The following is a 57,671-nucleotide window of genomic DNA, read 5'->3' on the forward strand; positions in this document are numbered from 1 at the left end:
AGGTCTGTGCGGTGAGTTTGAAGGATGTCGAACGGGCAATTCAAGACTTGGTGCGATCCTCGCCGCGAATTGTCTCACTATCGCCGATGGCGTTGGCGGATGTCTGGAATGACATTCAGACGGTCGCCAATGCCGCCAATGTTCCCCAACGCGGTCGAACACTGGTTGCCGACTTGCAATCACGACTGCTAAGACTGCGTCAGCAAGTCAACACGCTGCCCGATCGCCCGTCGATCGTTTGTCTGGAGTGGATCGATCCGCTGATGGCTGCCGGAAATTGGGTGCCAGAGTTGGTCGAGATCGCCGGCGGTCGCAATCTACTCGGAACAGCTGGCAAGCATTCCCCCTGGATGGACTGGAATGATCTGCAAACAGCGGACCCGGATGTGATTGCCATCATGCCCTGCGGGTTCGATATCCCGCGCATTCAGGCGGAGCTTTCCGCGTTAACCGACCGCAAGGAATGGCAACAGTTGCGTGCGGTTCAATCCGGTCGGGTGTTCCTCACCGATGGCAATCAATACTTCAATCGCCCAGGCCCGAGACTCGTGGAGTCGGCGGAAATCCTCGCCGAGATTCTCCACGATCGCAAGTTCGAATTCGGTCATTCCGGATCCGGCTGGACTTACGGAACCGATTGCTCGTGAACGGCAAGAGCGGTTTCCGCATCTGAGAAGAACAACCGACTGGCTTTGATCGCCAGAGAATCCCAGTCGAAATTTGTCGTGACCCACTCCCGTCCCGCTGCTCCCATTTCGTCGAGGGTGTGGGGATCGAGTAGCAGTTTCGCAACCGCTTCCGCCAAAGGCCCACTGGTCTCGCAGGGGACAATCACGCCAGTCTTGCCGATCTTCATCGTCTCGGCCGTTCCGCCAGAATTCCCCGCCAACACCGGACGTCCGCACGCCTGAGCTTCCAACAGCACCATCCCGAAACCTTCGATGTCCCTTCCCACAGTTCGGTTGGGCAGGGCGAACAGGTCGCATTGTTGATACGCGGAAATCATCGTTGCATCGTCGACACCGCCCAAGAACTGGACGCGATCTTGCACGTCGAGAGACTTGGCTAACTCTTCGAGCGACTCTCGTTCTTCGCCGTCACCGACAATCGCATAAAGGACATTAGGAATCGCGTCACGAATGATCGGCAAGGCCTGAATCATCATGTCTTGGCCTTTGCGGCGTTGCAATCGGCCTACCGTCAAGATGACCGTCCGGTGTCGCCAACCAAGTTTTTGCCGAGCGACGTCTGAGTGTTCGACCGGATGAAATCGTTGAGTGTCCACACCGGGATGGAGAACCGTAATTCGGTCGCTGGGGATCTGCCATTGGCCTTCTAATAACGAAGCCGTGTTGCGACTGTTGGCAATCAGCCGATCTGCCGATGCCAACACACGTCGTACCATCCACCGCAACTCGCGACTACACGCGGCCGTCTCGACATCTTCACCATGGACATAACATTCGTAAGGCACGCCAATCGTGTGTTTTGCGAGCCACGCCAACCATCCCTCTGGCAAACAGCGACCACATTGGATTCGGTCGATTCCCCGGTCTCGTACGATCCGGCGAATCTTTTTCAGATTACCCAAGTACTGTTTCCAACCGGTGGGTCGGATGAATCCCCATTCCTTCTGCGACAGGTTCGTTCGCACGACATCCATCGTATGCGTGACGTCGAAAGCCGCTTGCTCGGAATGCTCGCCGACAAGACACGTTAACCGGTCTTGTGAAAACCGACGGTAAATCTCCCAAAACCAACGACCACTTCCTCCATGCGTGGGCGGAAAAATTTCGCTGAGAAGCAGTGTGCGTGGCATATCAATCTCGAACTGAAGGACCGCAAGGATTCCAGGACCAGTAGAATGGAAATGGGTTTTCGTGTTGTCGTTAGGTATTTCGCGACGTTGGTTTCGCGGCCGCAAGAATTGCGTCCGCGACTAGTTGGGACATGGGTTCCAAACAGGATTCCCAACGATGATGTGTAAGCACGAAGTCGCGACCGGCTAATTCCAGTTTGCTGCGAAGCGTTTCATCGTCGAACACGCGACTCACAGCAGCCAACCACTCGGCGGGCGAATCGGCTTGCAGAAGGTGAACGTCAGGTTCGACCCCAAGCCCAACCACTGGAGACGGAGACGCCACCACGGCTTTGCCCGCCGCAAGAGCTTCGAGGACTTTGTTCTGTACGCCACGGGCAATCGTCAACGGCACAACGGCCGCGGTCGCATTTTGTAGAAACGGTCTCACATCGGGGACAGTTCCGGCAACCTGAATTCCCGGTCGTTGTTCGAGACTCCGAATGACAGCCGTTGGCTCCCGACCGACGATTTCAAAAACCGCGTTGGGGTAGCGTTCCCGGATCAAAGGCCATACGTGATCGGCAAACCAGATGCAACCGGCGATGTTCGGGCGATAATCCATCGCACCGACGAAAACCAGTCGTTGCGATTGAGTTGTTGGCTTGGGCGTGAAGAATTCGATATCCACGCCGTTTGGTACCGCGTGAGCGTTTGCAGTGGGAGCCATCTCTCGCAACAAGTCCGCTTCCGGCGTGCTCACTACAGTCACGCCGTGCGCCCAACTGCACACGTCTTGTTCAACTCGACGCAACCGTGTTGCTTCTCGGTGGTACAACCACTTTTTGATTCCAGTCGATTCGCGGGCGTAGTCTCCCCACTTCACGCTGTCGACATCGATGAAGTCCATCACGCAGGGCACACCGGCATCGTGCAGCGTTCGCAGGTACGGCGACAATGCCGACGACGACGCCAACGCCGTGTCGAAAGCGGTCTCCGAACGCCAACGCTCGACGACCTGATGAAGTTTCGGTTCGCGAAACAACCCTTCTGTCACAGTATCGCCAGTCAGTAAAGACATTCCTCCGCGAATCCAGCGTCGCTTCGACGTCACCGGCACAATCGCCACTTGTTGACACAAGCGATCCAGTTCGGCACGGGTTTCGTCGGTCGGAGGCTCATCCGCCAAACATGCGAGATGAATTTGGTGGTCCTTCGCAAGGTGTCTTAGCAGATGATAGTTGCGAATCCGGTCCCCGCGATTCGGCGGGTAGGGGACGCGATGTGTCAGGTAAAGCAACTCAGCCACGGTAAAGATCTTTCGTGCTATACACCGGCACAGACGCGATCGCAGTGTCGGCGAGAACTTCAGAAACCGTGGTAAACTGAAAGCGTTCGAGCAGCCGTTCCAAACGCTGTTCCGTGGTGTGCAAGTTGCGATAGTGTCGAACGCGAGTCAGCATTTTTGCGGGTAATCGCGGTTGCTCGGGATCGAGCTCCCAGGGATGCACGTAGACGCCAAATGCACGTCGTCGACGATGTTCGATCGAACGCAGCCCCGCTTCCGTAACCCACCGCGGAAATAATCGTAAGTATCCACCACCGCCAACTGGGAGTTTGAATCGCCCCCACGAGCAACACGTTCCGGGAAATTCCCAAAGAACTCCGGCCTCAGTTTGGATGCGGTGAGGCAACAGATCCGCTCGCGGGATGCCATAGCGATCATGACGAATGGGATAAATGCTCGCGTCGATCGTGAACCCTTCTTCCGCGAGAATATCCAACGCCCACAAAGAACGATCGGTGATCGAGAAACTCGGTGCCCGATAAGACACAATCGGCTGACCGGTGATTTCCGCAAGGATGTCTCGTCCGCGTCGCAAGTCCGCCCGAAACTCCTCGGGTGAGAGTTCGTAAACGATCTGATGGGCGTAACTATGACAGCCGATTTCGTGACCGGCGGACTGAATCTCGCGGACTAATTCGGGATGTCGCTCGGCTACCCATCCCAAAATAAAGAACGTTCCCTGCACGGAATGTCTTGCAAGCAATTCCATGACTCGTCTGGTGTTTTCCACCACGCGACTCGGGAACGTGTCCCAATCCGCGAACGGAACCGACTTGGCGAACGCCGAGACTTGGTAATAGTCTTCGACATCGACCGTGAAGGCATGTCTTAGCGGAGTTTGTGTCACGGTTGAAGGATGCATGAAGAATCGAAAAGTCGGAGGACGTTACACAACAAGATTCGTCGGATGAAAATCCGGTCAACGGATTACGAAGTCAGAATTCCCCCAAGGACGGGGACATCGAGTTGCTGGAGTTTGTTCACGGCTTGCTCGACGACTGGCAATCGGGCTTGATCTCGACGGATTGACAGGACAACCCCGTCGCCTAGTTCGCAGAGCAGGGCGGTTTCGCCGGAGGATTCGAATGCCGACGCCTTAAGAATCACCAACGAGAATCGACGCCCCAGGTCTCGAACGATGTTCCGTGTCGTCGAGGCGACCAATCGTTCATGAGCCATCGCATCGACATACCCGACGGGGATCCAAGTCAAGTTCTCTGCCACACTCTGACCAACGTCTTGCGTGGTCGCGTCGCCACGAAGCAGCTCCGCAAAACCATCCACCGCGATTTCCGTCGGTTGAATTCGCGGGCGAGCGTTGCTCAAATCACAATCGACAATCGCCGTCGACAAACCAGCCCTGGCAAACGCAGCCGCCAGTCCAAAGGCAACATTTGCAGCATCATCGTGCTTCGACATCCCGGCGACGACCAACGTCTCCAGAGATTGTGCATCTCGCGTTCGTTGCAAGATGGCTCGGATCGTATCGATTTCGCTGTTCCGAAGCTTTTCTCCTGGTGAATCAAAACTTTGGGCTAACGTCTTCGCGTCGAGTTGGCCGAGCATTCGCAGCCCCGTCCGTTGAGTCACTTCGTCAGTCGTCGCGACACGCTGAGCCAACAATTCCGGCGCGAGGAAGGCAAGTGCCGTCAGTCCGAGTACACCCGCAAACGCCAACAAACTCAACTTCTGTTTCTTGCCGACCTCGAGAATTTTCGGAGGTTCAGCCGGTTGCAGAATTTTGACGCGTGGCGGAGATTGCAACTCAATACGAAGGGCTTCGATTTCTTCAGCAACACGGTCTGCGACATCCGTGATTTGCGTGAGATCGGATTGCATCGTTTCCAATTCGAACGACTCGCTTCCCAACTTTTCGAGTAATTTCGCGTGCTTCTCGACTTCTTCTCTGAGCACTTCTTCCTGTCGAGCCAGAATCTCAAGCCGGGAAAGCGGCGGTTCAAATTCATTTGTCACTCCGGTGCCATCAGGCTTCGGAGCACTACGACGGCGTTGCGTGAGCAACTCGATTCGTTCCTTCAATGCGGATTCTATCGTCCGAAGTTCCTTCCGATAAGCGACGAGATGCGGGTGATTCCGATCGGCTACCACTCCCTCATACTGTGTGATCACGCTGCGAAGTTCGACGACACGCTTGGCCATCATTTGCACATCAATGTCATCCGCAGCCGCCGCCTGGATGGCAATGACATCGACTTGATCTTCCGCATCGGTTTTCTCGTCATTCGACGTTTGGACCGAAATCGGAATATTCGCCGTCGCCGAGGCTTCGACCTGGGCACGCATTAACTCCGCTCGCACCGCCGCATGTTCCTGACGAAGTTCCGCGAAATACTCCTCCGCCATCTGTTGCTTGACCGTCAACGCTTTGGAATCGCCGGTGCCTAGTTTCTCAGCTAACTCTTTGACCCGAGTTTGTTCTTTCTTGGCGTTACGGTTGGTCTCTTCGAAAATCCGTTCGAGTTCTGCCAACCGGGCCACTCGCGATTGACGATCAGCGTTGACCACCTTCTTGAGATAACTCGTAGTCACAGCATTGACGACCTTGGCCAACAGCTCTGGTTTTTGTCCGGACATCGAAACCTTCAAGAACTCCGGACTATCATCGACAGTCACCCAGACTTCGTCCCGCAACCATTCGATCGGGAATTTGATTTTTTGAATTTCAGGAATCTGACCGATCACAGGGTTTTTCAACACATCGGCCATCACGATCTGACTTTTCAACAGTGAAATTTGTGTTTGCCGGTAGGTGTCGAAATCTGTCGGACGTTCGGCGGTATCGAAAACCATGCGTGGTTCCACGGCCGCGATTTTCAGAACCGCCGTCGCAGTATAGTTAGCCGGATACAACTTCCAGACAGCCGCCGCGACCATCAACGCAAGCGGAAAACCTACCACGAGGATCGCCCACCACCGGCGTCTCACCGCATGCCAAACCCGTAACGGGTTGAGCATTGCGTTTTCGTCGGTATCTTTCGCCGGACGTGATCGACGACGTCCGATCCCCCCTGAAGGAGCGTCTTTGGTGGCGGTTCGTGCGGTAGAAGGAGTCGGCTTCGGCAAATCGGTCATGCCCATTCCCGTGAGACGTTCGGTATCGCAATGTCGAAAGAGGACACTGCAAGTCTACGAGGTCAGTCGGGAGCCCATCGAAGTTCCTGGCAAATTGCCGGCAATTCAACTGTTGATAACCGGCAACGCGACCGAACAACGCGAAGCGATCAACAGCACTTTACGCCCAACAACAGAAACACCCGACCAGTAATAACCGAAAGGCCAGGACTTTTCCATACTGGCCACGGGTATCAGAATTAGGACACGGTTTCGATTTCAGCCGATGCGGTCGTCGAAGGAGCCGGTAACTCGCCGCGTGAAACGAAATACCAGGCTCCTCCCAAAGCTGCGACGAAAATTGTCACCACGCGAAACGCAATCCCAGAGAGAAAACCGATGCTATCGGTCGAACCGGCAAGACCGTAAAGATACGCCATTGCGCCTTCCATCGCACCCACTCCACCCGGGAGGGGAACAATCACACCCGCCAATTGTGCCGGCGGGGAAAGCTGGAGGTGTGTCGAATAGTCGGGAATCTTGGCAACTCCTTGGACAGCCGCCGCTGCCAGATACATGGAGGAAATCGTCCCGATATGGGCCAAACAACTCACGAAAATCACCAACAACACGACTTTCCAACGCGATTGATACAGCCGAATCGAGTTAATCACGCCGCCGAACAAGCGACCGATCTTAGGCAATTCGACGAGTCTTCGGACCCAAATGTCGTGAGTTGTCCAAGGATGGAGCACAAGCAGAATCCCCACGCCCAATCCGGTTCCAACCCAGATGATCGTGGTGGCAATGATCTGAAATCGTGGATGTTCGCGGAGTGGCGTGTGGAGGGTCATCGCGATCGCGCCCACGATCAACAGCCCCGCCAGACCGACAATTCGGTCGAGCAAAACCGTGGCTAACGCGACCAATCGTCGTTCGGGTTGGCGTTTGACCAACAGCGAGGCTTTGACGACGTCTCCGCCCACCGCTCCGGGAGCGATGTAGTTAAAGACGTAACCGATGAACCCGAGCCGGATCGTATCTCGCCAAGAAAACTTGAGGTCTTGGGCCCAAATGAGCAGATACCAACGCGAATAAGTTAGCACCTGGGCCAGAAGACATAACCCAACTGCCCCGAAGAACCCCCACAAATTGACATTCGACCACTCCAATTGCCGAAAACTCTCGCCGTGCTTGGTGAATAGGAATCCGAGAATTCCGACCGCAACGAGCCATTTCAGCCAATTTTGGTTCTTGCTGATCCACTGGCCACAAAAACGCATGAATCGCAAATTGGGTGTCCGAAGAAATGTGGTGAGGGGGTTGGATTGTGGTTGCACACCGTATCGGATTGCCGAAAAACCCGCAATCCTGATGCAAGACACCCAATCGCCCCAGTCTGTCGAAACCGACATAACCTTCGACGAATTGGGTCTCATAACCCGATATTTCTCAACGACTTACAAAACATTAATTGCGGGACCTAGAATGCCGGTGAATTCGCTTGAGAAAACCGCTGACAGCGAGTATATTTCCAACGAGTCGCTCGACGCCGCAATGAACGATGAATGTTCTGGCGAAGAGCACGTTGGAATGGATTCCAACATACAGGCCCCAAAATCCCGCCACACTCCGAGGAGTTCAAGGATGAGCCACCTCAAGCTGTACCGTCCGTCGACAGGTCGTGAAGTCACCCTGCGTTTCGATGAACCAGAACGCGAAGTGATCCGGTTCCCGAAGTTTTCTCGTCGAGCCGTCGGCCGCTCCGGAATGAGCATCCTCAATCGAGCTCGTATCCTGCACGAAAACCGCACCTGTCCAGAATGCGAACATTGTGTCGTCGAACCGGTTGAACTAGACGACGCCGTTGTGAACTGCAATGGCATGCCAATTCCTGGCACAGCCACACTCGTTGGTTTTCACTGTGCCCGCTGCGAAAGCGAATGGCCGGTCTAAGGTCGTTTACTTTCGATCAGTTCTTTTTCCATGGTGGATGCGAAGCGAATCATCCGCATTCACCCAGAACTCTAAAGACTCTCAAACAGTCTCGGTTCGCATTCCGTCGCCGTCGTTGGTACTCTGTCGCCGTAAGAATTCGCGATAGGGAACCAACCGACGGAGAGTACGGATGCAATCGAATTGGGTTGTCTCGGCTGTAGTTGCGATCTCGACAACCATGGCTCAGGCCGGTGATTGGCCACAGATTCTCGGCGAGAATCGCGATGGCATCGTCGCGAGCGAAACCATTGCGGAACAGTGGCCGAATGACGGTCCGCCCGTGGTTTGGGAACGAGCCGTCGGAACGGGATTCTCCGGTGTGGCGGTCGTCGATGACGTTGCGATTCTGTTTCATCGCGTCGCGGGCAAAGAACGCGTCGAAGCGATGGAAGCAGCGACCGGTCGCGTGTTATGGACGGCCGACGCTCCCGCAACGTTCCAACCATCGTACACCAGCGACAATGGCCCGCGAGCTGTCCCGTTGATTCACGACGGCCACGTGTACGTTTACGGCGCGTTGGGGACGCTACGTTGTCTGACACTCGCCGATGGCAAAACCGTCTGGTCCCGTGATACGTTCGAGGACTACAACTCGAAACGGACGCGGCGGGGAGAACCGCCGGAAGGTTTCTTCGGCATTGGTAGCACGCCGATCGTGGCTGACAACAAACTGTTGGTCAACGTTGGCGGTGACGAAGCGAACGCGGGAATCGTGGCGTTTGATCTCAAGACCGGCAAAACGCTTTGGAAGAACACTGCCACACGAGCAAGTTACTCCTCGCCAACCACCGTCACTCTCGACGGGCAACCTCGGGTGATATTCGCCACACGATTCGAAGTGCTATCGCTCGATCCGCGGAATGGGAAAGTCGCTTGGCAGTTCCCCTTTGGCGAACCAGGACCAAACGTAACGGCCGCCAATCCGTTGATCATTGGCAATCGGCTGTTCATCTCCGCTAGCTATGGATTCGGTGCGGTCTTCGCGAAAGTGACCGCAAACACCGTGGAAGAAGTTTGGCGAAGCGATGATCTGCTTTCGAGTCAGTACACTACCAGCGTCCGCTTGCCGACAAGCGAAGACATCCATCTGATCGGGATTCACGGTCGGCAGGACATCGGACGAGCGGCACTCCGGTGCTTGGACGTCGAAGCCGAGAAAGTGCTATGGGAGCAAACCGAATTCGGTTACGCGACCTTGCTGCTCATCGGAGACAAACTTCTGGCGCTCAAAACCGACGGGGAACTGGTTCTCGCAGAAGTGACATCCGCCGGCTACAAAGAGTTGGCGTCTGCTCAAGTTCTCAGTGGTACCACAAGAGCGCTGCCGGCAATTGCGAACGGGAAACTCTTCATCCGCGATACAAAGACGCTGAAGTGCCTGGACCTCAGCGGGCGGTAGGGCCTATGCGGCAACACTTTCGCATTTGAGAGAGGGAAGGGGTGCCATGTCCACGAGATTGCGTGGACATGGTTCAAGATTCGAGCCTTACCGGCCCGTGCCCATCCCGAGCGGCCGGCAGGCCACCCAACGACTATGCAGATTGACGGTTGCCCGAACTCGCGAGCCATCCATTTGCAGGCATCGTTACGAAGTTGCACGGTTCACAATGCCGTGAGACACGGGCATCTGGTAGTCATCTAGTCTTTGTTGGTTCCTGGCAATTTGCCGGATTTGATCAGGTCGCCGAAGGTCGTGCCGCTTTCGCTTTTTTCCGACTCGATCTTCTTCAAGGCTGACTTGATTTTGTCCATTTCGCTGACATTCTTTTCCCCCAAAGCCTTTTCGAGGGCCGTGCCGTAGTCGTTTCGCTTGGTTTTCTTGCGGTTATCCGAAGTGGGGTGGCAGACGGCACATTTCGATTTGTCGATCTCTGCCTTCAAGCTGGAGTATTCGTCCGAGAAAACGGCCAGATATTTCGGACGTGCCTCGGCTTGGGGAGCATCGATTGCAATCACGGCCAAGGCGACAGCAGCAGAACCAAACATGAACAGCAAACGCGATGATTTCATAGGGACCTTCCTGGGGGATTCAAGGCCGGAAACGACAAGTGAGACGCCCCCGAACACGGGGCACGCGGGAATCGTGGTATAATTGATCTTCCCAACGCGAAGCAAGACCATCCGAGACTCTCGGACGGTCTTGCCACTTCTTCATGTCCGGATTCGGGAATCAACCGACACCCAATCCGTGAATTTGTTTTGCGAACTAGTCGGCAGCAACCGGCAGTTTGCCTTCTTTGAGCAAATCGCCGAAGGTCTTGCCTTCAACTTCACTGTCCATCTTGGCAACTTTGCCCAAAGCTTCTTTCAAAGCGTCGGCGTCTTTTTCGTTCTTTTTGCTCAGGCCTTTACCAAAACCTTTGCCGTAAGCGTTCCAGTTTTTCTTGTCGAGTTTGCCATCAGCTTTCGCGTGGCAAACGAAACAGTTGACGGTGTTTTCCTTCGCCACGTTTTCGTATTCGGTTTTGAAGGCTTTGAGGTATTGTGGACGGGCTTCGCTGGTGGATGGGCTCAGCAAGAAAGCCCCAGCAACAGCCAGAACAGGTACCAAATTCAGCATTCCACGCATCATGTTCCTCCCAAGTGTCCTAGAAAATTAAAACATCCAGTTGATGGACTCGTTCTGCCGTCCCACGAATTCACACGCTCCAAGGTGCGGTCGCGTTGGCAGATCCGACATCTCAGACGAATCCACCACAGCTGATTTGAGTCGCGAACCCATTAGAAACCTGCCGCGTGGCAGTGTCAACTGTGCAAGATACGGCAGGCAGGAAATCCCACGATCCCACGAAAAGCTGGCCGCTAATTGAGGTTAGCATCTCGCGAGAGGAAATCCTGTTGTGTCAATGGGGAATTCCGTCTACAACCCGTCGCGACATTCCTCAGCAGGACACCTTTTCCTATGTTTCGCTTTCCCATTCCTACGCCGTGGCGGGCTGCTACTTCTTGGCGTGTTTGGCTCACAGCCGCGTTTGGTCTTGTGATCGGACTGGTCGTTGCTTGGGGCGCGAACCGGGTCCCCGCGAACGCCAATTCCGTCATCGAGCTTCACCAACCGGCATCACGAACGGCTCTCGCCGGCCCGCGATTCCGCATCGGTAGTTTCAACATTCGTGGCGGAAAGAACCGAGCGAACGATTTCGACATCTCAAGAACAATTTCTGCATTACAACGACATCAATTAGACGTCGTCGGACTGAGCGAAGTCCACGGATACGCCTGGGGAGAGTTTCCCAATCAGGCGGTTGAACTTGGGGCAGCGCTGAATCGTTCCGCGGTCTTCGTGCCGACCGAACGCCGTTACTGGCATGACCATTTTGGAAATGGTTTGCTGACAAACGTCGAATTGGGGGCGATCCATTGGATCCCGCTTCCTGGGACGCAGGGGAAGAAGTTTCGGAACGCGGTTCTTACCAACTTCCAAGTCGGCGATACCACCGTGAACTTTCTGACCGTACACCTCGACCGCGTCAAGGATCGCCCACACCAGTTGCAGCAGATTCTCACGTTGTTTAATTCCCTGAGCAAGCCAGCAATCTTAGTGGGCGATCTGAACACAACCGCAGACGACCCTCAGTTGGCCGATTTGCTGGCTCGCGAAGACGTTCACGACGCTGTTGCCGAGGGCCTGGGCGATCCAGTCGCTCGTCGAATCGATTGGATTCTCACTCGCGGTCTGAAAACCGTCGATGCGGATTGTATCGACGAGGGGGCGTCTGATCATCCGTTGGTCTGGGCGGAACTTGAGGTCGTTTCCGACTGACCCGACCATCCCGGAAAAACCGCGTTCCCGACGAACACGCGATGCTTGAAAGATTTCGGCCAATTGGCGACGATGGGACGTTCTTCCGAATGTATCCACGAGTCCCGTAAGACTTTGCCGCCGTTATGATCTGTGTCAGTATTGGTCGTTCTCGCCACGAACGCATGATTGCCGAACACAAGCTCCTTGCCGAACAGGGGGCGGAGTTGGTCGAATTTCGTGTGGACTGGCTTGGCCGATCGCCAGATGTCGTCAAGCTCTTACACGATCGGCCGACTCCCTGCGTGATTACCTGTCGTCGCCCGGAAGACCGCGGACGCTGGCGTGGAAACGAGGAGCAACGTAGAACGGTTCTTCGCACCGCGATTGTCTCGGGCGCGGATTACGTCGACATCGAAGAAGATATTGCCGACGAAATCAAACGATACGGATCGACCAAGCGAATCGTCAGCTATCACAATTTCGATGAGACGCCCGCTGACTTGGAAGATATCCACAAGCGGATCTGCGGGAAAGATCCCGATATCGTCAAAATCGTGACCACCGCGAATGCACACTCCGATGTCGTGCGGATGATGAAACTCGTCCAGAACGCGAGTGTGCCGACGGTCGGCTTCTGCATGGGTGAAGTGGGCATCCCCAGTCGTATTCTTTGCGGCAAATATGGCGCCCCGTTCACCTACGCGACATTTAGCAAGGAACGACAACTCGCCCCGGGACAGTTATCGTTCGAGGACATGCAGCAGACTTTCGGATACGACCAGATCGGTCCGCGGACTCAGCTTTTCGGAGTGGTGGGTGATCCGATTGCACATAGCCTTAGTCCCCAAATTCACAATGCCGCGTTCCGAAAAGATGGCGTTGATGCCGTCTACGTACCATTCCGCATTTTCAAAGGTCAATTCCCCGCGTCGCTGGAAGCGTTGGAATGGCTCGACATTCGGGGTCTGAGTATCACGATTCCCCACAAACAAGCCACGCTCGAAATCGCCAAGCAACTCGAAGACTCCGTGAAGGAAATCGGAGCCGCGAACACGCTTTATCACAACGACCAAGGCGAATGGCGAGCCGCCAATACCGATTACGATGCCGCCCTAAAGTGCATGCTCAGTGGTTTCAAACGACGTGGCGACGCCGAACCGAGTTTGGTCGGTCGGGACGTCTTGATGCTCGGTGCGGGCGGTGTGGGACGTGCTGTGGGCAAGGCGGTTGTAAAGAACGGCGGACGACTGACAATTACCAACCGCTCTCCGCAAAAAGCCGCCGAACTGGCCGCCGAACTGAAATGCCAAACGACTCCGTGGGCCGACCGGGAGTATGCGGATTTCGATTTGCTCGTGAATTGCACATCGGTCGGGATGCACCCCGATGTGGACGTTTCGCCATTCGAAGAAGACTGGTTCCCGGAAAACGCCGTTGTCTTCGACACGGTTTATACACCCGAGAACACGCTCTTCTTGAAACAGGCCCGTCGACGTGGCTGTCATGTCGTGGCGGGCACGGAAATGTTTGTCCGTCAGGCTGCCGTGCAGTATGAACGGTTCACCCATCGAACCGCTCCCGTGGAAACCATGTTGAAAACCCTTCGCCGGATCATCTCTCCGGTGCATCTCTCCTGAGCACCGAACGAAATGGCTCTGTCCTGATTGATCTTATCCTCATTGCTCAAAGTCTTCGGTCATGATTCTCTCACTCATCGGATATCGTGGAAGCGGCAAAAGCACCGTCGCCGCCATCTTGGCACAACGTTTGGGATGGGCTTGGGTCGATAGCGACCGCGAAATCGTGCGACGAACCGGCCGACAGATTCGAGAGATCTTCGGCACCGACGGCGAACCGGCCTTCCGTGAGTTAGAACGTCAGGTTTTATCGGAGTTGCTGTCTCGAAGTGAATTTGTGGTCGCCACCGGTGGCGGAGCAATTCTGAACGAAGACACTCGGGCTCAGATGAAAACTGCCGGCGCGGTTGTTTGGCTCACCGCGTCGATCGATACGCTCACCGCACGACTCGCCAGCGACGTCAACACCGCCGATGACCGACCGAACCTAACCGATGTCGGTGGTCGAAGTGAAATCGAAAGCATGCTGGCTCAACGCAACCCGATCTACGCCGAGTGTGCCGATATCACACTCCCCACTGACGACACCGATCCCGAAACGCTCGCTGGTCAAATCATCTCTGCCATGCCACGGTGGGATGCGAAGGGAGAACCGGCGTGACGGCCGAGGATTTGTGGATGGGGATCGTGCTGGCATGGTTGTTCGTGCTTGGGAGTGTGATCGGTAGTTTTCTCAATGTCTGCGTTCATCGCTTTCCGAAGCACGAACGGCTGAAGGACCAACTCCGCAGCATTTGGTGGCCGCCATCGCATTGCCCGCGGTGTAAGTCGTCCATTCATAAACGAGACAACATTCCGATTCTTGGGTGGATTCTACTCAAAGGCCGCTGCCGAACCTGCGCTCTACCAATATCCGCGCGGTATCCGATTATCGAATTCCTCAACGGCACACTGTTCGTGCTGGTGTATCTGTTCGAAGTCCCACACGAGTTTCGCACTCAGATTTTTGAGAGCTGCGGTTTCTGCCCGATCGGACCGCAGATCCTGCCGGACGCCGTCTCCTTTTCGGATGCGATGCTCCTGCACTGGCGATACGCCTATCACATGGTGTTGTTCGAGGCTTTGCTGGTTGCCAGCTTGATCGACATCGACACCACGACCATTCCTGACGGATCCACCGTTCCCGCGATGATCGTCGGAATCATCGCCGCCGGTGTGCTCGGCCAAGTGTGGATGATCCCGGTTTGGTTTGAAGATCCCCTTTTTGCAGGTTTGGCTCCTGAGTGGAGCCAAGGGTGGTTCGGCACACTCGTCCGTCCGCCGCTCACTGCGGTGCCGAATTCCCTGGCCTTAGGCCCTGGTGATCGCTTGCTCATACCGCAATGGGTCCTGACGCATCCGCATCTCCACGCACTCGCGGTCAGTGTGGTCGGTTTGGTAGTTGGTGGCGGAGTCGTGTGGCTGATTCGCATTATCGGGCAACTCGCCTTGCGACGCGAAGCCCTCGGGTTCGGCGACGTGATTTTGATGGGGCTCGTCGGTAGTTTTCTCGGGTGGCAAGCCACGCTCGTAGCGTTCCTGATCGCCCCGTTTTGTGCAATGTTTATGCTGCTCATCCGAGTCATCGCCCGCAATGATGGATTCATTCCGTACGGCCCGTATCTCAGTCTTGGCACTTTACTCGTCGTGCTGTTCTGGAATCGATTGTGGCCCATGGTTGGTCATTGGTTCTCGACCGGCCCATGGGTGATTCTGTTCGGGGCGTTCTTCTTATTTCTGATGTTTCCGGCACTCCTGGTGACGCAAACCATCAAACGGGCACTTGGCTTTCCCGATCCGCCGCCGTTCGGTTGGGTCGAGGAAACTTGGACCGCCGCCGACCAAACTCAATACCAAGCCGGTGAGTTCGTCGACCGCGACCGCCAATCTTGGTCGACAGCCGATCAATGGCCCGGTAAAACAGCTGCGAACGGGACGCTGTACGAGGAACGTTGGCGGAACAACGGCGGGCCGACCGGTTGGCCCGAACCTTGATGCCACCAAACATGTCCGCAAGATGAGCCTTCTCCATCGCTGCGTTCCCAACTGACAACTGACAGACCTTCACAATGATCAAGATTATCGACTACGGCATGGGCAACTTGCGAAGTGTGCAAAAAGCCCTGGAAAAATTGGGATTCGAAGCCACGCTCTGCGGCAGCGCCGATGAACTGCATGGAGCAGAAAAACTGATTCTGCCCGGTGTGGGTGCGTTTCGAGATGCGATTGCCGCGTTGAAAGAACACGGCCTCGTCGATGCCATTCGCGAGCACATCGCCGCCGATCGACCGTTCCTGGGAATCTGCCTAGGGCTACAACTGCTGTTCGATAAAAGTTACGAAGACGGCGAGTATGAAGGCCTGGGAATTGTGCCCGGCGAGGTGGTCCGGTTTGAAGATCAACCCGGATTGAAAATCCCGCACATGGGTTGGAACCAGCTGCAGCCAGCCGGTTCACCGCGATTGCTTGAGGGCATTCCGTCGGAGTCGCACTTCTATTTCGTGCACAGTTTCTACGTGGTTCCCCGCGATGAGGACGTCATCGCCGCCCGCTGCGAACACGGCACGACTTTCACAGCCGCCATCGAACGTGGCAACCTCTTCGCCACGCAGTTTCACCCTGAGAAAAGTCAAAACGCGGGACTCAAACTGCTCCGGAATTTCGCGGAGTTAAGCTGAGGTCAAAGCGTATTCGGTTTGTCACGACTCTGTGAGCGATGCTGTTTTCGGTGCATCGCCCGACACAACTCACGGAGCCGTGGTACCCGCTATTCGATTACTCGTCCAAGTCGTCGTCATCACTAACGACGTGGTATTCTTCGCCTTCGAATTCGACAATATCACCGGGAACGAGTTGTCGTCGTCGACGGGTTTCTGTCTCGCCGTTGACCATGACTTGGCCGTCTTGAATCAACAGTTTTGCTTGTCCGCCGGTGCCGACGACACCAGCGAGTTTCAGGAATTGATCGAGGCGGATGGTCTCCGGTGCGGTTTCGTCAGACATTCGTCGCCTCTTGCTTCGTCACGCCCTGTTGAAACCGCACTTCACCACCGACCAACACCTGCTTGACTCGTCCGCGAACTTCCCAACCACCAAACGGGGTATTGCGGCTGTGCGAGTGGAATTCGTTCGGGTCAATTGTCCATTTTTCGGTAGGATCGAAGATCGTCACATCGGCGGCGGCACCGACCGCGAGTGTACCGTGATCAATTTTCAGGATTGTCGCGGGACCGATCGTGAGTTTACTGATCAATTCCAGCCAGGTCAGATGATTCGGCTCGATCAGTGTTCCAATGCAAATTGGCAGCAACGTCTCCAAGCCGACGATTCCCGACGGTGCCAAATCGACTTCGCCCGTTTTTGATTCCTCCGTGTACGGCTGATGGTCGGAGGAAATCGCATCGACGGTGCCGTCTTTCAAACCTTCGATCAAAGCCGCAACGTGATCTCTCGGTCGCAACGGGGGATCAACTTTGTAGTTCGAATCGAAGTCGGTGAGGTTTGTGTCGGTCAACGCGAGGTGATGAGGCGTGATGTCGCAGGTGACGTGAATGTCGTTCTGTTTCGCGTCGCGAATCTGTTGAATGCTGCGTCGGACCGACACACTCATCAGGTGCAACCGTCCGCCCGTCAACGCAGCCAACGAGACATCTCGACTGACCATGATGTGCTCGGCAGCGGCCGGAATGCCACGTAATCCCAAGAGAGTCGAGATGTACCCTTCGTGCATCACGCCACCGGTGGCCAGTTCCGGGACTTGGGGATGCTCGAAGATGCTGCGGTCAAACATCCGTGTGTATTCCAATGCCCGTCGCATGATCTCGGCGTTGGCGATCGGATGTTTCGCATCAGTCAACGCGACAGCACCGCCGTCGAGCAGTTGCCCGATTTCCGCGAGTTCCTGGCCTTCATGATTCTTCGTCACGGCCCCCAACGGGAACACGCGACAATTGTTCGCTCGGCCCGCTTGCAGCAGAAGGAACTCGGCACTGGCGCGGTTGTCGACCACGGGCGAGGTATCGGGCAGACAAGCCACGCTCGTAAAACCACCTGCCAAAGCAGCGGCCGTTCCACTGGCGACACTTTCGTCGTCTTCGGTACCGGGTTCGCGGAACGCCACGTGCGTATCGATGAACCCCGGACAAACAATACAGCCCGATGCATCAATTTCCCGATCGCCCGGCCCGACGTTTTCGCCGATCGCAGCGATGACGCCATCTTCAATCAACACGTTGGCCGGCTGATCATAGTTCTGAGCGGGATCGATGACCCGACCACTGTGAATCAATAAACGCGACATAAATGACTGACTACTTCAGTTGGATCATCGATTGTTGTTGAACGTCACTCACCACAGAAAACAGGATTTTGGGACTAGGATCAAGGATTTCGCTAGAACACCAAGTCCCGGACAATCCGGTTCTAAAAACCCCTTACCCCTAAATCCCAACCCCTAACTCTCGTCCCAACCGTTGAGCAAATACAAACACGCCATGCGAATCAGCAATCCATTCGTAACCTGATCCAAAATGGCAGAATGCGGACCGTCCGCGACTTCGGGAGTAATCTCCACGCCTCGGTTGATCGGCCCCGGTGCGAGGATTAGTACATCCTGTTTGGCTCGTCGCAGCCGATCGCCGTTCATGCCGAACAAGTGAGCATATTCCCGAATCGAAGGAAAAAAGGCACCGCGTTGTCGTTCGAATTGCACGCGGAGCAAATTGATGCAGTCACACTCCGGTACGATCGCATCGAAATTCGTGGCGACTTCCACACCGAGTTCTTCGATTTGCGACGGAATCAACGTGGCCGGTCCGCAAACGATGACGCGAGCCCCGAGTTTTTTCAGGCCCCAAATGTTCGACCGTGCTACCCGGCTGTGACGAATATCGCCCACGAGGGCTACCGTTTTCCCGTCGAGCGGGCCGCGTTTTTCACGGATGGTGAAGATGTCGAGCAACGCTTGCGTTGGGTGTTCGTGGGTGCCGTCACCGGCGTTGAGCACACCGGCGTCGAGTTCCTTCGCCAACATGTGTGGAGTGCCCGGCGTCTTGTGACGAACCACCACCTGTGAGACGCCCATCGCTTCGATGGTGCGGGCGGTGTCGATGAAGGTTTCGCCCTTCGAAAGACTGCTGCCCGCCGCGGAAAAATCGACCGTGTCCGCACTGAGCCGCTTCGCTGCCAGGCTGAAACTAGTGCGGGTTCGCGTCGAGGCTTCGAAGAACAAATTGGCGACGACGGTCCCGGTCAGGCAATTTGTCTTCGTGATGCCTTCCGCTGCCATCGCTTTGAACGCAGCGGCCTGATCGAGAATCAGGTTGATTTCATCCGGCGAAAGTTCTTGCAGCCCCAACAAATGCTTCCGACACCATGCCTTGCGGTATTGAGGATCAAGGTCCGTAGAGGCAGCCATCATGGGGGTTAGCTTACAGTGCGCGGAAATTGAGGATTGTTTTCGGGATCGTAACAGCGATACAGGACGACTTCAATTGTCGAAGTTGTCGACGACCGGAAACCGCAACCGTCACGGTGGGGCGTTTCCCATGTACGGACGGATTCAGTACGATGATGGAATCCTGGCGATGGTTCGCTTTGCCTTGTTATCTCGTAATTGGATTGAACGAACGAAATCATGGATGCCGCTGCTCCCGTCGACTTCTCTCAAATTGCCGCCGAACTTAATCTCAAAGAGCCCCAAGTTCGCAAAGTCACCGCACTGTTGGACGATGGCAACACCGTGCCGTTCATCACGCGGTACCGGAAAGAGCAAACCGGCAATCTCGATGAGGAAGTCATTCGGCAGATTCAGGAGAAAGTCGAATCGCTGCGGCAAGTCTCCGAACGACGCCAAGCGATCCTTCGGTTAATCGAATCGCAAGGTAAACTGACGGCCGAGTTACGCGCGGAAATCGAGTCCGCCGATTCACTCAAACGACTCGAAGACTTGTATCTGCCCTATCGCCCGAAACGCCAATCCCGCGCGACCAAAGCGAAAGACCGCGGTTTGGAACCGCTCGCCGATGCGATTTGGAACCAAACGATCAACGATCTGAACACGTCCGCGGCGGAGTATGTTAACGCTGACAAGGAAGTCAATTCAGTCGAAGAAGCCCTCAGCGGGGCATCGGATATTCTTGCCGAACGCATTAGCGAAACAGCCGCCGTTCGTGATGCCTGTCGGAAACTTGCCAACGATACCGGCACGCTCGAAATTCAAGCCACAAAAGAGGGCAAAGAAAACGGCAGCGATTTCCGTGACTATTTCGACTACAGCGAACGGGTCGCAAAAATTCCGCCGCACCGCGTGATGGCCATTAATCGGGGCGAAAAGACCGGCATGTTGCGGGTGAAATTCGGTTGGAACGACGCCCGCGCCGCAGTGACGGTGTCTTGCCATTACCGTTTCCCGGATCATCGGTTTTCTCAATTCTTGACCGAATGCGCAGCCGACGCATTGTCGCGGTTGATCAAACCGAGTTTGGAACGGGAAATCCGACGGGAACTCACTGAAGCGGCCGAACGCCACGCCGTCGAAGTCTTCGCACAAAACCTGCGGAGTTTGTTACTCGGAGCACCATTGCCAAGCACACGCGTCGTAGCGATCGATCCCGGTTTTCGCACGGGTTGCAAAATTGCGGCGCTTGATGAATCCGGTAATTTGCTGGCTCACGATGTGATTTCGATCCTGGGCAAAGAGGAACAACAAGCCGAAGCTCGGCAGAAACTGCACGACTTTCTCGTCGAACACAACGCAAAACTCATCGCCATCGGTAACGGAACTGCTTGTCGGGAAACCGAAGAACTCGTTTCCGATCTCATCGAGCAATCGCTGCCGGATGCGCGGTATGTAGTTGTGAATGAAGCCGGCGCCAGCGTGTACTCCGCGAGTTCCGTGGCGAGGGATGAGTTTCCGAATCTCGACGCCACAGTCCGTGGCACGGTTTCCATCGGTCGTCGGTTGCAAGATCCGCTCAGTGAGTTGGTCAAAATCGAACCGCAACACATTGGCGTCGGGATGTACCAACACGATGTCGGCGAAAAACGCTTGCAGGAATCGCTCAGCCACGTCGTCGAATCATGCGTAAACTTTGTCGGCGTCGATTTGAACACCGCAAGTGCGTCGCTGTTGAAACACGTCTCCGGTTTCAATCAGTTGGTCGCCCGGCGAGTGGTTGAATATCGGGAAAAGAACGGGCGGTTCGAAAACCGTCAGCAACTCATGGACGTTGCGGGCATCGGGGAAGCCACATTCACGCAAGCGGCAGGGTTCCTGAAAGTTCCCGGCAGTGCCGAACCGCTGGACGCCACATGGATTCATCCGGAAAGTTACGACGCCTCGCGAAAAATTTTGGAACGACTCAATCTCTCGCCTCAGGAAATTCTAAAAGGTGATGAAGCCGTCCGCGGTCGCTTCCGTGAACTCGACCCCAAAACGCTTGCGACGGAACTGGGCATCGGTCTGCCGACGTGTCGGGACATCCTTGAAGCACTCGCTAAACCCGGACGCGACCCGCGTGCCGAACTTCCCGGCGTGTTGTTCAAGAAGGGTGTGTTGAAGCTCGAAGACCTCGCCGATGGCATGAAGTTGCAGGGCACCGTGCTGAATGTCGTCGACTTCGGGGCCTTCGTGGACATTGGCCTCAAAGACAGCGGTCTGGTGCACATCAGCAAATTGGCCAACCGTTTCGTGAGCAACCCGCACGAGATTGTGGCGGTCGGGGATGTCGTCACGGTTTGGGTATTGAACGTCGATCTCGAACGTCGCCGCGTTTCCTTGACGATGTTGCCGCCGGAGTCGGCGTGATGCCGGCCAATTTGCGGTTGTTCATCGCGGTGCCGATCCCCGTCACGACGGTCATCGAATCCGTCCGCGAAGAACTCCGTGAACTCGGCACTGGTCTCCGAGTTAGCCGCGATGACACGCTGCACCTCACCGTCAAGTTCCTCGGCGACACACCACGTAACCGCGTGCCGGAAATTGAATCGGTCCTGCAGGAAACTCTGTCCGACCAAACCGTGTTCCCATTGCAGTTCCGTGGAATTGGTGCGTTCCCGAAACCCACTCGACCTTCAGTGGTTTGGATCGGTGTGACAGATAATCCACTACTCAATTCAATTGCCACACGCCTAGAGGACAACCTAAACGCAATTGGCTTTCCTAAGGAGGATCGTCCATACCATCCACACATCACAATCGCACGAGTCCGCCGTGGCTGCCAGTTGAATCTCAGCAGTCTTTGTCAGAACCATCAAAAGACTGAACTAGGAACACAGTCCGCGACTCCCTTTGTGCTCTACGAGTCCATTCTCAACAATGGTCCACATTCTAATGGTCCGCTTTATAACGCCCTTAGCGAAATCTCTTTGTCATAGAAGCCGTCGACGATCCAACAAACTCGTGCAAACATCGTCAAGAATGAGAGATGGATTTTAGAGATTTGTCCTTGATCGAAACTCGCTAAAATACTGGATCTTCAAACTCTTGCTCCGGCTCTAGCATTAGGAATTGACCGGTGTGCACGGCAATCATTTGGCTACGCCACAAGTGACGGATCCCCACGTTCACCGAGTAGCGATAGATTCCCGGCTGGGATCCACAAAGTTCGATAACGAATGGCATCGGGTAACCATCAGACAGGACCATCGTTCCGAACGACTCGACGCCACCCGCCTCTCGTGATGCCGGTATTACATAATCCGCAGTGACTTGCCCACCAACTGCAGCTTTCTCTAGCGTCGCGGAATAGGTCACTGGAACTCGAAACAACTCTTGTTTGGGAACGGACGACTGTGCAACGAAATTCAAACCATGGGGTTTGGGCTCATAAGAGTCGATCTGAATTGTAACCGACTCCACTTCAAGCCAAGAGATTTGATGTCGCTTCGTAATTGTAAACCGAACTCTCTGTTTGCCGACTGGTGTTTCCGCAATATCAAAGGCAGTTGCAGTTCCATCGTCCTGAGACGCAACTTGCAGATACTTCACGACCGGCGACACTTGAGGTTCACTCAGGTAGACCATATCGAAGGTTTGCCGTTCAGCGACCAGGATGCCAATTGTCCCGACGACACTACATAACAGGACGAAGATCGAAAACACCCTCACTCGCATCGAACGCCGAAGTGGCCTCGCCTTTCGTGAGGGTTGTGTTCCTGCCGGCAAATACAATTTGTAAGCGGCCTCGTCGGGTTCGACACGATCTGTCAGCGAGGAAAAGCAAAACCAAGCGGCTAACAGCAGACCCACACAGACTGCGAAGAATAAGTCCAATGGGTCGTGCACAATTCCAAAAACAGAACCAGCATACCCACCCGCGAGAATCAATAGCCCAACCACCCCAAGAAACGATTCCATCGACTGACGCATGGCTTCACCAATCCCAAAAAGATTATTTCCAATGAAGCAAGCACACTCGATAAAAGACGAGTGCGCGAAAACGCGTGCAACTTAGCTGCTTTGGATTGGGACTCACACGTTCCGAAATGCCAAGCCCTGACACAAAACCGAAACATTCATCCACCAACCTAGAAATCGTACGATGATCGGTTTGACCTAGCAATCTTGAACGCATTTCGTCCTCGGAAGCCCGGATATGATCTGGTGAAATCTTGGACCACCGGAGTGGACTGCACGAGTGGTCCACTTAACGCATTCAGTCGAGATCTCAGCGTTGCCTTGCTTGAAACCGCGGCCTCGTCAAAACTAAAGACCGACGCAACACCTCAATGCGGCGTCTGGAACGTCAAACTTTCGTCACCATAGGAGCGCGACTTATGAACCCCAATACGAATTCGACACGCCGAGATTTTCTCATCAACACGGCCGCTGCTTCCGCTGCCGCCTCGGTGTTCACGGTTTTGCCCTCCCATGTATTGGGTCGCGATGGCAATTCGCCCAACGACAGGATCTCGCTGGGCGTCATCGGAATCGGTCCGCGTTGCACGTACGATTTGACATCGATGCTGAAGTTTTCCGATATCCGTTGCGTCGCAATTGCCGACGTGCAGGCCAAGCGACGTGACGCCGGCAAGAAACTAGTCGACGGTCACTACCAGAACAATGACTGTGTTTTATACCGCGACTTCCGCGAGTTACTTGATCGGAAAGACATCGACGCCGTGCTGATCGCCACTGGTGACCGGTGGCACGCGGCAGCTTCGATTCTCGCGGCCAAGGCTGGCAAAGATGTTTACAGCGAGAAACCCTGTGGCATCACTATTGAGGACTGTCAGGAACTCGCTGATACAATGAACCGCGAAAAACGTGTGTTCCAAGCCGGTACACAACGCCGCAGCGTTCCGAATTTCCAAAAGGCCGTCGAGATGGCTCACTCGGGTCAGCTTGGGAAACTGCACACGCTGCACGCGTCGATCTACACACCGGTGCTCGACAACACTTGGCTGCCGGCGGAAAAACAACCGCCGCAGGACGTGGTCGATTGGAATCTGTGGTTGGGTCCGGCGGCATGGCGTCCGTACAACGAAGCCTACGTCAACGGGAAGTGGCGAGGACAATGGGATTTCGACTCCGGTGCCCGGTTGCTCGATTGGGGTGCTCATACGGTCGACTTATGCCAATGGGCGAACCAAGCCGACGACACCATGCCAATCGAGTATGAACCAACCGACAAGAACATCATCTGCCGCTATGCGAATGGCGTGAAACTGGTGATCGATTTTCTCCAGGACCCATTTGGTGATCGTTCGCCGCACTACATCACGCGACTGGGAACTTGCCCGGTGCGTTTCGTGGGTGATGAAGGTTCCGTGGAAACCGGAGATAGCGGCGAAATCGTTGTAAAACCCGAAAAGCTCGCCGAAGAATTAGGATCGCAATACAAACGCATTCGCGGATTGGATGTCACCGCTCACTCGCGAAACTTCTTCGATTGCATCCGGTCCCGTGAGAAGACGGCCGCAAATGCCGATGTCATGCGACGATCCCACATTGCCAGTCATGCTGCTGCAATCGCCTGGATCCTCGGACGCAAACTCCAATTGGACCCCGTCAAAGAAGAGTTCATCAACGACGCCGAAGCCAACTTATTACGCTCCCGAGCGGCTCGGAATTGGGCAACGTAAATCGTCGCCAACCCAAATGCTTTGACCGTCCACTAGCTCCGGGAGCAGGGTACCGTTCGAATCAGCGAGGACTGAGCACCGGGAGATCGACACGTTGTAAGACGCGAGCCTGTCGGTCTTCCGGAGTTGTTTCCGGACTGCCCGCGTCAACTGTTCCCCTTGCCGCGTTGTCGAATTGGTAGGTCCGTAGAGCTGCGAATGCAGTTCTGTCGTAGCGGTTTGTAGAGCCGATTCAATGAATCATCAAAGGATTAGTCTTCTATCAGTCGCTTTCGGATTCGCCGAAGTTCTTCTCGGCGGTCATCCGAGACTTCCGGATAATGAATGTCTAACGATTTGAGCTGCTCTAAGATAATCTGGGCGACAATCAGCCGCATGTTCTTTTTATCGTCGGCGGGGACCACAAACCAAGGAGCATGTTCTGCCGCAGTGGCGTTGATCGCATCCTCATAGGCCTGTTGATAGTCGTCCCAGTAACCACGTTCGGTGACATCGCCTTCGGAAAACTTCCAATTCTTTTCTGGTTCATCGATACGGTCGAGAAATCGCTCACGTTGCTCGTCACGCCCGAGATGCAGAAAGAACTTTAGGACTTTCGTACCGCTTCGCCAGAGGTGTTTCTCGTAGTCGCGAATGGATTCATAGCGATTGTTCCAGAGCTTATCCAGGTCTTCAGTGGCCCTCTGAGGTAGCTGTTGATTTTCAAGCACGATCTCTGGGTGGACTTTGACGACGAGAACTTCCTCATAGTACGAGCGATTGAAGATTCCGATCTGTCCCCGCTGAGGCAGACGAATCGTCGTCCTCCAGAGGAAGTCGTGTTCGAGTTCATTCGAGTTCGGCTGCTTGAACGCATGCACAACAACTCCGTGAATATTCACGCCCGACATAATCGCCCGGATCGTGCCATCCTTGCCGGCGGCGTCCATCGCCTGAAAGATCAACAGCATCGAGTAACGATCATGCGCATACATCATCCGTTGCAAGTCATTAATTTCGTCCTGAAACTCCTCTAGCAGTTCTTGATATTCCGCCTTGTCCCGATAGACATCTTTGACTTTCGTCTTGTGTTCCTTGACCTTAAGCCTCTTCGCGCCGGTCACGATATAGTCTTTGGTGTCGATGCGAACGTGCATGAGATTGATCTCGCCTTGGACTTTATCCTCATCGAACCAGTGGATTCATCCACTGATGCCAGAGTCATCCGATGAAGAGCTTGCACCGACAATCGTAAACTCGGATATCCTAGAACGAAAATCACTTCCCCAAAGAACTTTGAGAGCCTAACCCCCTGGTCCTTTTCCTGCCGAGAAATTGCCTACGGAATTGCTCATCAAGTTATCCACGAAAAATGCCCACAAGGACTATCAATAAGTCCTTGTGGGCATTTGAGTTAGATTGGACGTGACAGGACTCGAACCTGTGACCTCCACGATGTCAACGTGGCGATCTAGCCAACTGATCTACACGTCCGTTGGGTTGTTAACGAAATGTATGTCGTTGGGCGGAAATTGTCAAACGCGCCGTGTGCGGAAAGCGGAAAATCAGGCGGTTTTTCGAAGGGAAGTTGGCAGAGATGATGGACAGTCGGCGACGATTTCGTCAAAATGCCGTGTCTCTCGGTCGATCTCAAAGCCGTTCCCGTCCCAATGGGTGCGGTATTGTTCAGCAGAATTCTGCGAAACACGGTTTATTGCATCTTCTGCGGACATAGAAGACCGTCAGCCGGTCTAGGAGTTTTCATGCTTGACGATCCGCTCCCGTTGTTCCCTGTCGTCCGTCCGATTTCCGGCCATATTCGGCCGCCGGGCTCGAAAAGCCTGACGAATCGGGCGTTGATCGTTGCTGCGCTGGCAGAGGGAACTTCGCGGTTGACGGGCGTGCTTGATAGCACCGACACCCAAGTCATGATTGAAAGTCTGCGACGTCTCGGTATTGTGCTGCGTCACGATGCCGACAACTGTATCGTGGAAATCGAGGGATGCAGTGGCACACTTCCGGCCCGCGAAGCGAAGTTGTATGTGGAAAACAGCGGGACGAGCATCCGTTTCCTAACTGCCTTATGCGCAACGGGTTCAGGTCGGTTTGAACTCGACGGGAACTCTCGAATGCGGGAACGGCCCATTCAAGACCTTGTCGATACGCTCAATACCTTAGGGGTTCAAACGCGTTGCGTGCTTGGCACGGATTGCCCGCCACTCGAAGTGATTTCATCGGGATTGCCTGGTGGAACTGCGACGATTGATGGCTCGGTGTCGAGCCAGTACCTTAGCGGGTTGTTGATGTCGGCGGTTGCGGCGCGTGAACCAATTGAATTGGTCACTTCTACGGAACTGGTCTCGAAGCCATATGTGGAAATGACCCTCGGCGTGATGGCTCGCTTCGATGTCGATATCGAACGCCCCGACGCCTCTCGGTTCCGAATCAATCCGCAAAGGTATCGCAGCACGAATTTCGAAATCGAGCCCGATGCATCGGCGGCAAGTTACTTCTTTGCGGCCGCCGCAATTTCGGGTGGCGAAGTGACGGTCGAAGGGCTGTCGCGGAGCGCGTTGCAAGGGGATGTCAACTTCGTCGATGCCTTGGAACAAATGGGATGTGAACTTGTCGAAAACACGAACTCCTTGACCGTTCGCGGCGGCGTACTTCGCGGGATCGACATCGACATGAACGCCATCAGCGACACGGCTCAGACGTTGGCCATTGTCGCGGTGTTCGCCGACGGACCGACGACCATGCGAAATATCGGTCATGTGCGTTTCAAAGAAACCGACCGTATTGCGGCCGTTGCCACTGAACTCAAGCGGGCGGGAATCGTGGTCGAAACGACCGAAGACAGCCTGACGGTTCATCCGGGCCCCGTGCAGCCAGCGGTAATTCAAACCTACGACGACCATCGGATGGCGATGAGTTTCGCCTTGCTGGGATTGCGGGCCGATGGAATTCAGATTGCCGACCCCGGTTGCACGGCGAAGACGTATCCGCGTTACTTCGAAGACTTGGCAGCCTTGACCGCCTCGGCTCGATAGCGTCAGTATGCCAGCCCACCCCTCCCAAGTGTCGCCACGCGAACTCGCTTACCGAGTGCTGCGGCAAAATCGCACCGAGTCCGTGTTTATCGACGAACTCCTCGATCGTGAGTTGACGAATAGCCAACTCTCCCCTGTGGATCGCGGTTTGACGATGGAACTCGTCTACGGCGTCACCCGTCGGAAGATGACACTCGATGCCGTGATAACAGCGTTTCTGGAACGCCCCCGGAAATTGATCGAAGACGATCTCTGGTTGTTGCTGCAACTCGGCGTGTATCAACTTGTGATGTTGGACTCGATTCCCATGCATGCGGCCGTTCATGAGACGGTGGAAGTCGCCCGGCAATCGGGTTCCGTGCGTTGGACCGGTTTGCTGAACGGTGTGCTACGAGCGGTCGGAAGACACATGACGGATGATGTCGTCACAAACGCGGCCAGCAATGCCGTACCGTTGACGGCCGGTCGGTTTCGTCGGTTGCGGAAGTCCGTCTTCGAAGACCTTGAGAAACAACCGGTCCGGCATTTCGCGTCGGCGTTCAGTTTTCCGCGATGGCTAGCGAAGCGTTGGCACGAGCGATTGACGTTTGAGGAATTACGCGACTTGGGTTTTTGGTTCAATACGCCGCCCCCGCTTTGGCTGCGGGTCAATCTGGTCGGACATGCGGGGGATGTCGAGCAAACCCGCCGCCAAATCATCGAACGCTTTCGATCTGAGAGTTACGATTGTGAGGCAGGGGAGTTGCCGGAGTCGATTCGTATGCTGAGTGCGGTTCGCCCAGAGTCGTTGCCGGGCTTTGAGGATGGCCTGTTCACCGTGCAAGACCTGACCGCCATGCGAGCGGCCAACTGGCTCGATCCTCACCCTGGCGAAACGGTCCTCGATTTGTGTGCCGCTCCTGGTGGAAAGACGACGCACCTCGCGGAACGCATGCAGAACCAAGGCCAATTGATTGCTACCGACATCCGTCCTCAGCGTCTCGCGCGAGTTACGGAGAACGCCGAGCGATTGAAGCTGACGGTCATCGAACCGCAATTGACTCAGCCCGACGGTTCAGACACTCCGGAGGGACCGTTCGATGCGGTGCTCGTCGATGTCCCGTGTTCGAACACGGGGGTGCTAGGTCGTCGACCCGATGCACGGTGGCGAATTCGTCCAGACGATTTAGCCGACTTGACTCCACTGCAGAATCGTTTGCTACAAACGGCTTGCGAGCGGGTTCGCTCCGGCGGGCGGGTGTTGTATTCGACTTGCAGCATCGAACCGGAAGAGAATCGCGGAATCGTGGATGCAGTCCTGGCTGAGCGTTCCGATTTTGAACTCATCAAAGACCAAACCCACCATCCCGGTTGCCCGGCGGATGGTGGGTACTTGGCGTTGCTGCTTCGGAAATAAGTCCGAACGGGTGTCACAGTTCGGCGAGCCATGCTGAGACGCACCCGCGAAAGCAACACGGCTCACCGAGCCGTGGTACTTTCGAATTCGATATCGACGCGTCACTATTTGTCGTCGAGGACTTTAACGGCGGCAAATTCACCGCCTTTGAGCATTTCCAGGCTGGCTCCGCCGCCGGTGCTGACGTGGCTCACTTGGTCGGCGAATCCGAGTTGATCGACAGCCGCCGCACTGTCACCGCCACCGATGATGCTGGTTGCATCGGCATCGGCAACAGCCTTCGCGACGATTTTCGTGCCTTCGTCGAACGGAGGCATTTCGAACACACCCATCGGTCCGTTCCAGACGATGGTCTTCGCGGACGCAAGAATTTCGCTGTACAACTTGGCCGTTTCGGGACCGATGTCGAAACCTTCCCAGCCATCGGGAATCTCACCAGCAGCGACAACTTGCTTGTTGCACGCCGATTTGAAGTCGTCGCCACAATGCGTATCGACGGGCAGGACAAGTTTGTCGCCACCTTTTTCAATCAGACTTTTCGCCAGATCGGTCTTATCCTTCTCGACCAAACTTCCACCGACTTTTCCGCCCTGGGCCAGCGAGAACGTGTAAGCCATCGCTCCACCAATCAGGACTTTGTCGCATTTGCCTAGAAGGTTTTCGATGACTTCGATTTTGTCGGAGACCTTCGCCCCCCCCAAAATTGCCACGAATGGTCGCTCGGGGTTGGAAATTGCGTCGGTCAGGTACTGAATTTCCTTCTCGACAAGGAAACCGACGACTTTGGGTTGGTCGTCCATCGCTTCCGGGACGGCCAGCATGGACGCATCCGTTCGATGACAGGTGCCGAAGGCGTCGTTGCAGTAGATGTCGGCGAAGGAGGCCAGCTTCGCAGCGAATTCGCGGTCGCCTTTTTTCTCGCCTTTGTTGAATCGCAGGTTTTCTAGAACCAACGTGTCACCGGCTTGAAGGGCACTGACTTTCGCTTTCGCATCGTCACCGACGGTATCTTCTGCGAAGACAACGTTCGATCCCAGTAGTTCGCCCAAGCGGGTGGCGGCGGGTGCCAAGCTGTATTTCTTGTCTTCATCCGAACCATCGCCGGCCGGTCGACCGAGGTGGCTCATTAGGATCAGCTTTCCGCCACGGTCGAGAACGGATTTGATGGAAGGCAATGCCATCCGGATGCGGCGATCGTCGGTGATCGTCTCGCCGTCGAGCGGCACGTTAAAATCGACACGCATTAGTACGGTTTTGCCAGAGACATCAACGTCGGCAATGGATTTCTTAGCCATGATTGAGTTTCCCAATGTCAGGGTGAAAGAGCGTTTTGTGTGAAACCTGGCGTCAACGCGAGTTCTGACGGATCACTGGCAGCGCGTCAACGGTGCGGCATGATAATTCCGAATCTCAGACCGGAACGTCGACCCGTTCCAACAACGATTGCACCACTTCTTCCCGCGATGAGCTGCCATATTTCGCTTTGGAAGTGAGCACGACCCGATGAGGCAACACATACGGCGCGACTTGCTGCACATCGTCGGGCAACACGTAATCCCTCCCGGCTTGGAATGCTGCGGCTTGGGATGCTCGAAAAAGCATCAGCGAACCGCGTGGACTGACGCCCAGTTTCAGTCGGCTGTCGACACGCGACTCGTGGACGATCCGCACCAGGTACTCCGCCACATTACGTTCCACATGAACTGTCGTGACCAATTTTTGCAAAGCCAGTAGCTCTTCCTGAGAAATAACCGGCTGAAGCTCGTCGACAGGATGCGAACTTGTCTGGGAGTAGAGAATATTGACTTCGTCATCCAGATCGGGATATCCGAGGTGCAACTGAATCAAAAATCGATCTAATTGAGCCTCGGGAAGCGGGTATGTGCCGTGAAAATCAATGGGGTTTTGCGTGGCTAACACAAAAAACGGTGCGTGTAACGGGTGACAGACGCCCTCGATTGTCGCTTGCGATTCGCTCATCGCTTCGAGCAGTGCCGACTGAGTTCTTGGCGAGGCTCTGTTAATTTCGTCGGCCAACAGGACATTGCAAAAGATTGGCCCACGTCGGAACTGGAAATTCCCGTCAACGGGGTTATAAATTGAGGAGCCGAGAATGTCGCTGGGAAGTAGGTCGGGTGTAAATTGCACCCGTTGAAAACTGAGATCGATCGAGCTGGCGAGTGCTTTCGCCAATGTAGTTTTGCCCACGCCGGGAACGTCGTCCATCAAGACGGAACCGCCTGCCAAGACAGCGATCAAGAGCACATCGATACACTCGTCTTTTCCCTGAATCACGCCGCTCAAGTTGGTTTTTAGGTGATCCAGACGCTGACGGGCGTCGTTGGGCGGTGTGGGATTCATACCGTTACGAGAGTTTTGGGAATTTTTCAGGATGATGATTGCGGAAAAGCCGCGGTCGCGGAAGAATTGTAAAAGGCTCGTGTCCAGATGAGAAGGATCGAAGGCTTCACCGACCCGGTCGTTCGTTGCTTTCGCCAAAGTTTCTTCAGATTGACATGCCTACCTGGTCGGAGTTGTTCCTCCCGGCTCGGTGGGTGTGGTGAATTTTCCGGGGACCAGACCAACCGTTCGGGTCTGGTTGGCCGATAATTGCTGTACCCCATGGAATGGAATCTCCACGTGTTTGTGCCGTTTCCCCGCAGAGATAAGTAGGCCGCCCGTGCTCAAATCCCGCCAGCGACTTGGAAAATACCGCATTGAACAGCGACTCGCCGATGGTGGGTTCGGAGCCGTTTTCCGAGCGATGGACACGATCGAAGGGATCCGTGTTGCGATCAAGGTGCCTCATCAGCACGTACTCGACGACGAAGTTCTAGAAGATTTTCGTCGGGAAGTCCGTCTGACCGCCCGCTTGGATCACAGCAATATCCTATCGCTGAAGAACGCGAGCTTCATCGACGACTATTTCGTAATCGTGTTTCCCCTTGGCGAAAAATCCTTGGCGGACCGATTACGCAGTCGGATGTCTCTCAAGACGGCCTTGGAACTAAGCGATCAAATGATCGAAGCGGTGGCCTACGCCCATCGACAGAAAATCATTCACTGCGACATCAAGCCGGAGAACTTTATTCTGTTTCCGGGAAACCGTGTCCGCTTGACGGATTTCGGGATTGCGAAGGTGGCACAAAAAACGATTAAGGCCTCGGGTTCGGGGACTGTCGGGTATATGTCGCCAGAACAAGCCATGGGCAAACCATCAAGCCGTTCCGATGTATTCTCGCTCGGGCTATGTATCTACCGCATGCTCACGGGGCATCTCCCGGAATACCCATTTGATTGGCCGCCGGAGGGGTTTAACCTGTTACGTCGCCGAGTCCACGCGGATTTGCTGCAGGTTCTGAAAAAATCGATGGAAGTCGACCCGAAAAGTCGATATCGCGATGCGGACCAGATGCTGCGTATCTTCCGACCAGCTGCCCGGAAGTCGCTCGCGTTGGCAACTGCCCGACGCACGACGGCACGGAAATCAGCCACCACCAGAGCCCGATGAAACGCGACGATGTCTTTGGCTTATTAGGAGCCGGGTTACTGTTGCTGGTCGGATGGGTCGATTTGCAGTGGCGATTGTTCTGGTGGATCTGCGGCGGCCTGATTCTCTTGTGGTCGCTCGCTACCACTATTCAAAATTGGCAGAAAGACGACCAATAGAAAAAACCGCTCAGGACGGGTGTCCGGAGCGGTTTTTGTTTGTGGCATCACTCAAAAGTCGAATGATTGAATCTATTCGTTTTCAGCAGGTTTGACGGCTTCTTCGGTTTTGTTCTCGTCTTCGGTGACGGTCACCTTGCTTGCAACCAAGAATCCTTCGACGTCTTCCAGTTCCGCTTCAATCTCTGGCTTAAAGTCGAGCCAGTCGTATTCTTTTTCGACTTCGACCCAACCGACTTTCTTCACGGTTCCGGTGACTTCAACATAGTCGTCGACTTGCAAATTCGTCGGCAGCGGGTCTTCCGAAACGACGATCAAGTCGTTCTGGAACAATTCCCAATCGCCTGAAATGGCGATCGTGTGAGCATCGTAGACTTTTTCGACTTCGCCTTTGACCGTTTGCGTGGAACCGGCTTCGGCGTGCCCGTCTTCAATGTCTCCAGGTCGCAGTTCATTTTCGGCGGTTGGTTCTTCCGGGTCGCCGACATTATTGGTGTCTGCATCTCCACAGCCGACCAATACCAAACTGCAGGACAGGATAGCGGCGGGAATCGCCCAAGTGAAACGCTTCATAATTGTCTCCTCAATAGTGATCTGTCGAATCCAGTAACTTTTCCGAAGGACAACAAAAGCAAAGACCGTGCCAGTCGATATATCCTGCGTTTTCCGTCGATATTGGGTTCCTAAGAGGCCTCGATGTGACTCCTCCGAAAGCAGTCTGGACATTGGATGACCGGTTGCGAACCAAAACCAGGGTTCGACACCAGGCCTATGACCATCCAATTTCGCGAAATTACGGCGGCGAATCTTATTTTCTGACTTCCTCGCGATACAATTCTCCCGCCCAAGAGAGATATGGTCGCCCCGGCTACCTTTTGACTCAATTTCGGGTATACGATTTGCGTCCCCGAGCCGAATCGAATTTTTCCTACCGTTTCGAGAAACATCAATGACGGACGATCAAGGCCCCCAAACTCAGGCAACTTCGACCAACACGAGTTCCAACGTCACCGACGCTGAAGAATCTCTGATCCTGTTGCCGAACGGCCGAAAAGCGAAGCGACAGGGTCAAATTGAAACGGAACGGGCCCAAAGCCGAGGTCGTGAAGATCAGAAATATACGTCGGTCATTATCAAGCGAAATGATGAAACGGTTCGCCATCCCGATGACACGCTTGAACGCGCGATTCAGGAAGGGCTGGAGCAGATCAAACGCCCCCAGGTTTCGTTAGCGCTGTCGTCGATCGCGGGTGGACTTATTGTCGGTTTCTCCGCCTTAGCGGTGGCGGTTGTCACGCAAGCCACGATTTCGCTTCATTCGCCAATGCTCACGCGAATCGCCACGGCGTTGGTTTATCCGGTTGGCTTTATTGTGTGTATCATTAGCGGAGCTCAACTGTTTACCGAACATACCGCGACGGCGGTCTATCCTGTTTTGGACCGACAGGCAAAGTTCCGTGGCCTTCTGAAACTCTGGGCGATCGTGATTCTCGGCAACCTCATTGGAGCCACGTTGATCGCCGCGTTGTTGACTTCGGTGGCGTCCGTCGTGCAAGCCAACGAGGGCGTCATGGAGATGGGACACCACCTGACCGAATTTAATCGTCGCGAACTGTTAACCAGTGCTGTGTTGGCTGGTTGGTTGATGGCCCAAGGTGCATGGCTCGTATTGGCTACGCCGCCGGACTTCAGCAAAGTCGCATTGGTTTACATCGTCACATTTATCATCGGACTGGGTGGGTTCCATCACTCGATCGCCGGAACTGCCGAAATGTGTATGGCGATGTTTACCAGCGAAGAATTCACGCTCAGTGACACGTTTCGATTCGTGTCATTGGCACTTCTAGGCAACATGATTGGTGGAAGCGTATTTGTGGCCATCCTGAATTACGGTCACATCCGACAAACACAATCGGTGGAAGATTGACCAAGACCGGAACGACTCCCGGCACTGGCTACCTACTTGGGTAGATCGGCGGGCGGCGTACGTTCGTCGTTGTCGGGCAGTTCGATCATGTTTCTTAGCGGTGTCCCCACGTTTTCGGTCTTTCCACCAGTTGCCAAAAAGAAGGCCGTGGCGGAACTTTTGCCGGCATCGATATTCATGACCGGATTGTTGTCCGCAGTAAACCGAGCCTTGGACAACGGCAGCCATTTGCCTTCGGTGGTTTCGACCCAACCCGGCCCGAAATTCGCGATCCGCGGATGCGTTGTGGAAACGCGATCGCGTTTGAAGTCTTCGACGAACGAGTAGTATCCCCGTAGCGGTTGCCCACTGCTTAGCGTGGAAAATGTAACGAGATGTTTCCAGGTCTGTTCCCGCGGAAGATAGAAGTAGCCCGCGTATTCCGTTCGCGGACCGTTGGGTGTTGCCCGCACGAGGCAGCGGTACGTTTCATCGATTTTCCAATCAAAATCGAAGAACGATTGCCCGCCGGAACCTTCGCCACCGAATCGGCCTACTCGAACTTGTGCGTCTTTGTGAAGGATCTTCACTCGCTTCTCTTCCGGGACGGCATCCGGGTTGTTTTGACCGGAATCCCAGACAGAAAACAGCACGACCTTCTTGCCATTTCCCAATTCCTGCAGCCCGAAATACCCACGATTCCACCCACAAACCATGAAATACGATCCGGGAGCCGACTTCTGAATCGTTACTTCGTTGTAGAAAGACCGCCCCTCAGGTGCAGGGTATCCCAGATGCACGGAACGACAAGCCACACCTTTGAGCCGTTCGTCTCCAGACGAATGACGAGGTAAGACGGCAAGTCCGAGCACCATCATCGTGACGGCAATTACCGTGTGTCGAGTTCGTTTCATTATATTGATTCGCATCTATGTTCAAACTTGAGGAGGAGGCGTGGCTCCCGGTGGGGGGCTTCCTTGGCCGGATTGAATATAACTTCCGCGACCCATCGCGTATTCATCCGCCGAGGGTTCGTCCGCGATTTGTTCGTCAGCATCGCGGCACTGCTGAAAATAACGTTTGAGGAACGGCACACACCAACCACAACCGGTTCCCGCACCGCCGCAGTCGGCAAGTTGGCTCGGCACACGGGGCTGGTGAATCCGCAGGTAATTCACCACCTTACGTTTCGAGACGTGGAAGCAGAGGCATAACTCATCGTCCAATTCCACAATCTTTACTCCTGGATGGGGGTGAGGACAATTTCCGTGTCCCGAATTTCGTAACTTAGCCCGGCCTGTTGCGTGATGGAAGTGAGTACTTCGCCGAAAGTGGTATTCTCCAAGGAAACCGTAACCGTACGATCGAGACGCATGGGCGGAATGCGTTCATCTTCGCTGCGAATCGGCACTCCGAGGTATTCTTCGAACCACTGCAACATCTCGCGTAATGCAATCGGTCGCGATTGATCGAACTTGACTATGCGAATATCGAGTGACTGGCGAACGTCGATCTGCATCGGTCGTTCATCGGTGAACTCGGGAGCGAACTGCGGTTCGATCGGAGTGTCTTCACCCTGAAAACCAACCGGTTGAACAGCGACTTCCCGAGGAGCGGGCAGGGGAACGTCGATCATCGGTGGCTCGTCCACCGGCACGACGACCGCAACTTGTTCACCAGGGATATCAGCAACGCCCTGTGGAGGTTCATCGTCATTCGGTTTCGCCGGATCATCTTCCACGACAGGTTCGATTTCGGGTGTCGGCGGGTCTCCGGGTTCTGAAGAAGCAACTTCCGTCGGGGACGGCTCTGATTGCACTGTCTCTTGGCGATCTTCCGCACGCGGCCAAAGAAAAACGAGCAGCAAGACACCGACAACACCGGCCACCCCCCAACTGATTTGCTGCGGCGTGAGCGTTCGCCTCGCTCCATCAATCGCGGATGGCAACGGTTGTTCGAGTAAGGGTTCGGCGACGAATTCGTTATCGAGACCGGCGACGATTCGAATCGGCTGGTCGCAATGCGGGCAATCAAGTTCTTTGCCGAGGAACGCACGGTTTCGGATCCGTAATGGTGCTTGACAATGCGGACACGGAAACTGTGAGGGCATATGGGCACCATTCCCAGAATGCGGAAGCCGACCGGCGAAACTATTCCTTAGGCATTTCCAGCTTCATCGGTTTCAGGTTGTTCTTTTCGGCGAACTGGAATGTTGTGACGACCAGCGTCATCGTTTTTTCGTCTTTGACGCAAATGCACATTTTGTCGTACTGGCTGAAAATCTTCGCCAGTGTTTGCTCACAGGGCACCACGCCGAGACTGAACGATTGCGGCATGTTCTTGGTGTAACCGGCGAACTTGAGTGCATCGCCATCAATGTCGATCGTCAACTTTGTAGCCTCGGCGATATCGGCGATGGCTTCTTGCAATGGTCGACGGGCGAAATCGGCTTCGATAGGCAGTTTCAGCCGTCCGGCGATGGTTGTCGGTAGTTTCGGTTCGTCGGTGCTCGGTCCTGGGCCGGTAGCCTTCGAGAAGTCAGTCCGAGTGGATTCATCCCAGGTCAACAAGGCCGCAAGCGCAAGGTTGGGAGCCGCCCGTTCGTCGAGTACCGTCGTCAATTGGACGAAACGATCGCCTTTTCCGGTCAAGGTTTTCAGCGAATACATCTTCATCATGGCGGGAAATCGTCCGATCAACTGTCGATAACCACGTTGAGCCGGCGACATTTTTCGCACCATTGCGAGCAATTCGTCGGGGAGTTGTCGCAGGTGTTTTTCCATCGTCCGCGTGACCGTTTGCAGCGACGAACCGCTGTTGCCACTGCGAACCTGGAGTTGCGAGACGAACTTGCTGTCGGTCATTTGCATGCTCCAAGCGATTGCGTCGATTTCCACATCCGCTTCGAGCCATTCCAACACGGATTCGGCAGCGGGTCGAATCGTCTCTGAGAGCATTTCTTCGCGATAGGTCAGAAGATCGCTACGGCTGAACACGACACTCACCGGGCGATTGCTGTCAGTCAATGGCAAGAGTTCGTCGACCCCTGGACGAGCGGAACCCCCGCCGGACTTGGTCGACTTCATCTCCTCGATGTCTTTCATCGCCCACACCGAGAAGGAACTCACTTCGCTGCTGCCAGGAGGCGAATCCAAGAGGTAAACACGACCATCTCGCTCAAAAACGTCCGTATCGGCACCTTCCATGCGTTTGAACTGAAGATCAAACAGCTCCGTCCGCGCTAACGGTTCGATTAGTCGAACATTCGTGACCACGACAGGGTCTAAGTTCTGCCCCGGTTGAGCCAAGTAAAACTGAAGCTGTGCGATCTCGGTCGGTTGAAATCCGCCCAGCGTCTCGACCTGTTTTCCCAGCCATGTGCCAAACGGCCCCAATGCCGCTGTGAATTCCTGGAACTGCGGGTTGTTCCCCCACAAGTCGGCGGGGTGCAGATTGATGACGACACTCGTTCCAAGGGGAGCCATCCGCGTTGGAATCGGCCCACCTTTCGGGGGCATCGTTTTCTTCAGAAACTCGTTCGAGGCGACGAATGCCGATTCCGAATTGGATTGCTCCTGGACGTACTTTTCGTCGACCTTCGGCGGCTCCTTCTTCGGACCGGTATCCGTCACCGGAGCCGGTTGACTGTTCACCCAAATCACACCGCCCACAATCAACAACGCAACCAAACCGCCGGAAACTATGCCCAACAGCTGTTGCTTCTTCTTCCGTCGACCGGGTTGATAAGACGAAGCCGGCAGAGGCCCGGGCGTTGCGGTTTCGGCAGCTGTCGCTTTCGTCGCGGTCTCGGGTTGGGAGTGAATTTCGACGACCTGATTCCGGTCGAATAGAATCTTGTAAGGACCGGCCGCGTGTTCGAAGAGGAGATACTCGCGTTTCCGAGTCGTGGTCTCACCCGTTTTGGGGTGCATAACTTTTGCGGAAACAATTTTCTTCTTCGCCGGTTTGCCCAGGAGTTTGACGACGTCTTCCTTGGACTGTCCACGTTCGATCAACGGTGCCGATGGTGTGCGACTTGTGACCGTTTCGGTTTTTGTCTCGACCGCAACTGATGGACCGGTCGGCTGATCGCCCACCATGGGAAACGCAGGTTCATCCGTCACGCCGGGGAAATCGAAGGCGTTCTCAGATGGTGGCTCGCCGGCTGGTTCATTGGGAACCCATTGCGGAGCCGCCCCAACCGCCGGTTCGTCCTCGGCAAGCTGAAGCTCGACTTCCTCCGGTTCTTTGAGGACGAATTTATGTTGGCATTGCGGGCATTTGCCGAGCTTGCCGAGCAAACTGCGGTTCGGCAACTTCAACGCACTCGAACACTTGGGGCAGGGGATCAGTAGCTCGGACATGGCACTTCACGGTTGAAGGTCATTAGTTCGGATTCCATATCCTATTCTAAGACTCGAAAAACCGGTTGCCAAGGCGTTTCCACAATCCGCGACCTTCCCAACAATTCAGTACGGTTCAAACAGCCGATAAAAAAGCCCTGCGACCAAACGGCCGAAGGGCTTCGGATGTCGTTGTCCCATCTCGAAACGACTCGAAAGTCAACCGAGGATTACAGAAGCGTGCGAAGTTCCGCGATCGCCGGAGAAATCTCCGCCGCCAAACGATCCAAGTGCGGACGGTCAGCAGTGTTACAACGGGCAATCCATTGTGCAACAGCACGCCAATCGCGATCGAGTTCGGTGATTTCTGCAATCACTTTACTGCGGTCTTCACGTGCGATGAGCAATTCATGGATTCGTCGTGTGCGTTGCGAGAACACGGAAGCGTCTTGCATGGCTTGGTTGCGGAACGTTTCCCGCGATGTGCTCAACCAACGACCGATGTCGGATTCCAAGTGGTACGCCAGGTTGTCGAGGTTACCGATTGCGTCAACCGCCCGTGTGTAATTGTAGTTCCCAGAGCTGCTGCCGGTTTCGAATCGCAACGCCGTTCCAAGCGACTGAATGTTCTGCTCGATCTCGCTGAGCACCTGTTGAGCCGCTTGGCTTTTCAAGTCGCGGAACAAGCTACTGAACGAACGCCAGGCATCGTCGACGTACTGGTAAGCTTCGACGACCTGTTGTGTCGGCTCACCACGGGAGACCACATCATTGAAATTCTCGCATGTGCCGTAGAACTGATCGGAAATCGCCAGCACTTGGTCGGCTCGTGGGAGTTCGATCAACAATTTGAGCGGTGCTCGCACGAAGAAATCGTCCACGTCGCGTTGAAGCAATGTGGAAATGTACGTCAGCCGTTCACGGTCCATCTGGTGGGGCAACCAGAGAAGTTCGTGCATTTGGTGATCGTGTTCATTGATCCGACGCACGTCCCGTTCGAGATACCGGTTGTTAAGCGGTCGCAGTTTCGCTGCGAACGGAAACCACATTTGTTGGAACATGCGGTATTCGTCGAGAACCAAACGATACTCTTCCTGGTCGGCAACACTGTTGTAGCAGACTTCGGCTTGGTTCTGGATACGACGACCTTCCAACAACAAATTCTGCTTTTGCTGCGAACGTGGCAACTCGACTTCAATGTCTTCCAGCAAGTTCCGAACGCCTGACGACAACGATGCCGTGTGCGACATCAACGCCCGACGATCCAATTGCGGATCGATTTCGAAGACTTTGCCGACTTCTTTGGCGTAGTCGTTGATCGTGCGGATTTGTTGGATCGTGTTCTGGCTGAGTCCACGAAGTTGCGACAAACGGTAGGCGAGCAGTCGCCAATCTTTGTCGAGATCCTTCAAGTCGCTGTGGATCATGGTGTGATCGTTGTACTGCTGAGCACGTTGCGAAATGATCGCGACGCGGGCACGCAGACGGAGCAAGTCGTCAAAGAACGGACGAATGCCGGAGACCCGACGCATGTCGTCCGCGAGTAATGTGGTCAGGCGATCGGCTTCCCGGCTGACCTGGGGCAACACCCGCCGAGCCGACTCCATTTCGCGGGTGGGTCGGGTAAGGTTTTGCGGTTGGGTGTTGATTGGACGCCGGTCGTTCAAACGTTGATCGTTTGGAAAGGTGAGTTCTTGGCGACGTCGTTCGGAATCGGTCAAGGATTTCAGAATGTCATCGATCTCTTGCCGCGAAGGGGCTTCCGTCGGCGGTTCATAGACTGCCCGAGTGATTGGCAATCGGTTCGAGGTTTGATAGTCACGCGTGTCGGTGCGATAGCGTTCGTACTCGCGTCGGTCCTGCGAATTCGCTGCTTGAATCACGACGACCGAAGCGACACCGGTCAGCAGCATGGCTGCCGCGAGGCGTCGTAGTCGGATCATTCGACGGATCATCTTGGCGGGCAGAGACGCCGCCCACGTCCCGAGGTGAATCATCTGGGAATCCTTTCGTTTGATGGGAGATACTGACCGGAAATGAGTTTGCCAGTCAGAATTGACGACTTCCGTTTGCGTCAAGAGAACTAAGTACCCCGTCGCAAAATGGGTTCCTTAGGGCGCGAGGTATTATGGAAATTCTTCCAGGCTTGCCAAGATCAGTTCCGCAAGACCGCACCTTCAGATCATCAATTTCCCAGCCTACGAGACTGAAAGACGATCGCAACTTGAATGGTGTGCATCGTTTGCATGGGTCTTGCATCCGAAATTATGACTTCTGAGTTGCGTCGCTTTTTTCGGGGACATGAGGAATAAGAACACTCAGGCGGGTCGAAAAACCGAAATATGGGAATAGTGCGGTGGTCGCGAACGGTCTTCGGTGTGCGAACATTTCGAGTTCAATATGGACGATGAAGTTCCAGGAGTCCCAGAGTGGGTTGTGACTTATGGCGACATGATGTCGTTGTTGCTCACGTTCTTCATCATGTTGGTGTCGCTGAGTGAAGTCGTCGCGGATAAAAAGTACCAGGCAATTCTCGAAGCGTTGATGCAATACACCGGCTATGAAGCGGCACCACAATCGCCCGAGGGCAAGAACTTCGCTTTGAACTCGGTGGTCGAAAAGTTGACCACATTGGGCTCGTTTACCAATGGTGCAGGGTCCGGCGGAATTCGACAGGTCAGTATGCCCGGCGATTCCCTGCAAATTCTGCGGACCCGCGAAGGTAAACCCCGACGTGTGGGCGATCCCGTGTTTTTCGAACCCGGTGAGTTCACGCTTTCCGAGACGGCGAAATCGCAGCTTGTCGAGGTCGCCAGGGAATTAGCAGGAAAACCGAATAAAATCGACCTTCGCGGACACGTCGCGAGCGAATCGACTCCGAACGGGATGATGCTGTGCTATCAGCGTGCAAAAGCAGTGCGTGCGGAACTGATCGATTTGGGAATCTCGACCGTGCGAATTCGCCTCACCGCTGTCGGATCGGCCGAGCCGGAAACGACCATCAGCGAACAACTTACACCGCATCCCGATCGCGTGGAAGTGATGATTCTCGACGCCTTCGCCAGCGAATTCATCGGGCCGGAAGCACCATTGGAGTAATTCCGCAACATTGGTGTGCCACGTGGAATACCGTCCACAATTCCATCCATGCACGGCTCACAGAGCCGTGGCACACTTTTTCATGAGTTTCCAAGACCTGCTGGTATCAAAAACGAAGGCGGCGGTCCGGTTGGAATTTTCGTTCCACCGGACCGCCGCTTCGCGACCCCAAGGCACGGTCAGGGAGTCAGGACGGTTTCGTTGATTTCAGTGATTTCGTCAGGCGAGAGCCTCGGCAGCATTTGGCGATGGATTTCCCGTCGAACGGTCTTTGCCGATCGAAAGCCGTTGCGACCACTCCCGAGCGGGCGCCGATGACCCGGAGAGGATTTCGGCGTCGCGACGTTGCATTTCATCGAGCACGATCGGGTGCAGATCGTCGCCGCGATTTTCCGGCGGAACGTAATGGCTTCGTGCCCACGAACGCAGCCGAAGCTCCTGCACGACGTCGTTTTCGAGGTCTTCCGTATGCTGCATGATGATCAGTCTCCTTCCAGTCACATCGCCCCGCCGGTGTGGATTCCAAAAACGTCGGCAGGGATTTGGTACAGAGTGTCATCGTCGGATTACGAGCGCAAGTGGCGACAATCCGTGTGAAGATTGCCCGCTGCGGAGAACTCTCGTCGAGCCGTCATTGCGGTGGGCACGATCGCCCCATCAATCCTGAATTGCAACCATTTCCCGACCGGATCGGTCGTTACAAACCTGGTTTGCAATTTGCGAAACCGCAAAAAAACCTGGAGAAAACGCGTCTGTCGGCAAATTGAAAATCCGACTTGACGAAAAAATTGCAAAGCACTAGATTTCCGCCGCTTTGAGAGTCTAACCCCCCGGAGCGTTTCCGGATCATCCGTCGCAAAACCTTCTTGACTCCTCGCTAAGACCCAACGGAGACCCAGACCATGAGTGAACGGAATCACTCCACTCCGGAGCAGGCGGCTCAAACCTTCTCCACCGAAGGTGCCCCGAATCCGGTACCCACCCCGAAGTCTCGTGCAACCGCGCGTGGCGGCAAACTCTTTTGGATTCTCGGTGGAGCCGTGACCGCTGTCGCGCTCATCGCCATCGGTTTCCAATTGCTGCGTCAGAATGAAGCCGTCGCGGAAACCGCCGAAGACGCCGCCGCACGGCAGGCACAAGAAGCACACATTGCGAAATTGCGACAACGACCGCTCGCCCGCGTCGGCAAGCAAGTCATCAACTACGACGCCGTCGCCAACGAATGTTTCATTCGCTACGGCGATGAAGTTATGGAAACGATGGTCAACCGCCTGATCATCCAACAAGCTTGCGAAGAACGTGGCATCGAAATTACCGCCACGCGAGTGGACGCCGAAGTCCTGAAAATCGCCAAGAAATTCAATCTCACCCCAGACAACTGGTATGCGATGCTGCACTCCGAACGGGGTCTCACGCCTGACCAGTATCGTCGGGACGTCATTTGGCCCATGTTGGCATTGAAAGCCCTCGCCGGCAACGATGTCGACGTCACCAAAGACGATCTCGCCAAAGCCTTCGAAAGTGCTTATGGCCCACGTGTCGAAGCTAAAATGATCATGCTCGACAACTTCCGTCACGCGGAAAGCGTCTGGGCCGAAGCCAAGAAGAAGCCAGAAGACTTCGAACGGCTTGCTCAAGAACATTCGATCGAACCGAACAGCCGAGCACTCGGCGGAACCGTTCCCCCGATCCGCAAACACGCCGGCAACTCGGAAATCGTGAAGCGTGCCTTCAACATGAAACCGGGCGAAGTGTCTCCGGTCATCCAAGTGGCTCCTGGTCGCTTCGTGATCCTCAAGTGTGAAGGCTTCACTGATCCGGTCGTCAAAGAGATGACTCCAGAAGTTCAACAAGAACTCTACACCTCGCTCATCGAGGAAAAAACGCAAGTCGCCGTCGCGAAAGTCTTCGAACAACTCAAGAAAGAGATTCGCGTCGACAACTATCTGACCGACGTCACCACCGGTGGTCACGTGCAACAAGTGTCGGGACAACAAGAACCGACCGGCACCGCCAGCGTGCGTCAAGCCACCCAGCAAACACCGGCGGGCCGCTAGTCAAGAATGAGGAGCGACACGCCCGCAGCATTGCATGGGCGTGTTGGCAGAAATACCTTGCCACGCTTCGAGATTCAAAATTCGGCGAACCACAAAAACTTCGGCGTGTCGGTCATTTCAGATCGGCACGCCGTTCCTCTGCGCCCATACAGAGATTACAATTCCTTCCAACCGTCCGCCTTCCTCGCTTTCTGATTTTTGAGCAGCCATGCGTAGCGAATCTGAACTTCCCTTTGAAGATGACGCATTCAGTATCCCCGTGGCGGAGCGGGTCAAACGCTTGCCGCCGTATCTCTTCGGCAAGATCAACAAGCTGAAGTATCAGAAGCGGTTAGCGGGAATCGATGTGATCGACCTCGGCATGGGCAACCCGACAGACCCGCCCGATCCGATCATCAGCCAGAAACTCGCCGAGGCGATTGCCGACCCGAAAAACCATCGGTATTCGGTGTCGAATGGGATTCACAATCTCCGGAAGGAAGTCGCCAAGCGGTATTACAAGAAATACGGTGTGCAACTCGACCCTGACAGCGAAGTGTTAGCCTGTCTTGGTTCGAAAGAGGGTTTTAGCCACTTGTGTCTGGCTTTGATGGGCCCCGGTGACACCGCGATCGTGCCGGCTCCGTCGTTCCCGATTCACGTCTATGCCGTCGTGTTAGCGGCGGGGAACGTAATTGCCATCGATGTCCGCGATCCCGACAAATTTCTCGAACGCATCGCCTACACCTGCGAGCATCTATATCCCGCCCCGAAAGTCGTCGTCGTCAACTTCCCGCACAATCCGTCGGGCACATGCATCGAGCAAGATTTCTACGTCGAACTTGTCAAGCTGGCGAAGAAGTACAACTTCCTCGTAATTAGCGATTTTGCCTATGCGGACATTTGTTTCGAGGGTTATCAAGCCCCGAGTTTCCTGAGCACGCCCGGTGCGAAAGATGTCGGCGTGGAATTCACGACGATGAGCAAAGGCTATTCGATGGCCGGTTGGCGAATCGGGTTCTGCACCGGCAATCCCGAGATGGTTCGAGCACTGGCCACGATCAAAGGTTACTACGACTACGGCATCTTCCAGGCGGCTCAAATTGCCGCCATCGTGGCTATTCGTCACGCCGAAGCCGCCGTCGAAGCGGTCGCGGCAGAATACGAAAAACGTCGCGATGCCCTCTGCGAAGGACTCGAACGGATCGGTTGGGAAGTCGAGAAACCACGAGCGGGCATGTTCGTGTGGACAAAGATTCCCGAACCGTGGTGTCAGATGGGTTCGATCGACTTCGCGATGAAACTGCTTGATGAAGCGGGCGTCGCGGTCAGCCCTGGACGCGGTTTCGGCGAAGAAGGCGAAGGCCATCTGCGACTTGCCATCGTCGAAAACTCCCAACGCCTCCGCCAAGCCGTGCGAAACATCGGTCGCTGCCTTTCCGATGCCACCCCACCCGTGGAAACCGCGGCAACCTAGGTCTGTGCCGACATGTCTCTGACAAGACAAATGGGTGGGGCAGACACTTCTTTCTGCCTTTAATCCTACTCTGACAACGACTTCCGGCAGACAGCAATGTCTGCCTCACTGGCCTTGTGTTCGGCGACGGCGTGCATCGTTGTCAGGGCATCGGTCAGGGAATACACTTTGGCACGCGAAACTAGACTTTCACGAACGAAACAACTGATTGCCAGAACTATGAGTCCGTCCGACCAACCCCTGCATTTTCAAACTCGAAGCGTTCACATCGGGGTGGATAAAGACCCGAACTACAAAAGCGCGACGACGCCGATCTATCCGTCCTCGACATTTCGTTGGGACGACTGCCAGACCAACAGCGGATACGATTACACACGCAGCGGCAATCCAACGCGGACGGCTCTCGAAGAGAACATCGCGTCTCTCGAAGGCGGCGTGAGTTGCCGGGCGACGTGTACTGGGATGTCGGCGATCACCACCACGATGCACCTCTTCCAACCCGGCGATCATATCATCGCGGGTCATGATATTTACGGCGGAACCTATCGTCTGTTTTCCGATTTGTTCACGAAAATGGGACTGAAGTTCTCCTTCGTGAACATGGGGGACCCCGCCAACATCCGTGAAGCCGCCACACCGGAAACCAAGTGTATCTGGATCGAAACGCCTTCGAATCCGTTGCTGAACATCGTCGATATCCAAGCGGTGACCGATATCGCTAAAGATCTCGGCGTCATCACGATCGCGGACAACACCTTCCTCTCGCCCGCGTTGCAACGTCCGATGGAATATGGCGTCGACATCGTGGTGCACTCGACGACTAAATACCTCAATGGCCACTCCGACGTTGTCGGCGGATGTGTGGTGGCGAAGACCAAAGAGCATGGCGACAAAATCGCATACATTGTCAATGCTCTCGGACTCGGGAATTCGCCGTTCGATGCCTGGCTGGTGTTGCGGGGGATCAAAACCCTCGGGCCGCGGATGCAAGCTCACCAAACATCGGCGATGGCACTCGCTCGGTTTTTGGCAGACCATCCGAAAGTCGAAAAGGTCTACTATCCGGGATTGGAAGACCACCCCGGTCACGAACTGGCGAAGCGTCAACAGGACGGGTTCGGCGCGATGATGAGTTTCGATGTCGCCGGCGACGGGGCGTATGCTCAGAAAGTGCTCTCGAACACCAAACTGTTCCAACTCGCGGAATCTTTGGGTGGGGTGGAAAGTCTGGTCGAGTATCCGGAGTTGATGAGTCACGCCTCCATGACCGCCGCCGCTCGCAAGGAAGCTGGTATCAGCGAGAAAACGATCCGCGTCTCCGTCGGCATTGAACACCCGGATGACCTCATCGCCGACATGAAATCCGCGCTCGAATCGTGATCAGTTATGAGGTTTGCGTTAGTCGGTGACAATCCTGCCATGCTCCCGTTGGTGCAAGCCATCGCGGAGTCGCAGGATCACGAACTCACCCACGCCGCCCTCGTGGGCGACATGACCGGCGATCTGCTCAAGCTCGCTCCGCGAATCAAAATCGTCGACGACTGGCCGGAACTGCTCACAGTCAAAAAACTCGGAGCAGTCCTCATTGGCGGTGATGATGCCCGTGTGCAGGAAGCCGCCAGGCGGTTGGCGAGCGAAAAGATTTCGCTCGTTGTCTTCCCCTGCGTGGCATACGGCGAGGGATTGGCTTACGAACTTTCGTTGATCCAAGACGAACGCGGCATTTCGCTATGGCCAGCTGTGCCGTTCGCAAAAAACGCGTTCGTTTCCATGATCCATCATGCCATCGAGGAAGAACGCGATTCCCTTCTTGGCGATGATGAGGAAGCGGATGATGAACTGCTCCGAGTTCGCGAAATTCGCATGCAGCGACGCCTGCGATCGTCTAAACCGTCGCATATTCTTCGTCAAGAATTTGAAGAAATTCTCTTGCATGATTTGGTCGTCATGGGAGAGATGTCACGAACGTATAATCGCGTCACGGCAGTTTTAACCGGTGTCACCGACGAAGCGATTTCGACGGGCACGATCACGTTGAACGGCAATGACTTACCGGACGCCGTTTGGACCTGTGAATCTGCCGATGAAGACGGTTGGACAATCACGATTCGCTACGACACATTTGAGCAAACAGTTAAGAACGGCGAATCGCTCGAAGATTTCCGATCGCTCGATAACACCATCCTTCCGCCACAGCCACGCTCACCAAATGAATGCCTCCTGCACGAGATCGCTCCGGCGATTCAAGCAGAATTGACACTGCCGAGCGGTACACCTGTTAGAGATTTCAATTGGACCGATCTTGTCCGTGCTTACGAACAACTGCACGCGGTTCGTAAGAGCATTCGCAAGGGGCGGACGATTGAACTGCACTTTGAGGACACCAGCGAACGCAGTCAGTTCAAATCGCAGATGACCGCCATCGGTTGCGGCGTGTTAACACTGACGTTCTTCGGCGTGTTGGCATACCTCGGAGTCGCCGCTGTGTTCGACAACCGCACGGGACTCGAAAAACGCGCAGAAGTGCGGAACGCAATTCTGTACGACGAACAGTTCGAATCCGGTCAATCGACTTTGACCGAAACCGGGCGAGACCAACTCGATGAGCTGATCGAGTTCCGTAGCTTTCCGATTGTCATCGAAGAAACCGGACAAGAGAAACTCGATTCCGCTCGTAAAGATCGCGTTATTGGCGTACTTGAGGATGCATCGATTGAGAACGCCGCCACGCAAACCGAAGTGCTCCCGATAGCCGGTCCGACGTTGGCGATGATTCTGAAAGTCACACGGATCCTCGTGTTTTTGCCGCTCTTTTTGTTCTTGATTTGTCAGCTTTTATTGCTCATCACGAAACCCGCACGGTCGTAATTCCGTCACAATCGGCAACGTCGATGCGATCGTGGCGAACGGCGGTTAATCTCTAAGTTTCCGCGTGTTGCCAAAACGAAACATTCGGCGACTCCCCGGGCATGACCTATTCATTGGTCAACAGAATCCTTGGGAGATTGACCATGTCGATAACTGACACCTCGCTGACTGCTGGCTTGTTACCCGATGTTAAATCACTTTGTGGAGTCCTCGTTGGTTTGGGCATCGCCAGTGTTAGCGGACCTACGATTGCGTTTGGAGCCGGCTGTGTGGTCGCCGGAGGTTTGACGATGCGAGTCGCCATCACGACGACCCGGCATCTCCGCAAAGTGAAGGAAACCCGGAAAGCGTTGACCGAAGCCATGCAACGGCTCGAACGTCACATCGCCTGCCAACCGCCTTTCGCCGCATCGCACGACCTTCCCACGCCACACATTCAATCGACGCGAGCACCTGCACGTTATTCCCGTCGCAACCGCGTGTGATATTGTTCGACAGCTTCACTCGGAATCGGTGATTACGCGAGCGGAGACAAGTAACAGTTTCCGCTTGTTATTCGCATTCGTTTTTCCCAAGTCGATCAGCGTTGCCTGACCATCTTGGAATGTCAGCCCGTAGTCCCGAGATGCGATCGACGTCGAGGGATCGTACTTCACCGTCAGATTGCACCGGACCGCCGTGCGATCCGCTGACGCGATTGCACGAATTCTCAGTTCCGTTTCATCACCGCCGTAGTCGCTCATTTGCATCTCAATGGACTGCCCGTTAAACAGCGTCACTTTCGGTGCACTCCAGATGTTGCCCCGGGCAGATTGTTGAACGGCATTCATGAATGTCGTTGTCGCTTTGGCATCCAATACCCGATAAGTCTGACGCTGAAACGCCAACTCGACTGATTCGTCCGGTTCCCCGTCAGCATCGAAGACGACTGGGAACGAGTCTGGCAGAGTGAGAATCTTTGACTCGATAACCGGCTGAGTATCTTGTGATTTGCGGAGTTGTTCTAACAGTTCAACGATCTCGGAATGGATCGATGCGTTCTGCCGGATGACAAGACTCAGTTTATCGGGGAAGAAACGGATACTCCCACCGCTGGCGGCATTCCATGAGTCTGACGCGACATGCGTTTGAATTAACTCAAGCAACGAAGCGGCTTCACGTGCGACAAGTTCTTTCTCGCTGGAAAGAAACGTCCGGCCGGCCTCTCTTCGTATGTTTTGGGTCCCCGGAACCGGAACGATCAGGTCCGCAACTGGATACGTTCGTACTTCCAAGCGAGGCCCGCGGAATGAGCTCGCGATCTTGATAACTTCGTTTTCGATCCGATATTTCAATTTCAAAGGCTGTAGCATCAACTGAAGTGTCGTGCGGAGACGGACGTTCTGTGTCTCGAGATTGACCGGCGTATCAGACGAGACATCGACTTGTTCAAGACTCAGTTCATCGAGAATGACATTGACTCCGGTCGTTTGACAGATCTCCTCCAGTGCTTGGCGTAATGGCACATCCTGAAATCGAAAACTACAACGCTGTTCCAACGCACGGAGAAGTTCCTTTTCCGCAGGCGACCATTGTCTCTTCGGAGTTCGTTCGGCTGGGTTGTCTGACGAGAGCCGTTGCGAGATCAATTCGGCTTGTCGCTGCATCAGGACAACCGTAGGTGCGTCGGGAAACCTTTTCTTCGCTTTTTCGAGCCACTGTTCCGCTTTGACCCAATCGTTTTGTTCGATGGCACGATTGAACTTCTCCACCAATCGCGTGACACGTTTGCCATCCGCTTGAGTTGGTGTCGTGAATAGGAATAGACATCCGCAGGTCAACAGTGCAATCCGAACCATCGCCGAATCCTCCTTAATGAACAAATCCTAAGTTCCCCTTGTAAGCGAACACAGGAATTCATTCAAGACGAACCCATCGCGCGCGAAGTTGGACTGTCGTAACTCCTGCTCAGCAGTTACCATCGGCACTGGCGCTGTTCGATAAGTTTGGGAACTGTGTTGCCGGGAGTCGTCGTCTATGGGAGTCAAGGAGATGCTCGACAGCCTGTCCGGGTTGTCGACGTTCGTGATCGCCGGTGCGTTCGCGATCCATGTGTTTTTTTTCTTTGTGTTGTGGGTGTGGTCGCGACGTGACCTGAAGAACATCGCGTCGACTCTTGCGGAATTCACGCAAGATCTGCGGAACCGCAGCGTTCTCGCATCGACCGGGCACATTTCCGATCAAATCGAAGCGTTTCTAGCGGACGTCAACGAGGTCGTCGATAACCCGGCCCGCCGAGCAGACCGGGAGGCGTTACTCCACCGGATTTACATCCTCGACGGTCGACGAAAATACCTGAATTCGCTGTTCTTCGACACCTGTTACAACTTATGTCGGACGATGATCGAAGCGTATCCCTTGGCGGGTGTGTTGGGAACGATTCTGGCCATCGGGGCGGCCCTTCAGAGTGGTGGTGCGGGACAGGCGACAGGTGTGGACGCCATCGTCGGCCGATTTGGAGACGCGATTTGGTCGACGTTTGCCGGTTTGATTGCGGCGATCGCGTTGATGTTCATCAACGGTTTGGTGGAAACGACTTTCAACCGCCTCAGCGAAAACCGCACCCATGTCCGCGAGACGACCGCACGCGTCAAACGGGAACTCGCATTCTCCGCCCGTCACTTGGAAATTCCTGGGGGCTCGGATTAATGCTGAACAATCGGCGTCTCACTTTCCAACTGACTCCGCTGCTCGACTTGTTGCTGATCGTGATCTTCGCGCAGTACATGGAAGTCCGCGATACGACGACTGCGGCGGAAGAGGAAATCAATCGCAAGGCTCAGATCGAAATCGCTGAAGCCCGTGAGGAAGCCCGATTGCTGGCAAACCAACTCGAAGCCATGGTGCTCGATCGCGACCAATTCCGGGAAGGTTTCGATCAGCGGCTGCAGGACCTTTCCAAAGAATTGGAAATTGCGTTGGAGAACCGCAACCAGATCGCGACATTGATGTCGGCGTTGTTCAACATCCCCAAGGAAACCATCGAAAAGGTCATCAAACAGCAGCCCCGATCGCCCGAAGAACAAGAGCAACTCCGAAAACTGGCGGCGGAATTATCGTCCGAGAAGCGGAACCCGGCGATCAAACATTTGCTGGCCCACCAGGCGATGCGAAAGCGGGTCGATGTGTGGGAACTATCGATCGATTCCCAAGGCGTGGCCCAACTGTCGGCAGGTGGCGAACAGCACAAATTCCGATTTCGCAAGACTCGCGCTCAGGAACTTCAAGAGTTGCAACGGTTGCCAAAGGATCAACGAACCGCGAAATATGCAGAGTTTCAAGCTCAGGCTGGCGAAGAGTTTGCGGACGAGCTATTCGATATCTACAAACGTTTGCCACAGCCGAAGGATGTCGTGATTATCTTGTTGTCTTGGACGAGCGCGGAATCTCACTGGCGCCAACCAGCCCTCGATGGGTTAGAATTGGCATTGCGATTGATGCATAGCAACCGTGAAGGAATCCAATTCGTGCCCGCCGTTATGGGCTTGGAGGTTAAAGAATGAATACGCATAAAGTCACGTCGAGCGTCACGAGTATGAACCGAAGATTCGGTGGAGCCAGTGGCAAAGCCGTCGGCGGCGGACTTATCGTCGCTGCTTTGTTAGTTCTAGGGAGTTATCTAGGCGGACTTGGGTTTGGCTTGGGTGGTGGCAGTGGAAGCGGAAGTGGCGACGGTGACAACCCACCAAACCTAGACGGCGTTCAAGGCACGATTACATCTGATCAACCGACCAAACCGCCCAAAGAGGAGCCGAAGATCGGCTCGGTGGTGAACGTGCTCATTGATGGCAGCCAGTACCAAATTCTGAAATCCCCTGATGCCAGCTGGACTGACACCGAAAACTACACGTCTGCTTCGCTGGACCGTGTTCTCTCGGCTGCCAAAAATGCCGAGGGAGATTCCGGCGTCAAAATTCGCATTGCGCGTCGAGGCAATTCGTTGCCCGAGGCGGAAGAGAAACTCCGCGAGTCGCTACGAGATGCGGACATTGACACAACCGCCATCGAGTGGCGTGAGATGATGTTGCCTTAATAACGGTTGCGACGAGTTTTGCTGGATTGGGAGATGCAAACGATGTCTTCGGAGACTCGCTCGGTCATCGTCACGGGCGGCGCAAAGGGAATTGGTGCGGGTTGCGTGCGTGTGTTCGCGAAAGCCGGTTGGTCGGTGGCCATTCTCGATCGAGACAAAACCGCGGCCGATGCATTGGCGAGCGAGTGGAACTCGAACACCGAATGCGAAGTCGTGGCGTTTGCCTGCGATGTCAGCGAACCGGACCAATTGAAATCCGCCATCGATGCCGCAGCCGAACGCTTCGGGCGGTTAGATTGTCTCGTCAACAACGCGGGTGTGCATCCACCGGCCACACGCATCGAAGACACCAGCCTGAGTGACTTGGCGAAGGTCATGCAAATCAACTTCGTGAGCACATTCGCCGGTGTTCAATTCGCGTTGCCGTACTTGCGGAAGACCACCGGGACCGTCGTGATCATGTCTTCCATGACGGCGGTGCTCGGGCAAGATCAGTCGAGTGCGTATGCGTCGACGAAGGGCGCCCAACTCAGTTTGACGAAGGCCCTCGCGAAGGAACTTGGACCGGAAGGCATCCGTGTCAACGCGATTCTTCCGAGCAACATCGACACCCCCTTGATGCGGGAATGGGCCGCTACGCTGCCCGACCCGCAGTCCGCTTTAGACCGCGTCTCGGGTTTGCAAGTCTTCGGCCGCATGGGCACGCCGGAGGAAATCGGCGAAGTCGCATTGTTCCTCGCCAGTGATGCGTCTTCATTCATCACCGGCCAAGGCATCTGGGCAGACGGCGGCGCAAGTTTAGATTACTAAATCATCCTCTGGTTTCCCTCTCTTCATTCGAGCAGTGTCTCAAGTATTGGGCGGTACTACCAGTTCTTCCTCCCAAGTCCATGCCGCCCCAATCGGAGCCAACCATGACGATTCGTCTCTCTGTAGCCGTACTTATTGTCTTGTGGCCTCAGTCGATCCTGCCCGCGCAAGACAATGCCGGCCGGTTCGCGAGTCGGATGCAAAGCGACGACAAGAATGGCGACGGTAAACTCACGAAAGCCGAATTCACCGGCCCCAATCGGCTGTTTCAATTTTTGGATGACGACGGCGACGGAGTGCTGGTTTTGAAGGATGCGGCTCAAAAACTTCAGAAACTTCGCACCCGATCGAATGACCTTCCTCGCGAAAGAATGCAGCCCCAACGCATTCGTCGTGATGCGAATCGTCGAGTGCAACCCGATTTTCAAAACGTGCGATACGGCAAGCATGAACGGCATGTGTTCGACATCTTTCAGACAAAACTAGACTCCCCCAAACCCGCCCCGTGCATGATTTGGATTCACGGTGGAGGGTTTCGTCGGGGTGACAAGTCTGAGGGTCATCTGTTTTCCCAAGCCTTCACCGACAATGGAATTCATTTCATCACGCTCAACTATCGGTTGAGTCAGCACGCCCTCGCGCCGGCTTGTTTTCACGACTGCGCACGCGCGTTGCAGTTTATCCGGCATCACGCAGCGACATGGAATATCGACAAAGACCGAATTGCCGTTGGCGGTGGTTCCGCGGGTGCCGGTATGGCGCAGTGGTTGGCCTATCATGACGACCTAGCGGATCCCAAGGCCCAAGACCCCATCCTGCGTGAGTCGACGCAGGTCGCAGCCGTGGTTCTGCTTAATGCACAAACGTCGTACGATCTCCGCTGGATCAAAGAACACATTCCCGGAGACGCCTGGAAAGGCGACGGTTTGCAACAGTTGTTCGGCTACTCAATTAACGAAGTCAGCCAGATCGACGATAAGAAATATCGATTGATCGAAGATTGCTCGCCCATCACACACCTCGATGCCAACGCCCCTCCAACACTGTTCTTTTACCGACGTTCACGCGATCCTGAAATCGCAGTGGAAAACGCAATGGACGCAATCCACCATCCCATCTTCGGTCTCGAGTTGAAGAAAGTTGCTGACGGACTTGGTGTTGAGTGCGAGGTCTTCACGATTGAAAACGAGAAAGATCGTGTTTTCTACAACCAGAGGTGGCAGTACGCGGTGCGATTCTTGAAAACGCATTTTCTAGAATCGAAGTCACCGGACTAAAGCAACTCGGCGATCGGTTCTCCGAACGGGAGAATCGGCATCGGTCGGCCGCTAAAGTTGGGGAACGTGGTTTCGTAGTCGATTCCCAAATGTCGATAGACGGTGGCCCACAAATCGTTCGGGGTCAGCGGACGGTCTTTGGGACGTTCGCCTTTCGAGGTCGTGGAACCAATCACCTGACCGGTTTGCATTCCGCCGCCGGAAACGAGCATGCTCATCGCTTGTGGCCAATGATCGCGGCCGGGTTGCATCGTTTTGGTCTTGGTGCCGTTTTGGCTGTTGATTCGCGGCGTTCGCCCGAATTCGCCGGTCACCACCAGCATGACCTTTTCCGTCAAACCACGATCGTGCAAGTCTTCCACGAGTGCCGTCACAGCCCGGTCGTAGATCGGCAGTCGTAACTTGGTATCGTCGAAGATATGACAATTGACCGCGTGAGAATCCCAGTTGTAGGTGCCTTGATTCAACCACTCCACACCGGATTGATAAGGGTTTTCCATCACCATCGTGACAAAACTGCAACCCGCTTCGACGAGTCGTCGCGCCATCAGCGCACGTTGTCCCCACGCATGACGACCGTACCGATCACGAACGGCATCGGGCTCTTGAGAAAGATCGAACGCGACACGGGCACGGTCGCTGGTAAGCAGGCCTAATGCTTTACTGGTGAATTCGTCGGTGGCGTCCATCAACCCGCTTTGGTCGATGTCTCGCCGAAGTTCATCAAACCCTTTGAGCAACCGCATCCGATCGTCAAGCCGATCCGACAACGATGGATGCAACGCGAGGTTCTTGACCTCGAACTTCTCTTCACTCGGATCGCCGGGCACATTGAACGGCACATACGATGGACCGAGATACGACGCACCGAAACTATAAACATCTACGCCGGCCCGACCGGGGTTCGTTCCCGAGACGTAATTCGGGAGGCCCGTGTTTTGAGATTCCCGCATCTTCGCCACGATGGACCCGACGGCCGGGGAATCGTTCACAAAGCCGGTTGGTTCTTTCGGTTTGCGACCGGTTAGGAATCGTTTGTGCCCGCCACCGTGATCGGCGAACTCGTGCGCGATCGAACGGATGATGGTGTATTTGTCGGCACATTTCGCATGCAACGGCATGTGCTCACAAACATCCAAACCCGGAACATTTGTGGCAATGGGGTTGAACGCACCACGGTAATCGCGCGGGGCGTTCGGCTTCATGTCGTACATTTCCATGTGCGGCGGACCGCCGGGAAGCCACACGAAAATGATCGACGTATCATCCTTCCCAAAACGACTTTCGCCCGCTGCCGCTTGCAATCGCAGACGGTCGGCCAGACTCAATCCACCCAACCCAAGCGTTCCCCATTGCAAAAAACTCCGACGAGTAACGGGGCCGGCACAGCGAGCATGTGAAGGTGACATGGAAACGAATCCTTGGCCGGAGAACGGGCAGATCGGAAATTCAGTATGTCAGTCGAAATTGGAGAGGTCAACTTAAATCGTTCAGCGCTGACGCAGACGGATCCCGCAACTGCTTCTCTCCTGCTCAGTGTGAGATTCACGAGTAAGGCGATATACTAACGGGCGTTCCAATATTAATAACCCAGCCCGCAAACAGTTCGCACGAGTCCAATGCTCGTCTTCCGAACCGGGAGTCTCGGTGAATAAAACACCTGATGAAACGAAGAACAAACCACATTCCACGTTGCTGGCAGTGGCCGCTATTTGGGTTTTGGGATTTATCACGTTCTACGTTACGCGTCCAATCGAGAACGACGCCAACCTCACGCGATGGGCTTTGTGGGAAGAAACGCCAAACGGTTTTCTCGATGCCGTTTTAATTCTTTGCTATGGAAAATCCGGCGAAACGCTTGTGCCTGCCGGTTGGCAATTCTTGGGACAACGCATCGAACTGTGGTTGCTAGCAGCCTTCGTCTGGCTCGCTGCGTGGGCGATCGGTTGTTTAGTGCTACGACTCATTGTCGGCCGAAAACAACCGTTCGAAATCACCCGATGTGAAAAACTCGTTTTTACCTGCGGGATCGGTATTTCGTGTTTGTCACTGGTTACGTTAATCGCGGGTCTGCTGGGGCTGTTGTCGCAAGTTAGTGCGGCGACATTCGGCATCTTGGCGATTGCCGGTGAATTGGGTCTGCGATGGCGTTTCCGAGATGACCGGCAATCGAATCAAACCACAGAATCGATCAAGCCACGAAAAACTTCCAGAGGCGAGCGTCGGGAGATCGATCCGCGAGTTCTGCGTCGTGCCTCGATCCTGGCCGCACTTGCGCCTTTTGTCATTCTGATGACCTGGGCCGCCGTTTTGCCCTCGACCATATTCGACGTGAAGGAGTACCACCTCCAAGGTCCGAAGGAGTGGTACCAGAACGGGCAGATTACTTTTCTAGAACATAACGTTTACACGTCGTTTCCCTTCTCAACGGAAATGCTTTCGCTGTTCTCCATGACGCTCCGCGATGATTGGTTTTTCGGCGCGTTGGTCGGGAAATCGGTGCTGATGGGATTTGTATTACTCACCGGCTTGGCGTGTTTTGCTGCCGCCCGACGTTGGTGCAGTGAAGCGGCTGGGTGGGCAGCGGCGTTCGTGTATTTGACGATTCCCTGGACCACCACAATGGCATCGACGGCATACGTCGAAGGAGCGTTATCGTTCTTTGTGATCGTAACCATCCATGCCGGTTTGCTGGCGGTACGGCACTTGGATTTGCGTCTCACACTGGTAACCGGGTTACTCGCCGGCAGTGCCATGGCTTGCAAGTATCCGGGATTAGTTTCGGTCGTGATCCCGGTCGGTGTCGGGCTGTCCATTGGCTTTGCACGTCGAAGCGACACCGCGAGCCGTTGGCAAAACACGCTACGGGTTGTCGGGCTGTATACAGTCGGAGTGACACTCACGATTGGCCCCTGGTTGGTCAAGAATACCATCCAAACCGGCAACCCGGTCTATCCGCTTGCGTGGTCGGTATTCGGTGGCGAATACTGGAGTCCCGAACGCGATGCCCAGTGGTCCGCCGCCCAT

The 57,671-nt window shown here is 54.9% G+C and carries 51 protein-coding genes and 1 tRNA gene (2 of these 52 only partly in view); 28 read left to right on the forward strand and 24 right to left on the reverse strand.

Going from position 1 to position 57,671, the window contains the following annotated elements:
- Positions 1 to 647 carry the 3' portion of a cobalamin-binding protein gene (locus tag AC5DDB_RS07250; protein ID WP_491739029.1) on the forward strand. The gene continues 283 nt to the left of window position 1, outside the view, so the window shows 647 of its 930 coding nt (coding positions 284-930); its start codon lies beyond the left edge, outside the window; the stop codon is at positions 645 to 647.
- Here AC5DDB_RS07250 and AC5DDB_RS07255 read toward each other — a convergent pair.
- From AC5DDB_RS07255 to AC5DDB_RS07275, 5 genes are all read right to left on the reverse strand, one after another.
- The gene (locus AC5DDB_RS07255; protein WP_491739030.1) at positions 626 to 1,819 is read right to left on the reverse strand and encodes a glycosyltransferase family 4 protein; all 1,194 of its coding nucleotides are present in this window, start codon (positions 1,817 to 1,819) and stop codon (positions 626 to 628) included. The genes AC5DDB_RS07250 and AC5DDB_RS07255 overlap by 22 nt on opposite strands.
- 70 nt (positions 1,820 to 1,889) lie before the next feature.
- Positions 1,890 to 3,107: a TIGR03087 family PEP-CTERM/XrtA system glycosyltransferase gene (locus AC5DDB_RS07260; protein ID WP_491739031.1), complete on the reverse strand. Its 1,218-nt coding sequence runs from the start codon at positions 3,105 to 3,107 to the stop codon at positions 1,890 to 1,892.
- The gene (locus AC5DDB_RS07265; protein WP_491739032.1) at positions 3,100 to 4,008 is read right to left on the reverse strand and encodes an XrtA system polysaccharide deacetylase; all 909 of its coding nucleotides are present in this window, start codon (positions 4,006 to 4,008) and stop codon (positions 3,100 to 3,102) included. Before AC5DDB_RS07265 ends, AC5DDB_RS07260 begins: the two co-directional genes overlap by 8 nt.
- Positions 4,009 to 4,073: 65 nt before the next feature.
- Entirely contained in the window at positions 4,074 to 6,239 is a 2,166-nt protein-coding gene (locus tag AC5DDB_RS07270) for a GumC family protein (RefSeq protein WP_491739033.1), read from the reverse strand.
- Positions 6,240 to 6,478: 239 nt separating this feature from the next.
- Positions 6,479 to 7,501, reverse strand: coding sequence for a lysylphosphatidylglycerol synthase transmembrane domain-containing protein (locus tag AC5DDB_RS07275; RefSeq protein WP_491739034.1), 1,023 nt, complete (start codon positions 7,499 to 7,501; stop codon positions 6,479 to 6,481).
- Positions 7,502 to 7,865: 364 nt separating this feature from the next.
- Here AC5DDB_RS07275 and AC5DDB_RS07280 point away from each other — a divergent pair, with 364 nt between their 5' ends.
- Both AC5DDB_RS07280 and AC5DDB_RS07285 read left to right on the forward strand, forming a co-directional pair.
- Positions 7,866 to 8,174, forward strand: a complete 309-nt coding sequence (locus AC5DDB_RS07280; protein WP_491739035.1) for a hypothetical protein — start codon at positions 7,866 to 7,868, stop codon at positions 8,172 to 8,174.
- Positions 8,175 to 8,346: 172 nt separating this feature from the next.
- Complete coding sequence (locus tag AC5DDB_RS07285; protein WP_491739036.1) at positions 8,347 to 9,615, forward strand: PQQ-binding-like beta-propeller repeat protein; 1,269 nt, start codon at positions 8,347 to 8,349, stop codon at positions 9,613 to 9,615.
- Between the two features lie 239 nt (positions 9,616 to 9,854).
- Here the strand turns inward: AC5DDB_RS07285 and AC5DDB_RS07290 are convergent, their stop codons facing one another.
- Together AC5DDB_RS07290 and AC5DDB_RS07295 are read right to left on the reverse strand one after the other, a co-directional pair.
- Positions 9,855 to 10,226 carry a hypothetical protein gene (locus tag AC5DDB_RS07290; protein WP_491739037.1) on the reverse strand — a complete coding sequence of 124 codons (372 nt, stop codon included), beginning with the start codon at positions 10,224 to 10,226 and terminating at the stop codon, positions 9,855 to 9,857.
- A gap of 196 nt (positions 10,227 to 10,422) precedes the next feature.
- Positions 10,423 to 10,776 (reverse strand): hypothetical protein, encoded by a 354-nt coding sequence (locus AC5DDB_RS07295; RefSeq protein WP_491739038.1) that lies wholly within the window; start codon positions 10,774 to 10,776, stop codon positions 10,423 to 10,425.
- A 342-nt stretch (positions 10,777 to 11,118) separates the two neighbouring features.
- On the opposite strand from AC5DDB_RS07295, the gene AC5DDB_RS07300 reads away from it, so the two are divergent.
- From AC5DDB_RS07300 to hisH, 5 genes are all read left to right on the forward strand, one after another.
- Positions 11,119 to 11,979 carry an endonuclease/exonuclease/phosphatase family protein gene (locus AC5DDB_RS07300; RefSeq protein WP_491739039.1) on the forward strand — a complete coding sequence of 287 codons (861 nt, stop codon included), beginning with the start codon at positions 11,119 to 11,121 and terminating at the stop codon, positions 11,977 to 11,979.
- A gap of 125 nt (positions 11,980 to 12,104) precedes the next feature.
- A complete protein-coding gene (gene aroE, locus AC5DDB_RS07305) occupies positions 12,105 to 13,598 on the forward strand; it encodes a shikimate dehydrogenase (protein ID WP_491739040.1) in 1,494 nt (497 codons plus the stop codon).
- A gap of 61 nt (positions 13,599 to 13,659) precedes the next feature.
- Positions 13,660 to 14,199, forward strand: coding sequence for a shikimate kinase (locus tag AC5DDB_RS07310; RefSeq protein WP_491739041.1), 540 nt, complete (start codon positions 13,660 to 13,662; stop codon positions 14,197 to 14,199).
- Positions 14,196 to 15,572 carry a prepilin peptidase gene (locus tag AC5DDB_RS07315; protein ID WP_491739042.1) on the forward strand — a complete coding sequence of 459 codons (1,377 nt, stop codon included), beginning with the start codon at positions 14,196 to 14,198 and terminating at the stop codon, positions 15,570 to 15,572. Before AC5DDB_RS07310 ends, AC5DDB_RS07315 begins: the two co-directional genes overlap by 4 nt.
- 74 nt (positions 15,573 to 15,646) lie before the next feature.
- Positions 15,647 to 16,255, forward strand: a complete 609-nt coding sequence (hisH, locus tag AC5DDB_RS07320; protein WP_491739043.1) for an imidazole glycerol phosphate synthase subunit HisH — start codon at positions 15,647 to 15,649, stop codon at positions 16,253 to 16,255.
- A gap of 97 nt (positions 16,256 to 16,352) precedes the next feature.
- On the opposite strand, the gene AC5DDB_RS07325 is transcribed toward hisH, so the two are convergent.
- The 3 genes from AC5DDB_RS07325 to AC5DDB_RS07335 form a co-directional block, all read right to left on the reverse strand.
- The gene (locus AC5DDB_RS07325; RefSeq protein ID WP_491739044.1) at positions 16,353 to 16,580 is read right to left on the reverse strand and encodes an RNA-binding S4 domain-containing protein; all 228 of its coding nucleotides are present in this window, start codon (positions 16,578 to 16,580) and stop codon (positions 16,353 to 16,355) included.
- Complete coding sequence (locus tag AC5DDB_RS07330; RefSeq protein ID WP_491739045.1) at positions 16,573 to 17,877, reverse strand: dihydroorotase; 1,305 nt, start codon at positions 17,875 to 17,877, stop codon at positions 16,573 to 16,575. The genes AC5DDB_RS07325 and AC5DDB_RS07330 overlap by 8 nt, the downstream gene beginning before the upstream one ends.
- A gap of 153 nt (positions 17,878 to 18,030) precedes the next feature.
- Positions 18,031 to 18,996, reverse strand: coding sequence for an aspartate carbamoyltransferase catalytic subunit (locus AC5DDB_RS07335; RefSeq protein ID WP_491739046.1), 966 nt, complete (start codon positions 18,994 to 18,996; stop codon positions 18,031 to 18,033).
- Positions 18,997 to 19,212: 216 nt separating this feature from the next.
- Here AC5DDB_RS07335 and AC5DDB_RS07340 point away from each other — a divergent pair, with 216 nt between their 5' ends.
- Together AC5DDB_RS07340 and thpR are read left to right on the forward strand one after the other, a co-directional pair.
- Positions 19,213 to 21,384, forward strand: coding sequence for a Tex family protein (locus tag AC5DDB_RS07340; RefSeq protein WP_491739047.1), 2,172 nt, complete (start codon positions 19,213 to 19,215; stop codon positions 21,382 to 21,384).
- Positions 21,384 to 21,953 carry an RNA 2',3'-cyclic phosphodiesterase gene (gene thpR, locus AC5DDB_RS07345; RefSeq protein WP_491739048.1) on the forward strand — a complete coding sequence of 190 codons (570 nt, stop codon included), beginning with the start codon at positions 21,384 to 21,386 and terminating at the stop codon, positions 21,951 to 21,953. The genes AC5DDB_RS07340 and thpR overlap by 1 nt, the downstream gene beginning before the upstream one ends.
- A gap of 85 nt (positions 21,954 to 22,038) precedes the next feature.
- On the opposite strand, the gene AC5DDB_RS07350 is transcribed toward thpR, so the two are convergent.
- Entirely contained in the window at positions 22,039 to 22,947 is a 909-nt protein-coding gene (locus AC5DDB_RS07350; RefSeq protein WP_491739049.1) for a hypothetical protein, read from the reverse strand.
- A 407-nt stretch (positions 22,948 to 23,354) separates the two neighbouring features.
- Between AC5DDB_RS07350 and AC5DDB_RS07355 the strand changes: the two genes are divergently transcribed.
- Entirely contained in the window at positions 23,355 to 24,662 is a 1,308-nt protein-coding gene (locus tag AC5DDB_RS07355) for a Gfo/Idh/MocA family protein (protein ID WP_491739050.1), read from the forward strand.
- A 251-nt stretch (positions 24,663 to 24,913) separates the two neighbouring features.
- On the opposite strand, the gene AC5DDB_RS07360 is transcribed toward AC5DDB_RS07355, so the two are convergent.
- Positions 24,914 to 25,798 carry a polyphosphate kinase 2 family protein gene (locus AC5DDB_RS07360; RefSeq protein WP_491739051.1) on the reverse strand — a complete coding sequence of 295 codons (885 nt, stop codon included), beginning with the start codon at positions 25,796 to 25,798 and terminating at the stop codon, positions 24,914 to 24,916.
- Positions 25,799 to 26,061: 263 nt separating this feature from the next.
- Positions 26,062 to 26,135 (reverse strand) — tRNA-Val (locus AC5DDB_RS07365).
- Positions 26,136 to 26,404: 269 nt separating this feature from the next.
- Here AC5DDB_RS07365 and aroA point away from each other — a divergent pair.
- Complete coding sequence (aroA, locus tag AC5DDB_RS07370) at positions 26,405 to 27,691, forward strand: 3-phosphoshikimate 1-carboxyvinyltransferase (RefSeq protein ID WP_491739052.1); 1,287 nt, start codon at positions 26,405 to 26,407, stop codon at positions 27,689 to 27,691.
- Between the two features lie 7 nt (positions 27,692 to 27,698).
- Entirely contained in the window at positions 27,699 to 29,087 is a 1,389-nt protein-coding gene (rsmB, locus tag AC5DDB_RS07375) for a 16S rRNA (cytosine(967)-C(5))-methyltransferase RsmB (protein WP_491739053.1), read from the forward strand.
- A gap of 104 nt (positions 29,088 to 29,191) precedes the next feature.
- Here rsmB and AC5DDB_RS07380 read toward each other — a convergent pair whose 3' ends face one another.
- Together AC5DDB_RS07380 and AC5DDB_RS07385 are read right to left on the reverse strand one after the other, a co-directional pair.
- On the reverse strand, positions 29,192 to 30,382 hold the full coding sequence (locus tag AC5DDB_RS07380; protein ID WP_491739054.1) for a phosphoglycerate kinase: 1,191 nt from the start codon (positions 30,380 to 30,382) through the stop codon (positions 29,192 to 29,194).
- Positions 30,383 to 30,497: 115 nt separating this feature from the next.
- On the reverse strand, positions 30,498 to 31,448 hold the full coding sequence (locus AC5DDB_RS07385) for an AAA family ATPase (protein ID WP_491739055.1): 951 nt from the start codon (positions 31,446 to 31,448) through the stop codon (positions 30,498 to 30,500).
- A gap of 319 nt (positions 31,449 to 31,767) precedes the next feature.
- Here AC5DDB_RS07385 and AC5DDB_RS07390 point away from each other — a divergent pair, with 319 nt between their 5' ends.
- The gene (locus AC5DDB_RS07390; protein ID WP_491739056.1) at positions 31,768 to 32,598 is read left to right on the forward strand and encodes a serine/threonine-protein kinase; all 831 of its coding nucleotides are present in this window, start codon (positions 31,768 to 31,770) and stop codon (positions 32,596 to 32,598) included.
- Positions 32,595 to 32,756 (forward strand): hypothetical protein, encoded by a 162-nt coding sequence (locus AC5DDB_RS07395; RefSeq protein WP_491739057.1) that lies wholly within the window; start codon positions 32,595 to 32,597, stop codon positions 32,754 to 32,756. The genes AC5DDB_RS07390 and AC5DDB_RS07395 overlap by 4 nt, the downstream gene beginning before the upstream one ends.
- A gap of 72 nt (positions 32,757 to 32,828) precedes the next feature.
- On the opposite strand, the gene AC5DDB_RS07400 is transcribed toward AC5DDB_RS07395, so the two are convergent.
- Positions 32,829 to 33,329 (reverse strand): hypothetical protein, encoded by a 501-nt coding sequence (locus AC5DDB_RS07400; protein ID WP_491739058.1) that lies wholly within the window; start codon positions 33,327 to 33,329, stop codon positions 32,829 to 32,831.
- Positions 33,330 to 33,705: 376 nt separating this feature from the next.
- Here AC5DDB_RS07400 and AC5DDB_RS07405 point away from each other — a divergent pair, with 376 nt between their 5' ends.
- On the forward strand, positions 33,706 to 34,683 hold the full coding sequence (locus AC5DDB_RS07405; RefSeq protein WP_491739059.1) for a formate/nitrite transporter family protein: 978 nt from the start codon (positions 33,706 to 33,708) through the stop codon (positions 34,681 to 34,683).
- 32 nt (positions 34,684 to 34,715) lie between these two features.
- Here AC5DDB_RS07405 and AC5DDB_RS07410 read toward each other — a convergent pair whose 3' ends face one another.
- From AC5DDB_RS07410 to AC5DDB_RS07430, 5 genes are all read right to left on the reverse strand, one after another.
- Positions 34,716 to 35,576 (reverse strand): DUF3472 domain-containing protein, encoded by an 861-nt coding sequence (locus tag AC5DDB_RS07410; RefSeq protein ID WP_491739060.1) that lies wholly within the window; start codon positions 35,574 to 35,576, stop codon positions 34,716 to 34,718.
- Between the two features lie 21 nt (positions 35,577 to 35,597).
- Positions 35,598 to 35,894: a (2Fe-2S)-binding protein gene (locus AC5DDB_RS07415; protein WP_491739061.1), complete on the reverse strand. Its 297-nt coding sequence runs from the start codon at positions 35,892 to 35,894 to the stop codon at positions 35,598 to 35,600.
- Between the two features lie 5 nt (positions 35,895 to 35,899).
- Positions 35,900 to 36,772: an STN domain-containing protein gene (locus tag AC5DDB_RS07420; RefSeq protein ID WP_491739062.1), complete on the reverse strand. Its 873-nt coding sequence runs from the start codon at positions 36,770 to 36,772 to the stop codon at positions 35,900 to 35,902.
- Positions 36,773 to 36,812: 40 nt separating this feature from the next.
- Entirely contained in the window at positions 36,813 to 39,026 is a 2,214-nt protein-coding gene (locus AC5DDB_RS07425; RefSeq protein ID WP_491739063.1) for a hypothetical protein, read from the reverse strand.
- Between the two features lie 209 nt (positions 39,027 to 39,235).
- Positions 39,236 to 41,002, reverse strand: coding sequence for a hypothetical protein (locus AC5DDB_RS07430; RefSeq protein WP_491739064.1), 1,767 nt, complete (start codon positions 41,000 to 41,002; stop codon positions 39,236 to 39,238).
- A 403-nt stretch (positions 41,003 to 41,405) separates the two neighbouring features.
- Here AC5DDB_RS07430 and AC5DDB_RS07435 point away from each other — a divergent pair, with 403 nt between their 5' ends.
- Positions 41,406 to 42,104 carry an OmpA/MotB family protein gene (locus tag AC5DDB_RS07435; RefSeq protein ID WP_491739065.1) on the forward strand — a complete coding sequence of 233 codons (699 nt, stop codon included), beginning with the start codon at positions 41,406 to 41,408 and terminating at the stop codon, positions 42,102 to 42,104.
- 219 nt (positions 42,105 to 42,323) lie between these two features.
- Here AC5DDB_RS07435 and AC5DDB_RS07440 read toward each other — a convergent pair whose 3' ends face one another.
- A complete protein-coding gene (locus AC5DDB_RS07440; RefSeq protein ID WP_491739066.1) occupies positions 42,324 to 42,581 on the reverse strand; it encodes a hypothetical protein in 258 nt (85 codons plus the stop codon).
- A 425-nt stretch (positions 42,582 to 43,006) separates the two neighbouring features.
- Here AC5DDB_RS07440 and AC5DDB_RS07445 point away from each other — a divergent pair, with 425 nt between their 5' ends.
- The 5 genes from AC5DDB_RS07445 (at position 43,007) to AC5DDB_RS07465 (ending at position 48,970) form a co-directional block, all read left to right on the forward strand.
- Positions 43,007 to 44,161: a peptidylprolyl isomerase gene (locus AC5DDB_RS07445; protein ID WP_491739067.1), complete on the forward strand. Its 1,155-nt coding sequence runs from the start codon at positions 43,007 to 43,009 to the stop codon at positions 44,159 to 44,161.
- Positions 44,162 to 44,369: 208 nt separating this feature from the next.
- The gene (locus AC5DDB_RS07450) at positions 44,370 to 45,617 is read left to right on the forward strand and encodes an aminotransferase class I/II-fold pyridoxal phosphate-dependent enzyme (RefSeq protein ID WP_491739068.1); all 1,248 of its coding nucleotides are present in this window, start codon (positions 44,370 to 44,372) and stop codon (positions 45,615 to 45,617) included.
- Positions 45,618 to 45,836: 219 nt separating this feature from the next.
- Positions 45,837 to 46,997 (forward strand): trans-sulfuration enzyme family protein, encoded by a 1,161-nt coding sequence (locus AC5DDB_RS07455; RefSeq protein ID WP_491739069.1) that lies wholly within the window; start codon positions 45,837 to 45,839, stop codon positions 46,995 to 46,997.
- 6 nt (positions 46,998 to 47,003) lie between these two features.
- The gene (locus AC5DDB_RS07460) at positions 47,004 to 48,485 is read left to right on the forward strand and encodes a hypothetical protein (RefSeq protein ID WP_491739070.1); all 1,482 of its coding nucleotides are present in this window, start codon (positions 47,004 to 47,006) and stop codon (positions 48,483 to 48,485) included.
- Between the two features lie 143 nt (positions 48,486 to 48,628).
- Positions 48,629 to 48,970 carry a hypothetical protein gene (locus AC5DDB_RS07465; protein ID WP_491739071.1) on the forward strand — a complete coding sequence of 114 codons (342 nt, stop codon included), beginning with the start codon at positions 48,629 to 48,631 and terminating at the stop codon, positions 48,968 to 48,970.
- A 15-nt stretch (positions 48,971 to 48,985) separates the two neighbouring features.
- Here AC5DDB_RS07465 and AC5DDB_RS07470 read toward each other — a convergent pair whose 3' ends face one another.
- A complete protein-coding gene (locus AC5DDB_RS07470) occupies positions 48,986 to 50,323 on the reverse strand; it encodes a hypothetical protein (RefSeq protein WP_491739072.1) in 1,338 nt (445 codons plus the stop codon).
- Between the two features lie 193 nt (positions 50,324 to 50,516).
- On the opposite strand from AC5DDB_RS07470, the gene AC5DDB_RS07475 reads away from it, so the two are divergent.
- From AC5DDB_RS07475 to AC5DDB_RS07495, 5 genes are all read left to right on the forward strand, one after another.
- Positions 50,517 to 51,173, forward strand: a complete 657-nt coding sequence (locus AC5DDB_RS07475; RefSeq protein ID WP_491739073.1) for a MotA/TolQ/ExbB proton channel family protein — start codon at positions 50,517 to 50,519, stop codon at positions 51,171 to 51,173.
- On the forward strand, positions 51,173 to 52,027 hold the full coding sequence (locus tag AC5DDB_RS07480) for a hypothetical protein (protein WP_491739074.1): 855 nt from the start codon (positions 51,173 to 51,175) through the stop codon (positions 52,025 to 52,027). Before AC5DDB_RS07475 ends, AC5DDB_RS07480 begins: the two co-directional genes overlap by 1 nt.
- The gene (locus AC5DDB_RS07485) at positions 52,024 to 52,557 is read left to right on the forward strand and encodes a hypothetical protein (RefSeq protein WP_491739075.1); all 534 of its coding nucleotides are present in this window, start codon (positions 52,024 to 52,026) and stop codon (positions 52,555 to 52,557) included. The genes AC5DDB_RS07480 and AC5DDB_RS07485 overlap by 4 nt, the downstream gene beginning before the upstream one ends.
- 42 nt (positions 52,558 to 52,599) lie before the next feature.
- On the forward strand, positions 52,600 to 53,367 hold the full coding sequence (locus AC5DDB_RS07490; RefSeq protein WP_491739076.1) for an SDR family NAD(P)-dependent oxidoreductase: 768 nt from the start codon (positions 52,600 to 52,602) through the stop codon (positions 53,365 to 53,367).
- Between the two features lie 104 nt (positions 53,368 to 53,471).
- On the forward strand, positions 53,472 to 54,644 hold the full coding sequence (locus AC5DDB_RS07495) for an alpha/beta hydrolase fold domain-containing protein (protein WP_491739077.1): 1,173 nt from the start codon (positions 53,472 to 53,474) through the stop codon (positions 54,642 to 54,644).
- On the opposite strand, the gene AC5DDB_RS07500 is transcribed toward AC5DDB_RS07495, so the two are convergent.
- A complete protein-coding gene (locus AC5DDB_RS07500; protein ID WP_491739078.1) occupies positions 54,641 to 56,053 on the reverse strand; it encodes a DUF1501 domain-containing protein in 1,413 nt (470 codons plus the stop codon). The two genes, AC5DDB_RS07495 and AC5DDB_RS07500, sit on opposite strands and share 4 nt — an antisense overlap.
- A 238-nt stretch (positions 56,054 to 56,291) precedes the next feature.
- On the opposite strand from AC5DDB_RS07500, the gene AC5DDB_RS07505 reads away from it, so the two are divergent.
- A protein-coding gene (locus AC5DDB_RS07505; protein WP_491739079.1) for an ArnT family glycosyltransferase crosses the window boundary here: on the forward strand, positions 56,292 to 57,671 show its 5' portion. It continues 975 nt past the right edge of the window; 1,380 of the gene's 2,355 nt are visible here — the first part of the coding sequence; the start codon lies at positions 56,292 to 56,294; its stop codon lies off the right edge, out of view.

The sequence above is a fragment of the Thalassoroseus sp. genome (assembly GCF_984380535.1).

Coding starts and splice junctions, on each gene's coding strand:
- AC5DDB_RS07485 (WP_491739075.1), top strand. CDS start 52,024: ATGAATACGCATAAAGTCACGTCGAGCGTCACGAGTATGAACCGAAGA.
- AC5DDB_RS07310 (WP_491739041.1), top strand. CDS start 13,660: ATGATTCTCTCACTCATCGGATATCGTGGAAGCGGCAAAAGCACCGTC.
- AC5DDB_RS07385 (WP_491739055.1), bottom strand. CDS start 31,448: ATGAATCCCACACCGCCCAACGACGCCCGTCAGCGTCTGGATCACCTA.
- aroE (WP_491739040.1), top strand. CDS start 12,105: ATGATCTGTGTCAGTATTGGTCGTTCTCGCCACGAACGCATGATTGCC.
- AC5DDB_RS07430 (WP_491739064.1), bottom strand. CDS start 41,002: ATGATTCACCTCGGGACGTGGGCGGCGTCTCTGCCCGCCAAGATGATC.
- AC5DDB_RS07360 (WP_491739051.1), bottom strand. CDS start 25,798: ATGCACGTTCGCATCGACACCAAAGACTATATCGTGACCGGCGCGAAG.
- AC5DDB_RS07425 (WP_491739063.1), bottom strand. CDS start 39,026: ATGTCCGAGCTACTGATCCCCTGCCCCAAGTGTTCGAGTGCGTTGAAG.
- AC5DDB_RS07270 (WP_491739033.1), bottom strand. CDS start 6,239: ATGACCGATTTGCCGAAGCCGACTCCTTCTACCGCACGAACCGCCACC.
- AC5DDB_RS07405 (WP_491739059.1), top strand. CDS start 33,706: ATGACGGACGATCAAGGCCCCCAAACTCAGGCAACTTCGACCAACACG.
- AC5DDB_RS07470 (WP_491739072.1), bottom strand. CDS start 50,323: ATGGTTCGGATTGCACTGTTGACCTGCGGATGTCTATTCCTATTCACG.
- AC5DDB_RS07275 (WP_491739034.1), bottom strand. CDS start 7,501: ATGCGTTTTTGTGGCCAGTGGATCAGCAAGAACCAAAATTGGCTGAAA.
- AC5DDB_RS07450 (WP_491739068.1), top strand. CDS start 44,370: ATGCGTAGCGAATCTGAACTTCCCTTTGAAGATGACGCATTCAGTATC.
- AC5DDB_RS07435 (WP_491739065.1), top strand. CDS start 41,406: ATGGACGATGAAGTTCCAGGAGTCCCAGAGTGGGTTGTGACTTATGGC.
- AC5DDB_RS07480 (WP_491739074.1), top strand. CDS start 51,173: ATGCTGAACAATCGGCGTCTCACTTTCCAACTGACTCCGCTGCTCGAC.
- AC5DDB_RS07300 (WP_491739039.1), top strand. CDS start 11,119: ATGTTTCGCTTTCCCATTCCTACGCCGTGGCGGGCTGCTACTTCTTGG.
- AC5DDB_RS07475 (WP_491739073.1), top strand. CDS start 50,517: ATGCTCGACAGCCTGTCCGGGTTGTCGACGTTCGTGATCGCCGGTGCG.
- AC5DDB_RS07380 (WP_491739054.1), bottom strand. CDS start 30,382: ATGGCTAAGAAATCCATTGCCGACGTTGATGTCTCTGGCAAAACCGTA.
- AC5DDB_RS07280 (WP_491739035.1), top strand. CDS start 7,866: ATGAGCCACCTCAAGCTGTACCGTCCGTCGACAGGTCGTGAAGTCACC.
- AC5DDB_RS07410 (WP_491739060.1), bottom strand. CDS start 35,576: ATGAAACGAACTCGACACACGGTAATTGCCGTCACGATGATGGTGCTC.
- AC5DDB_RS07285 (WP_491739036.1), top strand. CDS start 8,347: ATGCAATCGAATTGGGTTGTCTCGGCTGTAGTTGCGATCTCGACAACC.
- AC5DDB_RS07395 (WP_491739057.1), top strand. CDS start 32,595: ATGAAACGCGACGATGTCTTTGGCTTATTAGGAGCCGGGTTACTGTTG.
- AC5DDB_RS07420 (WP_491739062.1), bottom strand. CDS start 36,772: ATGCCCTCACAGTTTCCGTGTCCGCATTGTCAAGCACCATTACGGATC.
- AC5DDB_RS07340 (WP_491739047.1), top strand. CDS start 19,213: ATGGATGCCGCTGCTCCCGTCGACTTCTCTCAAATTGCCGCCGAACTT.
- AC5DDB_RS07325 (WP_491739044.1), bottom strand. CDS start 16,580: ATGTCTGACGAAACCGCACCGGAGACCATCCGCCTCGATCAATTCCTG.
- AC5DDB_RS07460 (WP_491739070.1), top strand. CDS start 47,004: ATGAGGTTTGCGTTAGTCGGTGACAATCCTGCCATGCTCCCGTTGGTG.
- AC5DDB_RS07495 (WP_491739077.1), top strand. CDS start 53,472: ATGACGATTCGTCTCTCTGTAGCCGTACTTATTGTCTTGTGGCCTCAG.
- hisH (WP_491739043.1), top strand. CDS start 15,647: ATGATCAAGATTATCGACTACGGCATGGGCAACTTGCGAAGTGTGCAA.
- AC5DDB_RS07330 (WP_491739045.1), bottom strand. CDS start 17,877: ATGTCGCGTTTATTGATTCACAGTGGTCGGGTCATCGATCCCGCTCAG.
- AC5DDB_RS07500 (WP_491739078.1), bottom strand. CDS start 56,053: ATGTCACCTTCACATGCTCGCTGTGCCGGCCCCGTTACTCGTCGGAGT.
- AC5DDB_RS07455 (WP_491739069.1), top strand. CDS start 45,837: ATGAGTCCGTCCGACCAACCCCTGCATTTTCAAACTCGAAGCGTTCAC.
- AC5DDB_RS07355 (WP_491739050.1), top strand. CDS start 23,355: ATGAACCCCAATACGAATTCGACACGCCGAGATTTTCTCATCAACACG.
- AC5DDB_RS07350 (WP_491739049.1), bottom strand. CDS start 22,947: ATGCGTCAGTCGATGGAATCGTTTCTTGGGGTGGTTGGGCTATTGATT.
- AC5DDB_RS07290 (WP_491739037.1), bottom strand. CDS start 10,226: ATGAAATCATCGCGTTTGCTGTTCATGTTTGGTTCTGCTGCTGTCGCC.
- AC5DDB_RS07335 (WP_491739046.1), bottom strand. CDS start 18,996: ATGATGGCTGCCTCTACGGACCTTGATCCTCAATACCGCAAGGCATGG.
- AC5DDB_RS07465 (WP_491739071.1), top strand. CDS start 48,629: ATGTCGATAACTGACACCTCGCTGACTGCTGGCTTGTTACCCGATGTT.
- rsmB (WP_491739053.1), top strand. CDS start 27,699: ATGCCAGCCCACCCCTCCCAAGTGTCGCCACGCGAACTCGCTTACCGA.
- AC5DDB_RS07445 (WP_491739067.1), top strand. CDS start 43,007: ATGAGTGAACGGAATCACTCCACTCCGGAGCAGGCGGCTCAAACCTTC.
- AC5DDB_RS07295 (WP_491739038.1), bottom strand. CDS start 10,776: ATGCTGAATTTGGTACCTGTTCTGGCTGTTGCTGGGGCTTTCTTGCTG.
- thpR (WP_491739048.1), top strand. CDS start 21,384: ATGCCGGCCAATTTGCGGTTGTTCATCGCGGTGCCGATCCCCGTCACG.
- AC5DDB_RS07400 (WP_491739058.1), bottom strand. CDS start 33,329: ATGAAGCGTTTCACTTGGGCGATTCCCGCCGCTATCCTGTCCTGCAGT.
- AC5DDB_RS07265 (WP_491739032.1), bottom strand. CDS start 4,008: ATGCATCCTTCAACCGTGACACAAACTCCGCTAAGACATGCCTTCACG.
- AC5DDB_RS07490 (WP_491739076.1), top strand. CDS start 52,600: ATGTCTTCGGAGACTCGCTCGGTCATCGTCACGGGCGGCGCAAAGGGA.
- aroA (WP_491739052.1), top strand. CDS start 26,405: ATGCTTGACGATCCGCTCCCGTTGTTCCCTGTCGTCCGTCCGATTTCC.
- AC5DDB_RS07255 (WP_491739030.1), bottom strand. CDS start 1,819: ATGCCACGCACACTGCTTCTCAGCGAAATTTTTCCGCCCACGCATGGA.
- AC5DDB_RS07440 (WP_491739066.1), bottom strand. CDS start 42,581: ATGCAGCATACGGAAGACCTCGAAAACGACGTCGTGCAGGAGCTTCGG.